Raw genomic sequence first — 57,671 nt, 5'->3', positions numbered from 1 at the left:
GTCGCCGAACGTGCGTGTCTGCGCGTACGACGTGCGCAAGATGCCGAGTTCCGAGCCTGCGTATATCCAATACATCGACCAGATGATGCTGCTCGATCGCCTGAAAAACGACTACCTCGTGACGCAGGATCCGAAGCTTCTCGAAGCGTTCTATACGTTGCGCGGCACGATTATGGTCGCTTGCAGAGGGGCGAGCTACGAACCGACCAAGAAGGGCTTCATTCGGACGGTCAAGGTCAAGACGCCGCATATTCTGTACGTGAGCCTGATCGACGCAGGGCCGTCTTTTGCGTATCCGAAGTATGTCTCGCGCGTGGTGATGAACGCGCCGCGAAGCACAGAGGTGGTCAGCGCGAGCAATCTGTCACCGACCTGGGGGCCTCATTTCGAGTCGCTCGGCCCGATCGTCGGGATGTTTGCGATTCGCGAGTATCTGTCGAAGGGCATCAAGGTGTTACGCATCGGACTCTGTCATGACGACGCGTTCATCAGTCCGCCCGCGTTCGTCGGGGTTGCGCTCGACGATGAAGCCGGCGTCGCGCGCGCCATGGAGCCGGGAACGCGCGATTTCCTGTTTGCGGCACCCGAGCCTGTGACGCGCGATGCAAACACGCCGGATCGCGCGACGCTCGAACGGCTCGCCTCGATCGCGATCGAGCTCGGTGTGTTGAGGCCCGATCAGCAGTCGGCGCTGGTTGATCCGGTGCGAGTCGTACCTGGGGCGCTGAACGTCGGCGTCTATCGAAAGGATTTCTGGATCGAGGCTGTCGAGCATGTCGATCGGGTGTTGCGCGGGCTCCTCAAGCACCACACGGCGGCGGAACTCCGCGCGAACGGCCGTCGATGGGCTCGGGCGGTCGAATGGCTCGCGAGCGCGCTGTTGCTCGATCATATGGAGCAGGCACATTCGCAGATCGATTGGGGCGCCGAGTTTTGCGGACACCTACATCGGCGCGTCGCGCAAGCGCCGGGCACGCTGCAACTGCATTGAAGCGCGTGCAGAATTGTGAGTTGGGTTCGACAGGGCAAGCACGCTGACGGCGTGCGCGGCGCATGCTGTCATGACCCTGTCTGAATGAGGCACGAAAGATGAAACGGACAGTCCTGATCATTGGCGGCGGCTTTACGGGCACCGCGCTCGCGGTGAACGTGCTGCGCATGGCTGCGCCCGAGGGCGTGCGCGTCGTCATGATCAACCGATCGGGCCAGATGGCGCGCGGCGTCGCCTACGGGACGCACGACAATCAGCACTTGCTCAACGTGCCCGCGGGCAATATGAGCTTGCTCGCCGACGACCCCCAGAGTTTCGTCGAGTTCTGCCGCGCGGCCGATCCGGCCGTCACGCCCAAGACGTTCGTCGCGCGGCAGATCTACGGCAGTTATCTCGAACACTGTCTGAGCGACGCGGAGATGCGCCACGCCTCGCGGGGCGAGCTGATCCGGCTCGTCGGCGAGGTCGTGCGCATCGGATCGCTGCGTACGGATGACGGACGCGAGTCGGCGGTCGTGCGTCTGCGCGACGGTGACACCGTGCATGCGGATCACGTCGTGCTCGCGTGTGGCCATTTCGCGCCCGCGAATCCGCGTCTCGACGACGCGTCAGTCTATGCCGACACACGCTACATTCGCGATCCGTGGCAACCGGGTGCGCTCGCTCGCGTGCCCGCGCATGAAAACGTGCTGCTGATCGGCACGGGTCTGACGGCCGTGGACGTCGCGCTGCATCTCGCGGCCGATAACCCGGCGCGCCGGTGTCATGCGGTGTCACGTCGCGGGCTCATGCCGCAAGGTCACCGGACGGGCCACGAAACGCCGACGCCGTTCGATGCATCGGAACTTGTGCTGCGCATGGGTTCGCATGTGCGTGGCTATGTTCGTGCGCTGCGCGAGGAAATCGAGGCGCGGCAGGCGGAAGGGTTCGACTGGCGCGATATCGTCGCGGCGCTTCGGCCCCATACGGCCGCGCTCTGGCAGCGTCTGGCGCTCGCCGAGCGCCGGCGCTTCCTGCGGCATCTGCAACCCTATTGGGACGTGCATCGGCATCGGACCGCACCCGATTCGCATCGGATGTTCCACGACTGGGTGAGCGCCGGACATTTGCGGATTCATGCGGGACATCTCGTGCGCCTCGAAGCACGCGGCGACGCGATCGCGGTCGAGCTTCGGCAGCGCGGCACGTCGTCCGTGACGTCGTTCGAGGTCGGCTACGTGATCAATTGCACGGGACCGAGCAGTCAAGTGACCGGCGTCGCCGATCCCTTGATTCAGGCCTTGCTCGCGGACGGCACGATGCAGGTCGACGCGGCGCGCACGGGCATCGACGTCGATGACGCCTATCGTCTCGTCGGCGCCGACGGCCGGCTGAGTTCGGTGCTCCGCTATGCGGGGCCGCTGCTGCGCGCGCGCGACTGGGAAGCGACCGCGGTGCCCGAGCTGCGCATGCATGCGGCCCGCTTGGCACAGATGCTCGTGACCGCGCCCGAACGGGCGAGCGTATCGACCGTGTGAGCATTGTCGCCGCAACACGTTCCGCGCAATGAATTGCAGCGCATTTGCGTCGTTATTCCAGGGTTTCGCGCGCGACTTCCCGCCGCATACTGTTCGAAACTCGCGCAATGGCGTACGTGGCCGACGGTCGACGGTCCTGTCGTTCGTGCGCGGCGCGGGGCGGCGGACGACGCGACAAGCAGGACGCCGCGCAACGATTCCAAGGTGGCGATCATGCAGGAAGGATGGAACGAACAACGACGTGCATCCGAGGCGCGGGCACCGCGTGAACGGGCCTCGAATGTCGTGTGGCAACAGGTTGAAGTCAGCGCGGCGTCGCGCGCCGCACTGACCGGCAATACCCCATGCGTGTTGTGGTTCACGGGCTTGTCGGGCGCGGGGAAATCGACGATCGCGAACGTCGTCGAGAAGCAGCTTCATGCGGCGGGACGGCTCACATATCTGCTCGACGGCGACAATCTGCGCTACGGCCTGAACAGCGACCTGGGCTTTTCCGATGCGGATCGCGTCGAGAACATCCGGCGCGTGTCTGAAGTCGCGAAGCTCATGGTTGATGCGGGTCTCATCACGATCGTCTGCCTGATCTCGCCGTTCAGCGCGGACCGGCGTCGCGCGCGCGAACTCATCGGCGCGGGGCGGTTCATCGAGGTCTTTGTCGACACGCCGCTCGACGTTGCCGAAGCGCGCGATCCGAAGGGGCTCTACAAGAAGGCGCGACGCGGCGAGATCCGCAACTTCACGGCGATCGACTCGCCTTACGAGCGGCCCGAACACGCGGAGATCGTGCTCGACACGACATCGTGCTCACCCGAAAGCGCAGCCGCAACGATCATCGCGATGCTGAATCGAGCCGCGTTGAGCGACGCATTGCCGCGCGCGGAAAAGGAAGCCGAAGCGCACGCGATCGGCTGATGCGCGGACGTCGCACCTGTGGGGGCCCAGGACGCGGCGTGCTGCGTGTTTCAACGCAATTCATTAGGAAACGATGATGGAAGAGACTCAATTCCAAAGCGGCGCGACGCAGGGTCGCCTGATAGTCATACTCGGCATGCATCGCAGCGGGACGAGCGCGATCACGCGTGCGATGGCGACGTTGGGCGCGGACTTCGGCGACAACTTGATGCCCGCGGTGGGCGGCAACAACGAAAAGGGATTCTTCGAAGACGTCGACGTCAATCGACTCAATATCGAGCTCATGAACGCGCTCGGCATCGAGTGGCATTCGATCCGCGATTTTGACCTCGAGCGTCTCCCGCCCGCGGTGCTCGACGGTTTCCAGATCCGCGCGCTGACCCTGCTGCGCGGCAAGATCAACGGCCGGATCTTTGCGCTCAAGGACCCGCGTATTGCGCGGCTGATGGCGTTCTGGAAACCGGTGTTCGATCGCGTGGGGGTCCCGGTCAGTTATGTGATCGCGGTGCGCAATCCGATGAGTGTCGTGCAGTCGCTCGCCAAGCGTGATGGCTTCACCGAAGAGTTGTCGTACCTGCTCTGGCTTGCCCATGTGGTGCCCGCGCTGATCGCGACGCGCGACGTATCGCGCGTGCTTGTCGACTACGACACGTTGCTCGATGCGCCGGGACCCGAGCTCGAACGCATGGCGCGCGAGATGGGGCTTGCGCTCGACGCGCGGCACGTGCAGACCTTCAGCGAGGAGTTTCTCGAAGGCGGCCTGCGTCACACGCGGTTCCAGCCGCAGGATCTCGATCTGGTTCGTGTGTCCCCGCCCGCTGTCGCGCAGCTGTTCCAGGCGCTCGACCGCGCCTGTCGCGGCGCATCGGAATCGGATGCACTGGTGTCCGCCGTCGAACGCGGGCGCGCGTTGCTGCGCGATCTGACGCCGATTCTGCAACGCGTCGAAGCAGGTGCGAGTCCGCAAGTCGGCAACCTCCAGAAGCAGATCGCCGAGCGCGATCGAGCAATTCAGACCTTGTCGAACGGTATTCAGGAACGCGATCGGGTCATCGCCGAATCGCAGCGTCAATTGCAGGCCCTGGCTGGCCAGTTCAAGCAGTCGCAGGATCTCGTCAAGCAACTCGTGCAACACGAGGCAGAGCAGGCGTTGAACGCGATTGCGAACGCAGGCAACAGCGCGGTCGCCGTTGCGCCTCCCACGGTGCACGCGCTCGACGCGTCGGGTCCGGTGCTGACGGCACCGCAGACCGGCGGACCCGCGATGCATGCGGACCTGAGTATCGCGCCCGCGACGACGCCCATTTCGGCGTTACGCTCCAATGACGCGCCCGTTGTGCCGGTCGTGTCCTCGGTCACGCCGAGCACGAACAAAAAGCGACCGAAGGGCGTGCCGGATGCGATTTTTTCGTTCATCGTCGATGTCGATACCAAGTTCGCGTACCAGGGTTACTACCTCGCGCACTCGTTGATCGAACATAGTTGCGATCACCCGTCTGAAGTGCACGTCCAGTTCACGCCCGAGGTCGGTGCGGACGTACGCGACGTGTTCGTCGAAATGGGGTGCTCGGTCCATCAGATCGAACGATTTGGCGATGGACGCTACTGCAACAAGATCGCGCAACTTGCGAATCTGCACGCGTACAAGTTCGGCAAAGCCGTTCTGCTCGATACGGACACGATCGTGCTCGCCGATATTCGTCCGTTCCTGCGCGACGATGCGCTGATGGCGAAGGTCGTCGACTTTCCCAATCCGTCGACCGACGTGCTCGACGAGATCGGACGGCTCGCGAAGATGAAGCGCGTCCCGCAGCCGATGCAGGTCGATGCCAGCGACGACGTCACGTATGTCGGCAATTGCAACGGCGGCTTTTACTCGATTCCCAAAGCGATGTGCGAGATGGTCGACGAGATGTGGCGCACGTCGGCGAACTGGCTTCTGAAGCACATGGAGCCGTTGCGGCGTGCGGGCAAGGAAATCCACGTCGATCAGATTTCAATGTGGCTGGCGATCAATGTCGGCAGTGTTCCCTATCGCAACGCGCCGTCGAATCTGAACTACTTCATCCACACCGAAGGCAAGCATCGATACCTGAACGAAAAGGCGCCGATCGCGATGATGCATTACCACGACTCAAGCATCGGCGTGACCGGCAAGTTGGAGCCGCGCGTGACGCTGGATGCGCGTGGACGAGACGCGGTGCTCAAGGCGAATGCGCAGATGGACAAGCACTTCCATAGCACCCTGTTCTGGAATTTCCGGTACGCGCATTTCATTGAGCGCGGCTCGGGTGTCGGATCGCGCGGCGAGAATCTTCAATACAAGCGCGAACTCCTGATCGAGAACGGTGCGCAGGACGCGGAGAGCGTGCTCGATGTCGGATGCGGCGATCTCGAGGTGGTCAAGGGACTCGCGCTACGCAATTACGTTGGCCTCGACACATCCGATCGCGCGATCGAGGTTGCGCGTCGCGCCAAACCCGATTGGCAGTTCCAGTTGCTCGACGGCTCGGACGTGCGCGAGACGATTCCTTCGAAGGACCTGGTGCTCTGCTTCGAGGTGCTGATCCATCAACCGACGCGATCGGCATACGAGAAGCTCGTCGACCTGCTCGTCGACCGGACGCAGCAGACGCTGATCGTATCGGGCTATGCGGCCGATTATCTTGCGCGGGCTGCAAATGCGATGCTGTTCTTCTACGAGCCGCTTGAGGAATCGCTGCGCAAGTCGGGCAAGTTCAAGTCGATTCGCAAGATCGGTGCGCATTCCGATGTGACGGTGTTTCGTTGCGACGTGGAGCCGCTGGCCGCTTGATGCGCCGATGATCGACATGCGAAAAAGGGAGGCTGGGCACCGGGTGCCGAGCCTCCCTTTTTCTATGCCGCGTATCGATTGCTGAACAGCCGAGAGCCCGGCGCTTGCGAGGCTCGAAAGCGGCGCGCGCTGAGGTGCGCCCCGCGCGTCTTATGCGGTCGCGCTCGTTCGTGCTTTCTCGGGCTCCGTTGCGGCGGCCACCGGTGTGACCGCCCGCCGCTGATTCCACACGCGTTCGATCACCCGCTCGAACGACACCTTCCAATCGACCTTGCGCTTCGTGTCGATCAGGAGCTTCGCGCCCTTGGCGAGGTTCGAGCGCACGATCGGGTCGCCGAGCACGGTGCGCAGATTGGCCGCAAGCATCGGCACGTTGCCGACCGGATGCATGAGGCCGTGTATGCCGTGCATGATGCCGACGTGCCGATACGTTTCGAGCGACGACAGACAGACGGGAATGCCGAGCTCGAAGGCTTCGAACAAGGACAAGGGCTGCGACTCGCTATCGCTTGCGAGCACGAACGCGTCGGCCGACGCGAGATATTCGAGCGTCGACGCCGCGGGCTGTTCGCCGAGCAACTGATACCGGTTCGGATTCTTGCGGATGATCTCGAGGATCGGCGGTTCGAGCAGGTTGTAGTCCTTGCCGATGAACAGACACTCGATGAGATTCTTGTCGTGGAGCATCTCGACGGCCATCACGACGTCGGATATGCGCTTGCGCGGTTCGATCGTGCCGATCGCGACGATCCGGCGCTTGCCGGTCTTCGACTTCTGACGGGTCGGGCGCTTTTGATAGACCGCTTCGCTCCAGAACGGGATCACGCTCGTCTCGGTCCGCGTGTCGTACAGGAACGAGTGATAGACCTCTTTCTGGAAATCCGTCTGGAACACGATGTGCGCGGCGCGACGGAAACCGTCGGCGTGCGCGGGCGTGCGCAGGATCATCGCGCGGCCGATCTCGGCCTCGTGGAGCCACCAGATGATCGGGAACTGCGCACCGAACTTCGCGACGTTGTCGCCGAGCGAGATCGTGTTCGCGATCACGAGATCGATGCCGTTCGCGCTCGTCGTGATCGGAATGCCGGCGTCGATGTAGCGCTGCCGCATCACGCCGTCGCCGTCCACGCGCGGCATGACCGACACCGCGTGCCCGACGCCCTTGAGATGCATCGCGAGGTCATAGAGGGCCGCACTCGCGCCCGTCATATAGAACTCGTCGTTGATGAGAAGAATGTTCACGCGGCGCTTTGTCCTTCGTTGAGTTCGGTTGCAGCGATTCCGCACTGGCGCCGACGCTGCTTTCGTCGCGGCCCGCATGGCCGCGGAAATCAACGGGTTCTGAGATCACCCGTCTCCGGCGCGCTTTGCAACCGAGTCAACGAACGAACGGACAGCCGGATTATGGGATGAAATTCTAAGATCGGCGCCACGCCGGCATTTGACGAAACAACGGTCAAGTTTCGGGTCATTTCGGCGGTGCGGCAAGGGGCGCGAGCGGGCCTGATCAGCGGAGATGAAAGCTATTTGCAAGAAAATGCGCGACGGCGGCGACCACGGGCGCCCAGTCCGCATCGCGCGGCCGACGGAACAGACGCGCACTCGGATACCACGGACTGTCCTCGCGCCCGAGCTGCCAGCGCCAGTCGGGCAGCGCGGGCAGCAGGATCCAGACAGGCTTGCCGAGCGCGCCGGCGAGATGCGCGATCGACGTGTCGACGGTCACGACGAGATCGAGCGTCGCGATCAGCGCGGCGGTATCGGCGAAATCGCCGAGTTCAGTGCCCGGCAACCGAATCGACGGGTGCGCGGACAACGTCTGCCGATCGGCGGCCCGCACGTCTTTCTGGATCCCGTAGAGGTCGGCCTGGTCGGCGAGCGGCATCAACGCCGATACCGGCATCGAGCGATTCGCATCGTTGCGATGTGCTGCGTTACCCGACCACGCGAGGCCCACGCGCGGACTGCGCGCGCGTGGCGCGAGGCGTGTGCGCCAGCGTTCGACGTCGTCTGGGTCAGCCGTCAGATAGGCCGGCGCGGCCGGTATCGAATCCGCATCGGTCCCGAGCGCGAGCGGCAGGCTCATGAGCGGCGTCGCGTAGTCGCAGGGACCGGGCGGCTCGCCGGTCGCGATCACGTCGATGCCGGGCAGGCTCGCGGCGACGAGCCGCTTGAGCGACGCCTGAACTTCGAGCACCACGCGCGCGCCGCGCGCTGCGACGTGCGGTGCGTACCGACAAAACTGGATCGTGTCGCCGAGGCCTTGCTCGTGCCAGAGCACGATGCGCTTGCCGCGCAGATCGTCCGCGCCGCGCCATTCGGGCAGCGTCGTGTGCCGCCGCGGTTCGAGATCGACGCCGGACGCCCAGCGCGCCTCGTAGTCGGGCCAGCCGCTTGCGTACTGCCCGCGCAGCAACGCGAGATGGCTTGCGTTCCAGCGCGCAATGGCCGCGTCGGGCGCGAGGGCGCGCGCCCGCGCGTAGCTCGCCTGGGCGTCGTCGAAGCGCGCGAGTCCCTGCAGCGCGCTCGCGCGATTGACCCACGCCGACATCGCATCGGGCCGCGCGGCGATCGATCGGTCGAACATCGCGAGCGCCTCGGCATGGCGGCCGAGCCGGTTCAGCACGTTACCGCGATTGTTGAGGCCGAGCGCGTGGTCGGGCAGGCGGGCGAGCAGCGCGTCGAAGTCCGCGAGCGCGCGCTCGAGGTCGCCCGCTTCGAACGCCATCGCGCCGCGATTGAGCCGCAGATCCGGATGATCGGGATGCGCGGCGAGCGCCGCGTCAAACGCGTCGAGCGCTTCGGCATGGCGGCCGAGCCGGCGCAGCGCGTTGGCCGCATTGTTTGCTGCGCCCGCATGCGAGGGATCGCGCGCGAGCACCGCGCGATAGTCGGCGAGCGCCGCGTCGACGCGGCCGAGCGCGCCGAGCGAGACGCCGCGATGGAACCGCAGATCGATCGGGTCCGGCCCCTGTGCGAGCAGCTCGTCGAACAGCGCGATCGCCTCGGCGTGATGCCCGATCTCCTGCAAAGCCTTGCCGAGACGGAGATGCGCGAGGGCGTCCATGTTCGCCGGAATGCCGTATCAGACCGGCACGCGCGCGGGCTCGCCGCGCGCGAACGTCTGCAGCGCCGTCACCATGCGGGCGATCACACCGGCCCAATCGCCCGCGTGGGTCTGTCGAAAGAGCCGCATGCTCGGATACCACGGCGTATCGTCGCGGCCGAGCTGCCAGCGCCAGTCGGGATGCGCGGGCAACAGCACCCAGGTCGGCTTGCCGAGCGCGCCGCCCAAATGGGCGATCGACGTATCGACCGAGATCACGAGATCGCAGTCGGCGAGCACGGCGGCCGTGTCGGCAAAGTCGGTCAGTGCGTCGCCGGCATAGCGGATGTTCGCGTGGTGCGGCAATTGCCGCGCATCGTCGGGACGCAGACCTTTCTGGACGAGCACACAGTCGATGCCCGCGAGCGCGGGCGCGAGTGCGGCGAGCGCGATCGAACGGTTCACGTCGTTGTGATGCGTGGGGTTGCCCGATACCGCGAGCGCGACGCGCAAGCGCGTGTCGGTATCCGTGCCTGCGCCCGCCTCGTGTGGCGCGACCGCGTGCGTATGCGCGTGCATGGCGCGGCCTGCCGCGTCGGCACGCAGATAGGCCGCGGACGCATCCATTGACCCGATGTCGATGCCGAGCGCGAGCGGCAGGCTCATGAGCGGAATGGCCGCGTCGCAAGGCGGCGCCGATTCACCCGTTTCGATGACTTCGACACCCGGCAGACTCGCCGCGACGAGCCGCTTGAGCGCGGGCTGGATTTCGAGGACCGGCGTCACGCCGCGCGCGGCGAATTCGCGCGCGAAACGGCAGAACTGGATCGAGTCGCCGAGTCCCTGTTCGTGCCAGACCAGCACGCGCTTGCCGCGCATGTCGGTTTCGCCGAGCCACGCGGGAATCGACGTATGCCGCCGGGGTTCGAGGCTGCCGACTCTCCAGCGCGCCTCGAAGTCGCGCCAGCCGCGCGCGAAATGCCCTTCGAGCAGATCGAGATTCGCGAGATTCCATTGCGCCTCGGCGAGTCCGGGAGCGAGCGCACGCACGTGTGAGAGCGCCGCACGTGCTTCCGCATAGCGGCACATCGAGAGCAGCGTGTTGCCGCGATTGACCCAGGCGGGCGCGTAGTCGGGCGCGAGTTGCAGCGTGCGGTCGAGCGCTTCGATGGCTTGCGCGTACCGTCGCATCTTCATCAACGTATTGCCGCGATTGTTCCACGCGATCGCGTGCGTCGGGTGCTGCGCGATCAGGCGATCGAACGCCGCGAGCGCTTCGGTATGGCGGTCGAGTTCGAGCAGCACGACGCCGCGATTCAGCTGTGCGTCGGGGCGGTTCGGCTCGCGTGCGATCAGACGGTCGAAGCACGCGAGCGCCTGATCGTGGCGTCCGAGGCGCCGCAACGCGTTGCCCCGGTTATTGAGCGCGCCCGCATGATGCGGGTCGATCGCGAGCGCCGCATCGAAACGCGCGAGCGCTTCGGGTATGCGGCCGAGTTCGCTGAGCAGATTGCCCGCATGGATCGGGCCGTCGACGTAGTCCGGCTTCAGCGCGACGGCCGCGTCGTAGCAGGCGAACGCGGCGTCGAGCTGGCCGAGCGCTTTGTACGAGGCGCCCAGATTCGCGTGCGCCGTGTATAGATACGGATCGACCTCGATCGAGCGGCGGATCAGCTCGACCGCGCGCACGGCATCGCCGCGGGTCAGGCACACGAGGCCGAGCATTTGCAGGGCGTCGCGATGTACGGGATCGCGGGCCAGTACGGCTTCATAGCAGGCGGCCGCCTCATCGAAGCGGTTCTGCTGATGGAACGCGATCGCCTGTTGCCACTCCGCGCTGGACGCAGGGGGCTGCGTCGCCGCGACGGCGGCGGATCGCCGCGCGGCATCGGGGCGGCGCGCCACGGCGCCCGCGGCCCGACGCGTCGGGGGAACGTGCTTTTTAACCATCGATGGGGGGCCAAGACTGGGGATCCATGACGTATTGTCCGGACTTTCCGGCGATCCGAAGCGTCGATAAGCGCGCGGAGTTCGGGTCAGCTTGACGCACGCGCCGGTTGCGACGGGTGCGGCCCGTGCGTGTCAAAATAGCCCGCACTGCGCCGTGCGCGGTTTGACGCCCTTGGCGTGACCGGGCCGCACGGTGTGTCGAATCAAGGAATCCCGTCTGTGGAAAGCAAGGTTGCCCTCGTGACCGGCGCGGCGCGGCGCGTCGGCCGAAGCATCGCGACATGGTTCGCATCGCACGAGCACGACGTCGTCGTGCACTACGGCACATCGGCCGCCGCCGCGCATGCGCTCGTCGACGAAATCCGCGCGCTCGGTCGGCGCGCGATCGCCGTGCAGGCCGATCTCGCCGACGCCGGCGCGATCGATGCGCTGCTCGACGCAACATACGCCGAATTCGGGCGGCTCGACGTGCTCGTGAACTGCGCGTCCGATTTCGCGCAGGACCGATTTCCCGACTTCGATATCGCGACGCTCGACGCGAACTGGGCCGTCAACGGACGCGCGCCGATCCTGCTCGCGCGCGCCTATTGCCGCCACGCGCGTGAGCGCAGGCAGACGGGCGCCGTCGTCAACGTGATCGACCAGAAGGTGCGCGACAACTTCCACGCGGACCATTTCACGTACACGGTCGGCAAGGCGATGCTCGGCAACATGACGCAGATGCTCGCGATTTCGGCCGCGCCGACATTGCGCGTCAACGCGGTGTATCCGGGGCTGATGCTGCCGAGCGACGTCCAGACCGAGCGCGATTTCCGCTATGCGAGCGCGCGCGCGACGCCGCTCGCGCGCGTGGCGTCGGCCGACGATCTCGCGGCCGCGATCGGCTTGCTCGCCGGTCCGGCCTATAACGGTGTCGATTTCGTCGTCGATGCGGGACAGAACTTGCGGCGCGTGAATACCGACGTGCTCTACATGTATCGCGATCCGGCCGGCGACCTGCCCGCCGACGAGCGAGAGAGCAGCGACACGCCCTAGCCGCGCTCGGTGTGCCTTGCGTCGCTTCTGTCAGGGGGGCGTCGATCGACGATGCGCGTCGAGTGAGTCGAGTGCCCGCAGGATGCGCTCGAAGACACTGCCCCAGTCGCCCGTTCGCGTTTGCCGGAACAACGTCGCGCTCGCGTACCACGGCGTATCGTCGCGGCCGAGTTGCCAGCGCCAATCGGGATTCGCGGGCACGAGCACCCAGACGCGCGCGCCGAGCGCACCCGCGAGATGCGCGACCGACGTGTCCGCGCTGATCACGAGATCGCACTGTGCGATCGCGGCCGCTGTGTCGGCGAAATCCGCGATCGCGTCGCCGATGTAGCGGACGTTCGGATAGTCCGCGAGTGCATGGGCGTCGGCATCGCGCAGGCCCTTCTGAAGCATCACGGCGTCGACGCGGTCGAGGATCGGCGCGAACGCGCGCAGCGCGATCGAACGGTTCGCGTCGTTGCGATGCGTGCTGTTGCCGGAGATCGCGAAACCCACGCGCAGACGCGTCGAGCGCGGGCCCAGGCGCGCGGCCCAATCGGCGCATAGCGCGGGGTCGGCGTGCAGATAGGCGGGTTCGGCCGGGACCGATGCGAGCGTCTGTCCGAGCGCGAGCGGCAGGCTCATCAAAGGGATTGCGTAGTCGTACGCGCGGTTCGCGTTTTGCGTCTTTCGCATGTCGGTTGCGTCGCTCAAACTGCTCGAACGGCTCGCACCAGTCGTATCGCTCGAATCCGCCGCGACGGTCGTGTCGCTCGCCGCGCCTGTCTCGATGACCTCGATACCCGGCAAACTCGACGAGAGCAGCCGCTTGAGTGCGGGTTGGACTTCGAGCACGGGCGACGCGCCTCGCGCAGCGATATCGCGCGCGAAGCGACAGAACTGCAGCGTGTCGCCGAGTCCCTGCTCGTGCCAGAGCAATACGCGTGCGCCATCAATCGATGCATCGCCGAGCCATGCGGGAATCGTCGCGTGGCGGCGTGTCTCGTGATGTCGCGAATGCCAGCGTGCTTCGAAGCCGCGCCATCCGGCGTCGAACCGGCCTTCGAGCAAATCGAGATTGGCGAGATTCCAGCGCGCGTCGACGAGCGCGGGCGCAAGCGCGAGTGCGCGCTCGAATGCGGCGCGCGCATCGGCATAGCGGCATTGCGCGAGCATGACCGTGCCGCAATTGACCCAGGCCGGCGGGTAGTGCGGCGCGACGGCGACCGCGCGTTCGACCGCGGCGACGGCCTCGGCGTCGCGGTGCAGGCGCATGAGTGCGAAGCCGCGGCTGCTCCATGCGGGGCCGTCGTCGGGACGCGCCGCGAGCAGCGTGTCGAACTCGGCGAGCGCGTCGGCGTCGCGGCCGAGTTCGAGCAAGACGGCGCCGCGATGGTGTCGCGCGTCGAGCCGGTTGGGATCGCGCGCGAGCACGCGGTCGAAACACGCGAGCGCTTGCGCGTACGCGCCGAGACGCCGCAGTGTGATGCCTCGGCCGACCCATGCGCCCGCGTGGGCGGCGTCGATCTGGAGCGCGCGGTCGTATCGGTCGAGCGCATCGCGCGGTTGGCCGAGTTCACCGAGCAGATGTCCGGCCTGGATCCAACCGTCGACGTAGGCCGGATTCAGCGAGAGCGCGGTTTCATAGCTTCGCAAGGCGCGCGCGCGGTCGCCGAGCGCCTTGTATGCCGCGGCGAGATTCGCGTGCGCACCGACTGAAGCCGGGTCGAGTTCGGTCGCACGGCGCAGCAGGTCCGCTGCGCGCGCGGCGTCGCCTTGCTTGAGCGCGACGAGGCCGAGCAGCGAGTGCGCTTCGCCATGCCGCGGATCGCGCGCGATCGCGCGTTCATAGAGCCGCGCCGCTTCGTCGAGCCGGCCGGCTCGATGGAGGGCGACGGCCTGCTGCCATTCGGACGATGCGCCCGCCGAGGCGGAAGGCGCGCGGCCCGGGGCCTTGGCGCCGGTTTTCTTCACGTCCTCAACCTACAGCATCGGGGTCGTTGTAGGCCTCGTCGCATTCGGCCCGAACGGCTTCCCGCACGGCGGCCGCAGCCGTCTGATGTTCATCGGGGATGCTGATCGGCCGTCCCATCTGCCGATGCGTGACGGTCGTCTGAACGAACGAGCGCCGAAACACATCCATGACGAGACTGACGCCGCGCGGCGAGATCGAGCGCAAATCGCCATCGAGGAATTGACCGAACGACGCGGGACTCGAAATGATCTCGAAGCTCGGGAAGTAGTCGCAGTGCGCTTCGGACCGGCAGATCTCGTCGGCGACGGCCCGCAGAATCGCCTTGGACGCGGCCGTCGCCACGACGACGTGATGTTCGGTCGCCGTCGCGGCGAGCGCGACGGGCGACACGGTGAACAGCCAGCGCAGACCGGGATTGACGGAGCGACAAAACGCGATGCACCACTTGAGATCGTCGAGGATCTCGCCGAACGAATAATTGACGAACTGGTGGCGGGTCGCGTCATATTCTCCGACGCGTGTTCCCGGACATGCCGGAAACACGATGCCCGTCTCGGTATCGAACCAGGCTTCGGTCAAGCCGAGCGTGAAGACGAAATAGTCCGATTCGATGAACATGCGGCGCACGCAATCGAGATGGAAATGCCGATCGGCGGCCACGTCTTCGGGACTCGCGAAGTGATTCGCCGGAATGGACGGCCTGAGCATATCGGCCCAGCCGTCCTTGCATTGCGCGACAAGGACCGTGCGCTCGCGAATATCGAATGCGAATTCAATGAGCTGGCGCAACTGCCGCGCGGTATAGATATTGCCGTAGCGCGCCGAAAATACGCCGTATTGCGATTCGTCGGCGCGCGCTTTCGTCATCATCGGGTGCGGCGTTTCGCTGACGAAATGATGAAGTCCGAGCGACGGCAAATTGCGCGCGATATGTTGCGCGAAACAACTGCCTGCTGTCGAGACCTTGTCGTTCGCCTGGATCTTGAATCGGGTATTCGGTTTGAAATTTAAGCTCGACCAAACGTGATCCGAGACCGATCGTTTCCAGAAATTTTCAGCCGGTAGATGCTTATACGGGTGCATACACGCCTGCCTTCTTGAACTCGGCAATCAAGGCGCGACCATACCGCTGATTGCCATGGAGCCATCCATGCGCATAGTCGGCTCGCAAGCCGCCCGCTTCGGTCAGGCATTCCTGCGGCGTAAATAGAGTCCGCACGCCATAGCGTTCGAGTTGCCCTGCCAATTGATCGTACATCGCGCGATACATCTTGAGCCGAAGCGCGAAGGGTCGCACGCCGTAGCGCTCGAACATCGGACCCAGCGAGCCCGGCAGATCGAGAATGTGTTTCTCCGACTCGACGGGCGCGGGTGCCGCGACGTGGTAGACGGGCGAATTCGGGCGCACGTGTCGATAGAGCGCACAGACCGCGAGAATGTGCTGCGTGACCTGTGAAAAATGATTCAGCACATCGGTGGTCGGGATGAACTGACGGCCCCGTTGCGCGTGATTGCCCTGATAGGAGAAATCCCATTTCGGCACGGAATCGACGAGCGATTCGAGCGCAAATTCGTTCCCGCGCAGCATCACGACAATCGCGCTGGGATTATTCGGCGTTTGCTCGATGAACTCGAGCATGCCGCGCGGCGGTGTCAGCGTATTGCCATCGAGTCGCGTGTTGCCGAGCAGCCCTACATTGCACGCCACGTACGAAAACGGCGTGCCGTCTTCCACAACGAATTCGCCGCGAAACACGCGGCGCTCGGCCCAATTCTGCTCGCAGTCGCGAAACACGTCGTCCGCGCAATACGCGTGAAGCAAGCTCGTGCGAACCTGCGAATTACCGACAACGAGAACGTTACCCCGTTCCGAATTCATCCAGCGTGCCCCATTTCCGTTTGATGGCAGAACAATCGACTGATCGAGTGCATGACTCAGCGTATTTGCATGCCTTGGAAGACGTCAGGCGCGATCGTGGCTAATCTAGCACGCGTATGCAATACCGATTGAATAAGGAACGGGGACTTTCGAGGCCAGTTCAACGGTATTCGGTGTGTCGCCATTCAACATTCGACGATGTTGACCGCCAGGCCGCCGCGCGACGTTTCCTTGTATTTCGTTTTCATGTCGGCGCCGGTTTGCCGCATCGTTTTAATCACCGAATCGAGCGAGACCGCGTGGGTGCCGTCGCCGCGCAGCGCGATCCGCGCCGCATTGACGGCCTTGACCGCGCCCATCGCATTGCGCTCGATGCACGGAATCTGCACGAGCCCGCCCACGGGATCGCACGTGAGTCCGAGGTTGTGCTCCATGCCGATCTCGGCCGCGTTCTCGACCTGTGCGGGCGTGCCGCCCAGCACGGCCGCGAGCGCGCCCGCCGCCATCGAGCACGCGACGCCGACCTCGCCCTGGCATCCGACCTCGGCGCCCGACAGCGAGGCATTGAGTTTGTAGAGAATGCCGATCGCGCCGGCCGTCAGCAGAAAATCGACGACGCCGTCGTCGGTCGCGTGCGGCACGCAGCGCGCGTAGTAATGGAGCACGGCCGGAACGATGCCGGCCGCGCCGTTCGTCGGCGCCGTGACGACACGGCCGCCGGCCGCGTTTTCCTCGTTGACCGCGATCGCATACAGATTGATCCAGTCGATCGCGGATAACGGATCGCGCAAGGCTGCCTCGGGATTCGCGCGCAACGCACGATAAAGCTGCGGCGCGCGCCGCCGCACGTGAAACGGACCGGGCAACTCGATGTCGGCATCGGGATTGTCGATGCCGCATCCGCGCGACACGCACGTCTGCATGACCGCCCAGATATGCAGCAGCCCCGCGCGGACTTCATCATGCGTGCGCCACGTGCATTCGTTCTCGAGCATGACCTGCGCGATCGAACGGTCCTTCTGGCCGCAGATCCAGAGCAAGGCCTCGCCGCTCGTGAACGGATTCGGCAACTGCTCGGGCGCGTGGAGGACCTTCGCATTCGGCGCATGCGCGGTCACGACGAAGCCACCGCCGACCGATAGATACGTCGACATCCGCAGTACGTTGCCGGCCGCGTCGCGAGCCTGCAGCTTGAGCCCGTTCGGATGCTCGGGCAGCGCCTGGCGATAAAAGACGATGTGCTCGCGATCGACGAAGCGGATCGGATAACGGCCGAGCAACGGCAACCGGGCGCTGTCGCGCACGCGCGCGATCTTCGGCGCGATCGTCGCGGGGTCGATCGTGTCGGGCGCTTCGCCGCAGAGTCCCAGGATGACGCCGCGGTCGGTGCCGTGCCCTTTTCCCGTCGCGCCGAGCGAGCCGTAGAGTTCGACGCGGACGCTTTCCACGCGCGGCAGCAGCCCCTCGCGTTCGAGCGCCTCGGCAAACATCAGCGCGGCGCGCATCGGTCCGACCGTATGCGAACTCGACGGGCCGATGCCGATCTTGAACAAGTCGAAAACGCTGACGGCCATGACGATTCCCCTCAAACGCCCGAACGATCCGGGCAGGTTCGATCGATTTCCGCTCGGCTGTCCGGACCCTCGGACCGGGCGAAGCACCGATGCCGACCCGGCCGCGTGCGTGCCCGGCCCTCATGCGGGCGTGCGTCGCGCGCCTGAGGGGGCGAGCCTAAGGCGTCGGCAGGCAGACACCCAGCCAAGCGGGCGGCTTCGCCGCCAGTTGCTGCGCGATCGGTAGATAGCGTTTGTCGAGCCGCGACGCGAGGTAAAAGAGCGTCGTCGCCGACTTCGGATCCCATTGCCCGGCGAAGCCCGGCACGCCGGCCTCGCGCCGCTGCGCGTCGAACGGCACCTGCGAATGCACGAACTCTTCATGCGTCTGCTTGCCGAGCGCGTACGGCGTCAGCCACGCCAGCGCGGCCTGCAGCGACGCGCCGTTCGGCGCGCGCTGCGTGAGCCAGTCGATCCGATGACGCCGCGCCGCGAGCGCGGCCATCGTCAGCGGTTCGAGATCGTAGACGACGTAGTGGAGCGCATCGCGCTCGCCGAAATCGAGCACCTGTCCGTCGCCGCCGATATTGTTCTGAAGCTGGAGCACGAACAGCCGGCGCGCGGCATCGATCATCTTGCGGTCGTCGAGCGCGAACGCGGTCATCGCGACGAGCTTGACGCGGTGGCTCTGCCAGTTGTTCGCGAACGTCTTGCCGAGCGGACGCTTCTGCGCGTCGATCTGCGCGATATAGCCGGCGCCGAGTTGCTGGAGGAACTGGACCGTCGCGTTGCGCGTCGACGCGCTCAACGCGCTCGCCGTCAGGTCGTACGCGAGGATCAGCGAATCGAGGCGGGTTTCATCGATCGGATTGAAGCTCGGCTCATAGGTCTTGACCCAGGCGAGCAGGAAGCGGTCGACCATCTTCAGAAAACGCGGGTCGGCCGTCGCGCGCCACGCGAGCGCCGTGTCGCGCATGAGTTCGAGTTCCTTCGCGGCCTCGATCGACGCGTCGTAGATGCCTTCGTGCGGCAGCGTGCCCTCGGTGTGCAGGCGCACGAGCGGCTGCGGCGTGTCGTTCATATGCGCCTGCGCTTCGACGATCATCGCGTGCACGCTCGAATTCGCGTCCTCGCGTTCGCCGTTCTGGAGCGCGGGCGCCGCGCAGAAGTTCATGGCCGCATGCGCGGCCGGTACAACGGCGCACAGTCCGGCGAGCGTGGCGAGCCACACGCCGATCCGGGGCGCAAGACGGGCTGCGATCCAGGGCGCGACACGCGCCGCAAGACGGTCCGCGATATGAACCGCAATACGGACCTCGCCATGCCCACCGATCCGGCGCGGCGCACACGGACCCGCGTTCTGACCCGCACCGGCGCGCGCGCTTGAACGGCGTGCCGGCGTGCGCGCGAGCCCGGGCCCGCGTGCCGTCGTGCCCGTCATCTGCTGCTGTGCGGCACACAGATCCCGTGCCTCGCCGTTCTTGACCACCGCCATGCGCCATCCTCCCGTTGCCGGCCCGTCCGGCGCCTCAGATGTTAACTGCTCGGGCACCGGCGCGCACTAACTACAGCCTGACGACAACCCGACGCCGGCGATCGGCCGGCGCCGCGTCAGTCGGCGGCGTAGTCCGACACGGGGATACACGAACAGAACAGATTGCGGTCGCCATACGCGTTGTCGGCCCGTCCGACCGGCGGCCAATACTTGTTCGTGTGCAGCGAGGCGACGGGATACGCGGCCTGCTCGCGCGTGTACGCATGCGCCCAGTCGTTCGCCGTGACGACGGCCGCCGTATGCGGCGCATGGCGCAGCGGGTTGTCCTCGCGATCCGCGCGGCCTTCCTCGACGGCCCGGATCTCGTCGCGGATCGCGGTCATCGCTTCGACGAACCGGTCGAGTTCGATCTTGGGCTCCGACTCGGTCGGCTCGATCATCAGCGTGCCGGGGACCGGAAAGCTCATCGTCGGCGCATGGAAGCCGAAATCCATCAGCCGCTTCGCGACGTCGTCGACGCTGATGCCGCTCGACTCCTTGATCGGCCGCAGATCGATGATGCACTCATGCGCAACGAGTCCGCCCGGACCCGAGTACAGCACCGGGAAGTGCGGCGAGAGCCGTTTGGCGACGTAGTTCGCGCTGAGGATCGCGTTCTCGGTCGCGGCCTGCAGACCGCTTGCGCCCATCATCGCGATATACATCCACGAGATCGGCAGGATCGCGGCCGATCCGTACGGCGCGGCCGATACCGCGCCGATGCCGTGCTCGCCCCGCACATAGCCGGTCGAGACCTGGTTCGGCAGGAACGGCGCAAGATGCGCGCCGACGCCGATCGGGCCGACGCCCGGGCCGCCGCCGCCGTGCGGAATGCAGAACGTCTTGTGCAGGTTCAGGTGCGAGACGTCGCCGCCGAACTGGCCCGGCGCCGACAGACCGACCATCGCGTTCATGTTCGCGCCGTCGACGTAGACCTGGCCGCCGTGCGCATGCACGACGTCGCAGATTTCGCGGACGTTCTGCTCGAACACACCGTGCGTCGACGGGTACGTGATCATGATCGCCGCGAGACGCTCGGCGTGTTCGGCCGCCTTCGCGCGCAGATCGTCGATATCGACGTTGCCGTTCGCGTCGCAGGCGACGACGACGACGCGCATCGCGGCCATCTGCGCCGACGCGGGGTTCGTGCCGTGCGCCGATGCCGGGATCAGGCAGACATCGCGATGGCCTTCGCCGCGCGACGCGTGGTACTTGCGGATCACGAGCAGACCCGCGTATTCGCCCTGCGAACCCGCATTCGGTTGCAGCGACACGGCCGCATAGCCGGTCGCGGCGACGAGCATCGCTTCGAGCTGCGAGACGAGCTCGCGGTAACCGACGGTCTGCGAGGCGGGGGCGAACGGATGGATGTCGGCGAACTCGGGCCACGTGACGGGCAGCATCTCCGACGTCGCATTGAGCTTCATCGTGCACGAGCCGAGCGGAATCATCGTGCGGTCGAGCGCGAGATCCTTGTCCGCGAGGCCGCGCAGATAGCGCAGCATCTCGTGTTCGCTGTGATGGCGATTGAACACCGGGTGCGTGAGGAACGGCGTCTCGCGGCGCAGGGTCGCGTCGAAGCCGTCCTGCGCGTCGGCGTCGAAGGCGTCGATATCCGATGCGACGAGTGCGTCGACGTTCGCGGCTTCGGCGAACGCGCTCCAGAGATCGAGCAGATCGGCGCGCGTCGTCGTTTCGTCGATCGACACGCCGACCGTCTGCGCGTCGATCGCGCGCAGGTTCAAACGGCGAGCCGCCGCCGCCGCGTGCAACGCGTCCGTATGCGCGCCCGACGTGAGCGTCAGCGTATCGAAGAAGCTGGCGTTGACGATCGGATAGCCGAGCTTGCGCAGGCCGGCCGCGAGGATCGCGGTCATGCGCGCGACGCGCTGCGCGATGCCGCGCAAGCCCGCGGGACCGTGGTAGACCGCGTACATGCTCGCCATGATCGCGAGCAGCGCCTGCGCCGTGCAGATATTCGAAGTCGCCTTTTCGCGGCGGATATGTTGCTCGCGGGTTTGCAGCGCGAGGCGCAGCGCGTGCTTGCCTTGCGCGTCGACGGTCACGCCGACGAGACGGCCCGGCATCTGGCGCTTGAACGCATCGCGCACGGCGAGGTAGGCCGCGTGCGGACCGCCGAAGCCCAGCGGCACGCCGAAGCGTTGCGAGTTGCCGATCGCGACGTCGGCGCCCCATTCGCCGGGCGGCGTGAGCAGCGTGAGCGCGAGCAGATCGGCCGCGGCGATCACGTGGCCGCCGTCCGCATGGACGGCTTCGGCAAGCGCGCGGTAGTCGCGCACGTCGCCGTTGGCGCCCGGGTACTGGAGCAGCACGCCGAATGCGTTCGCGTGCGCGGCATCCGATGCGGGACCGACCTTGACCTCGATATCGAGCGGCTCGGCGCGCGTGCGCACGACTTCGATCGTCTGCGGCAAGACGTCGTCGGCGACGAAGAACACGTTCGACTTCGGCTTGCCGACGCGGTGCACGAGCGTCATCGCCTCGGCCGCCGAGGTGGCTTCGTCGAGCATCGACGCATTCGAGATCGCGAGACCCGTGAGGTCCGTGATCATCTGCTGATAGTTGAGCAGCGCTTCGAGACGGCCTTGCGAAATCTCGGGTTGATACGGCGTGTAGGCCGTATACCAGGCGGGGTTCTCGAGCACGTTGCGCAGGATCACCGCCGGCGTATGCGTGCCGTAATAGCCTTGTCCGATATAGGTCCGGAAAACCTGATTCTTGTCGGCGAGCTTGCGCAGCGCGGCGAGCGCCTCGGCTTCGCTTTTCGGTTGCGCGAACGGTCCGAGCGGCAGCGCGTCCCGGCGGCGGATGCCGGCCGGGATCACGGCGTCGATCAACGCGTCGCGCGACGCGAAGCCGAGCGCCGCGAGCATCTCGCGCTGCTCGGCGGAATCGGGGCCGATATGGCGTTCGGCGAACGCATCATGGCGTTCGAGCGTCGCGAGCGACGGGCGATCGATCTGGGTCGGATGTTCGAGCTTCATGGCAAGGTCCTGCATGGTGTGCTGCACGCGGGCGAGCCCGCGGGTGGCGCAGCGTGTCGTGCTGCGAAGGGGGCGGCCTGACGATCGAGTACGGTCGAACTCGATCGTCGGGCCGGACCGCCCGGCATCAATGAAGGCGACCGCCGCGCGGACGGCGCCCGTACTGCGGCGCCTGGGCGCGCCGCGGCGTGATGCCGCGCGACGCGCCCAGGCGCCTGATCGCTTATTCGCCGATCGACGCGCTATAGGCCTGCGCCGTCAGCAAGCCGTCGAGCGACGCCGCGTCGGCCGGCTTGAGCTTGAAGAGCCACGACGCGTACGGCTCGGCGTTGACCTTGTCGGGCGCACCGGCCAGTTCCGTGTTCGACGCGACGATCTCGCCCGCGACGGGCGCGTAGATGTCCGACGCCGCCTTGACCGACTCGATGACGGCGATCGCGTCGCCCGCCGAGACGGCCTTGCCGGCGTCCGGAAGTTCGAGGAACACGATGTCGCCGAGGGCTTCCTGCGCGTGGTCGGTGATGCCGACCGTCACGGTGCCGTCGCTTTCGAGACGAATCCATTCGTGGGACTCGGTGTACTTCAGATCTGCTGGAACGGACATGTCGATTCCTTGTTCGATTGTTCTGATGGTTGGGTCCGGCAGGCGGCCATTGCGTGGCGGCCCGGATGCCGGCGGTTCGATCCGTTTGACTTACGACACGAGCGCCTTGCCATTGCGCACGAACGGCAGTTTAACGACGCTCGCTGACAATGCCTTGTCGCGAATGAGAACCTCGACGGTGTCGCCAACCGAAACGGCGGCCGGCACGCGCGCGAATGCGATCGAGCGTTCGAGCGTCGGCGAGAACGTGCCGCTCGTGATTTCGCCGTCGCCATGCGCGGTCACGACTTTCTGATGCGCGCGCAGCACGCCGCCGCTCTCGCGCAGCACGAGGCCGACGAACGCCTTCGCGGCGTCGGGGCGCAGCGCGGTTTTGCCGACGAAATCGCGCGCCGAGACGAGATCGACGGTCCATGCAAGCCCCGCGTCGAGCGGCGAGACGGCGTCGTCCATGTCCTGGCCGTAGAGATTCATGCCGGCTTCGAGGCGCAGCGTGTCACGCGCGCCGAGACCGGCGGGCCGCACGCCCGCGCCGGCGAGCGCGTTCCAGAGCGCCGCGGCGTGTTCGGCCGGCAGCGCGATCTCGAAACCGTCTTCACCCGTGTAGCCCGTGCGCGCGATCATCGTTTCGCCGAACGGCGTGTCGGCGACCGTCGCGGCGTTGAACGGCTTGAGTCCTTCGGTCGCGGCTCGTGCCGAGGGCAGCACCTGCCAGACCTTGGCGCGCGCGTTCGGTCCCTGGACCGCGATCAGCGCGAGTTCGCGGCGCGGCGAGATCGTGAGACCGAATTCGCCTTCGGCATTGAGTTCGCCGAGCCATTCGAGGTCCTTGTCGGCGGTCGCCGCGTTGACGACGATCCGGAAGAAGTCGTCGCGGAAGAAATAGATGATCAGATCGTCGACGACGCCGCCGTGCGGATTGAGCATGCACGAGTAGAGCGCCTTGCCGGGCGTGGCGAGCTTGTCGACGTTGTTCGCGACGGCATAGCGCAGGAAACGCCGCGCGGCGTCGGAGCCCGCGGGCCCCGTGACGTCGACGACGCACATATGGCTGACGTCGAACATGCCGGCATCGGTTCGCACGGCCTTGTGCTCTTCGATCTGGGAACCGTAGTTGACGGGCATGTCCCAACCGCCGAAGTCGACCATGCGGGCGCCGGCGGCGCGATGCACGGAGTTCAGCGGGGTGTGTTTCAGCGTGGTCATGGGGCGTCGCGCTCTGCAGGTACGGAACAAAGGGAGCCAGGCCGCAAAGCGACCTGAACAGGTTCCCCTCTGTCCTTTTACCTGAGAGATGACGCAGCTTCGTGACGCCTGCGGGCGTCGGGCTGCGCGTGCCCCTTCGGTGGACGGTTCGCGCCGCGCATGGGCGCAGCGTGCCGTCGCTCTCCAGAGATACGTCAACGAGACCGACGCCTGTCGATGCGTCCGGTGTGCCGGACCCGTGCGGGACTATGCGCGGGGGCGGAGCCGGGGATCGAACTGCGCGGCGATCGAGGTTGCCGGCGCGACGGTCCTTTTGCCTGAGAGTTTGCGGGTGTTCCCCTTCGGCGGCGATGAACGGCGACGTTCACCGCGCTCTCCCGACGCGCCCCGCGACTGTATGCCAGCGGCCCGGCCAGTGTCAAATGGACAATAGCCGGGCGCGCGGGGCGCTCGGTTCAGCGTCCGGGCACCGTTGTCGCGGGCGCTTCGGGCGGCCGCGAGGCGGTCGTCGCGGGGGCGCCGGACGCCGCCGGCGCCGATGCTTGCGCGGTGGCGGGCGCGGTCGGCCGTGCCGGCGCGGACGGCGGCACAGGGGTGGGCGCCGGTGCCGAAGCCGCAGGCGTGGCGGACGTCGGCGCAGGCGTACGCGTCGGCGTCATCGCGGGGGCCGGTGCGGGGGCCGCCGCACGCGCAGGTGCTGCGGCGGATGCCGAGGTCGGCGCTGCCGGGGAGACGGGCGCACGCGCCGGTGCAGCCGCGGGGGTCGACGCGGCCGGGCGCGCGGGCGTCGGAGCAGGAGCAGGAGCCGAAGTCGGCGCGCCCGACGAGACCGGCGTACGCGCAGGTGCGGTCGCAGGAGCCGGTGTCGCCGCACGCGCGGGCGTGACCGCCGGAGCAGGCTTCGCCGCGGGGGCCGAAGCCGAAGCAGGTGCAGGTGCTGGTGCAGCAGGACGCGCGGGCGTCGTGGCCGGAGCCGAAGCGGCCGGACTCGGCGAGACTGGTGCTCCAGCGGGCGGCGTTGCACGAACCGGCGTCGCGGCGGGCGCGGAAGCCGGCGCACGTGCAGGCACAGATGGAGATGCAGATACCGGCGCAGTCGCCGATCCGGCTGCCGAAGTCGGTGCCGGTGCCGGTGTCGATGCGCGAGCCGATGTCTCCGCGGAGACGGGCGATGCCGCCGAAGCAGAGCCTGACGCGGGCCCCGAAGTCGGCGCGGGCACTGGCGCAGGCATCGGCGCGACATCCGATGCCGAAGCCGCATGGGGTGCCGCGGCGGATTCGGACGCGGGCGCCGGAGCCGGTGCCGCGATCGGCGCGGATGCCGACACCGGAGCCGATGCCGTGACCGGGGCCGCCGGCGCGGCTGTCGCCTCCGGCTGGGCCGCGCGTTCCGAAGCCGACACGGGTTCCGACGCCGGCGCGGGCGCGGCCGCCTGCGCGGCGCGCGCGGCGGCTTGTTCGTTGAGCGCCTGCTGGGCCGCGGCCTGATGCGCGGCCGTGATCGCGGCCTGATACTCGGGCCGCGTCGATTCGGGCGCGCCGTCGCGCGAGGTCACGCGGAACGGCGCCGCGACCTTCGAAAATTCCTTGAGCTGCTTCTCGATCCAGACCGGCGGATGCCCGAGTTCGAGCGCGAGCGTCAACGCGACGCGCGGCGCTGCCGCGAGCGCTGCCCGCGCATTGAGCATCAGGCAGCGATGCCGGCGCGCGAGCACGTCCTCGACCGTGCGCGCATATTCGCAGCGCGCCGCATACCGGACCTGTCCGATCGTCAGATCGAACTGCGGCACGATGCGTTCGTCGGCGCCCTCGATCATCGGCAGCGACTGCGCATCGGTGCCGTACTCGCTGTCGCTGAATTCGCCGAGCCGCGGCGCACCGTGCAGCCGCAGCGATTCGGTCGCGCACGGACGCGTTTCGAGCAGATGCGCCGTGAAGCACGCGTTGAGCACGTCCTCGGCCATCTTCCGGTACGTCGTCCATTTGCCGCCCGTCACACTGACGAGCCCCGAGTTCGACACCGAAATCGTGTGCTCGCGCGAGATCTGCGACGTCGGGCCCTCGCTCGGGCGCGCATCGGCAAGCGGCCGCAGGCCGGCCCACGCCGACAAGACGTCGGCCCGTTGCGGCGCGCGCGTCAGGTAGCGCGCGGCCGTCTGCAGGATGAAGTCGATCTCGTCGTCGAGCGGCGTCGGGTCCGAGGGTTCGGTGAGCGGCAGATCGCCGCGCGGCGTATCGGTCGTGCCGACAAGCGTATGGCCGAGCCAGGGCACCATGAACAAGACGCGTCCGTCGTCGGTGCGCGGCACGAGAATCGCCTTGTCGCCGGGCAGAAAATCGCGCGAGAGCACGAGGTGCGTGCCCTGGCTCGGCTTGACCGTCGAATAGGCGTTCGCGTCGTCGAGCCGGCGCACGCTGTCGGTCCAGACGCCCGTTGCGTTGATCACGCAGTGCGCGGTGACCTCGAACGATTCGCCGGTTTCCGTATCGGTGACCGAGACGCCCGACACGCGGTGCGTCGACAGCGGAAACATCGGGTCCTGGTACTTGAGCAGGCCCGTGACCTTCATATAGTTGAGCGCGAGGCCGCCGTGATCGGCGACGGTTCGCGCGAGCGCAACCGCGAGGCGCGCATCGTCGAACTGCGCGTCGTAATAGAGCACGCCGCCGCGCAGATGCTCGGCGTTGAGCGTCGGCGCGGCGTCGAGCGTTTGCTGGCGCGACAGCGCGCGGCTGCGCGCGATATTGAGCGGGCCGGCCAGACGGTCGTAGACCTTGAGACCGAGCTGGTAAAACGGCTTCTCGTGGAATTTGTACGTCGGCACCACGAAGCCGAGCGGTTTCGCGAGGTGCGGCGCGTTCTTGAGCAGCAGGCCGCGCTCATGCAGCGCTTCCTTGACGAGCGGGAAATTGCGCTGCGCGAGATAGCGCACGCCGCCGTGCACGAGCTTGGTCGCCTTGCTCGACGTGCCGCTCGCGAAGTCGCGTTGTTCGAGCAACAGCGTCCGGAAGCCGCGCGTCATCGCATCGACCGCGACACCGAGCCCCGTCGCGCCGCCGCCGATCACGATGACGTCCCAGTCGCGCGGCGGTTCGCCGCGCGGCGACACGCTGGGCCGTGGCGGCTCGGCGTCCTCGTCGTCGTCGCTGTCGTTCTCGAGCGCGCGCTGCGCTTTTTCTTCCGAGAACTGCGACTGGCGCAGCCGCGTGAGCAGCGCCTTGCGCGAGTTCGTCGAGCGCGGGTCGCCCGCACGCATCTGCGCGGGGTCGATTTCTATGTCGAAGTCTGTCGTCATGGTGTGGCGGCGCGTTCGAACGGCAATCGCTGTCCCTGTTCATGACTCGCTCGCGCGAGTTCGATCACGGTCATGACGTCGACCGCCTGGTCCGGCGTGACCGGGAACGGCACGCCACGTTCGATGGTGTCGGCGACCGCGGCGTAGTACGCCGCGTATTCGCCGTTGAGCGTCGTCAACTCGCCGTCGAGTTCGAGCGTGCCGTCCGACGTGCGCAGGCGTCCGGGCGGGTTCGCGCCCCAGCCCGCATCGCCCGGACGCAGGCCCGCGCGGAGTTGGTCTTCCTGCGAGTCGAGACCGTATTTCGTATAGCTGCCGCGCGTGCCGTGGATCAGGTAACGCGGCGTCTGCGCGGCGGCCAGCACCGTCGCGTGCAGCACGACGTCGCGCTCGGCGTAGCCGAGCACGAGATGCACGAAGTCGTCGGCGCTCGCGTTGTCGCGGCGCGCGGTCACCGTCGCCGACACGGTCTGCGGCGCGCCGAACAACGCGAGCGCCTGGTCGATCAGATGCGGTCCGAGATCGTAGAGCAGGCCGCCGCCGCGCGACGCCTCTTCGCGCCAGCGTGCGCGGACGTCCGGCCGGAAGCGGTCGAAGTGCGATTCGTAATAGGTCACGCGGCCGAGCACGCCGCTCGCGAGCAGCGCGCGGACCGTCAGAAAGTCGCCGTCCCAGCGCCGGTTGTGAAACGGCGCGAACAACAAGCCGCGCTGGGCCGCGAGCGCGGCCAACGCGCGCGCCTCGGCGGCGTTCAGCGTGACGGGTTTGTCGACGACGACATGCTTGCCGGCGTCGAGCGCACGCTTCGCGTGGTCGAAGTGGGTGTCGTTCGGCGTCGCGATCGCGACCACGGTGATCGCCGGGTCCGCGAGCAGATCGTCATACGACGCGAGCATGCGCGCGCTCGGCCAATCGGCGCGCGCGCGCTCGGGCTGCGACGTAACGATCGCCGCGACGCTCGCACGTCCGCTGCCTTCGATCAGCGGCGCATGGAACGTCGCGCCGGCAAATCCATATCCGACGAGACCGACTTTCAGCATGGGAATCAAAAATTGAATTAGGACGCAACGGTGCAGCGTCACCTATTTTTGCACGCACGTCCATCGGTCAATCGGTCGAAATAGCGGCAGAAACCCCTCTGCTTATCGGTTCAACGTCAAAATGACCATCTTCAATATCCGCTTCATTACGAAGCCTTGACATCGCTTGGGGTCGAATCGGGCCGCGAAGCCCCGTGTTAACATCGTCGCCCCTTGCGTTGTTTTCCCACTATCGATGTCCGCCGGTCTTAATTCCGCCCAGAACGAAGGCGTGCGCTATCTCGACGGTCCGTGTCTCGTGCTCGCGGGCGCGGGCAGCGGCAAGACGCGCGTGATTACTCAGAAGATTGCGCATCTGATCGTCGACAAGGGCTTCGAGCCCCGCCACATCGCCGCCGTCACGTTCACGAACAAGGCGGCGGCCGAAATGCGCGAGCGCGTCGCGAAGCTTCTCGAGGGCCAGACGCTGTCCACGCCCGGAAAGGAAGGCCGCAAGGTGCCCGTCAATCAATTGACGGTCTGCACGTTCCACTCGCTCGGCGTGCAGATTCTGCGCAAGGAAGCCGAGCATCTGGGCCTCAAGCCGCAGTTTTCGATCATGGACTCGGACGATTGCTTCGCGATGGTCCAGGAGCAGCTCGCGACGACCGACAAGCCGCTGATTCGCCGCGTGCAGAACACGATCTCGCTCTGGAAGAACGCGCTCGTGCTGCCCGAGCAGGCGCTCGCGAACGCGCAGAACGAAGACGAGCACGTCGCCGCGATGGTCTACCGGAACTACGTCGCGACGCTGCATGCGTATCAGGCCGTCGATTTCGACGACCTGATCCGGCTGCCGGCCGAGTTGTTCGAGGCGAACGAAGCGGTCCGCGATCGCTGGCAGAACAAGCTGCGCTATCTGCTGATCGACGAGTATCAGGACACGAATAGCTGCCAGTATTCGTTGCTCAAACTGCTCGCGGGACCGCGCGCCGCATTTACCGCCGTCGGCGACGACGACCAGGCGATTTACGGCTGGCGCGGCGCGACGCTGGAGAATCTCAAGCAACTGCAGATCGATTTTCCGAAGCTTCACGTCATCAAGCTCGAACAGAATTACCGCTCGACGGTGCGCATTCTGACGGCCGCAAATAATGTGATCGCAAAGAATCCTAAGCTGTTCGAGAAAAAGCTCTGGAGCGATCACGGCATGGGCGATTCGATTACCGTGACGCCCGCGAATGACGAGGAGCATGAAGCCGAATCGGTTGTCTTCCGTCTTTCGGCGCATAAATTCGAGCGCCGCGCTCAGTTTCGCGATTATGCGATTCTTTATCGCGGCAATTTCCAGGCGCGTATTTTCGAACAGGTGCTGCGCCGCGAGCGGATTCCCTACGTGCTGTCGGGCGGCACCTCGTTTTTCGACCGTGCCGAAATCAAGGATATTTGCGCGTATTTGCGGCTCATTGCGAATCACGACGACGATCCGGCCTTGATTCGCGCGATCACGACGCCTAAACGGGGCATCGGCAATGTGACGCTCGAGGCGCTCGGATCGTTTGCGGGCCAGGCCAAGGTGTCGCTGTTCGAAGCCGTCTATATGGGCGGCCTCGAGGCGCGCTTGTCCGACCGGCAGATCGAGCCGATGCGCGCGTTCTGCGACTTCATCCAGCGTCTTGCCGCGCGCGCCGAAACCGATCCGGCGACGACCGTGCTCGACGACATGATGGAAGGCATTCACTACGAAGCCTATCTGTATGACGCGTTCGACGAACGGCAGGCGCAGAACAAGTGGTCCAACGTGCTCGAATTTCTCGACTGGCTCAAGAAGAAAGGCACGCGGCCCGAAGCGGCGGGCGTCGATGCGGCCGTCGAGGGCGAGCGCGGCGACGGTGATGCCGCGACGGGCTTCGATACGTCCGACGGCCTTGCCGACACGGGCAAGAACCTGCTGGGCCTGATCCAGACCGTCGCGCTGATGTCGATGCTCGAAGGACGCGACGAAGACCCCGACGCGGTGCGTCTGTCGACGGTTCATGCGTCCAAGGGCCTCGAATATCCGCATGTGTTTCTCGTCGGCTGCGAGGAAGGGATCATGCCGCATCGCGGCGGCAGCGACGATGACGAGCCGATCGACGACGCGCGCATCGAGGAGGAACGGCGGCTCATGTACGTCGCGATCACGCGCGCGCAGCGCAGCCTCCAACTCACGTATTGCAAGAAGCGCAAACGCGCGCGCGAAACGATCGTCTGCGAGCCCTCGCGTTTCATCCAGGAAATGCTGCTCGACGAAGCGCCGCCGCCGTCGGCCGACGAGGCGCCGATGACGCCGAAAGACCGTCTCGCGAATCTGAAGGCCTTGCTCGGCGGGTGAGCCGCGATTGACGGTTTTCGCTCGATCGTTTTGAGTGCGCGCTTGAAAAGCGCGCACGGTACCGTATTGGCCAAATTCGATATGTGATCGGTTACTTAAACGACCGATTCACGGTCGTTGTAAATCGCACCTTCGATTGCCCGGCGATTCGATTGCGAATCGCGTGACACGGCGTGCGATATCCGTTCGAAAGCGTCGAATGCGCGCGGCGGGAGGCGAGGACATTTTTCGCCCGAGCGCCTTCAGGCGGGCGTGGGCGCGCTTGTTTTTAGCGCGACATCCTGAAATACACCCGATCGGATATTCCTGATTTATATTTCCGAATGGGCCGGTGAGCAGTGGCGTGGTAATTGCTGCATAGTGCTATCCCATCTCGCCGATTTGCATTTTCATTTCCGGCATTTTTGAGCGTCCGCGTTTCGATCGCGACGATTCCATGTCTTCTACCGCGCCGACCGTATCTTTGTATGTGCTCGGACCGCCTCGCATCGAGCGAGCCGGCGGTGTTGCGACGCTTAAATACAACCGAGCGCGGGGATTGCTTGCCTACCTCGCGCTCGAACGCGGATTCCACACGCGCGACAGCCTCGCGGAATTGTTCTGGCCCAACGAACCGACCGTGCAAGGGCGCGACAAGCTCAAGCGCATGGTGTTCGAGTTGCGCGAAGCGCTCGGCGACGCCTGTATCGAAGGCGACCGGTATGTCGTGCGTCTCGCGCCGATTTCGACGGTCTGGGTCGACGCGATCGCCTTCGAGACCGATACGGATCCGGTCATTCCGATGGTTGACGACGCGCCCGGTCTCTCGGGCGATGCCGACCGCGCGTCCGAGGCGCTCGATCGCTGCGCACGCGCGATCGAACTCTACCGGGGGCCGCTGCTCCAGGGGCTGCGGATTGACGACGCGCCCGATTTCGATATTTGGCTCGACAGCCAGCGCGAAGCCTACGCGCGCCGTCTTGTCTTCGCGCTGACGCGGCTCGCGCGCGAACGAGCGCGGATGCGGCGTATCGTCGAGGCGATCCGGTATGCGCGGCGGCTCGTCGAACTGGCGCCTCACCATGAACCGGGCTGGCAATTGCTGATCGATCTGCTCGTGCGCAGCGGACGCCGCGACGAGGCGCTCCATGAGCTCGAACGATGCAGGGGGGCGCTTGCGCGCGAACTCGACGCCGAGCCGCACGCATCGACCCTGGCGCTCGTCGAACAGCACGTCGATCCGGGACCGGCCGCCGAATCCGGATCGGAGCCGGTGCCCGCATCGGCGTCCGGTTTGAACCGGAGCGCAAATCGGAACCGAGGCCCAGGCTCAAGCCGAGGTCCGAGTTCGGGTCCGGATTCAGATCTCGGCTCGGGTGTCGGTCTAGATCCAAGCCCGAGCCCCGCATTCGCTCCGGCATCGGCTTCCACGCTGGTTTCCGTTCCGCGCGCGCAGGCGCGTCTCGCGATCGGCGTCGCGCATCTGATCCGCGCACGCACGCGCAGAGCGCTCACGGCCTTTGAAGCGGTACTGGTCGCGCAACCCGATCAGGTCATCGATCTGACGTTCGGCGCGGACGCACGCACGATGGCGCTCGCCTGGCTCGCGATCGCGCGCTGGCAGGCGGGCCATGCCGAGGCTGCCGTCGCGGCGAGTGCGATGGCGCTCGAACGCGCGCGGCGCGTGGCCGATCCCCATGCGCTGGCCCATGCGCTCGTCGTCGACGGCGCGCTGAGCCGATTGCACGGGAACCCGGATCGCGCGCTCGGTGATGCGGCCGAACTGTCCGCGCTCATCGATGCGCACCGGCTGCCGCACTGGCGGCCCGCGGCCGACGTGCTGTCGGCCGGGGCGCGCGCCGCGCTGGGTTGGCCGCACGCGAACATCGACGCGGGGGCCGCGACACGCGCGTTCAATGCAACGATGGGCGCGATGGGGGCCGTGTTGCTGATGGTGTGGAATTCCCACGCGCCGGTGTAGGGCGATTCCGATTGCGCCGCGCTGCGCCGCCTTCCCAAAGAGACTCGTGTTACCTTCAACGGCATTCGCACTGAAGGGTTTGAACGGGAGTCGAGGGTCATGGCCGGGCAGCATGCAACGCAGCAGCAGATCGAAGTACTTCGCGACAAAGGGTTCGTGGTGGTGCCGGGCTTCATTCCCGACGACGCGCTCGCGAACCTCAACGCCACCGCGCGCGCGCATCTCGCGGCGCGCGCCGCCCCCCTCGAATTCGAAGCGGACCTCCAGTATCCGGGCGCACCGTCATCGCGCGACGCGGCCGGCGGCGAAACCGTCCGACGCCTGCTCGACGCCTACGCGCGCGAGCCGCTGTTCGCGCAATGGGGCGCCTCGCCGCAGACGGGGGCATGGATGCGCGAGTATTTCGGCGAGCGCGTGTTCATGTCGCGCGCGCATCACAACTGCCTGATGACCAAGCACCCGCTGTACGGGAGCTTGACGGGATGGCATCGCGATATCCGATACTGGTCGTTCACGCGCGAGGACCTCGTGTCGGTCTGGCTCGCGCTCGGCGATGAGGAGATCGACAACGGCGCGCTCTGGTTCGTGCCCGGATCGCACCGCATGCCGTTCGATGCGTCGCGCTTCGATGAAGCGAAGTTTTTCCGGGCGGACCACGCCGAGAACGCGGCGCTGATCCGGACGGCCGAATCACCGCGTCTCGCGCCCGGCGACGCCGTGTTTTTTCACTGCAATACCTTGCACTCGGCGGGAAAGAATCTCAGCGACGCGATCAAGTTCTCGCTCGTTTTCACGTATCGCGGCGAAAGCAATCCGCCCGTGGCGGGCACGCGTTCGACGTCGAAGCCCGAGATCGAGCTCGAAGCGTCGATCGGGAGCCGCGTGTAGCGAAGCGCGTGCGCGAGTCGGGCGCGTCTGACGTGCAATCGTCGGGCGCTTATTGCCGCGCCGACGCCGCGAGGCCGATCAGTCCGGCGATCAATGCGACCGCGCCGCCGACGAGCAGCCAGATCGTCTTGTCCGTCGGCGCGCCCGTAAAGAATCGCGAGACGTCGTTGCCGAACGAATGCAACGACTGGCCGCCGAAGTACAGCAGCAACACCCCACCGATCACCAGGGCCAGGGAAATCGCTCTCGTCATCAAACCGCTCCGCTCAAGGAAGGCACGCGTTCGCGCGCCGGGGATTGCAGGAAGGTATCACGCCGCCGCTATCGTGGCGGATTGCGAGATGGCGGGCAATGGGTCGTCACAATCGGTTTCAAACGGCGTCGCGTGAACGGCGTCGATGACCTGTCATGTTTGTGACGCGAATGACGTGAGCCGTGCAAAGCACGCCACGCGTTTGATGCGTCCCGTGCCCCAGTGCACCCAACGCCCCAACGTGCCAACGCACCAACGCGGCTGACACGCCCGACGCAGCCGACACTCCCGACGTGCCTAGCGCGCCGCCCGACATGCACGTGGCCAGCGCCGGCAAGAACGGTGGCCCTTTGCTATAGTCGGCCGCCTGCGGCGCCCTCCCGCTTTGCACGTGGCGCCGCGCCGCGACCCGGCGCAAGACCGGGCCGTTTTCCATTTCGAGGACACACGATGACGTACCTTGCTGCATCCGATCGCTACGACGGTCGCGTCCCTTATCGTCGCAGCGGCAAGCGCGGTCTTCAGCTTCCCGCGATCTCGCTCGGTCTCTGGCACAACTTCGGCGACACGACACCGATCGACCGGCAGCGCGCGATGTTGCGCACCGCATTCGATCTCGGCATCACGCATTTCGACCTCGCGAACAACTATGGACCGCCGTACGGCACCGCGGAGACGAACTTCGGACGCATCTTCAAGGACGACTTCCGTCCCTACCGCGACGAACTGCTGATTTCGTCGAAGGCTGGCTACGACATGTGGCCGGGTCCGTACGGCCAGGGCGGCGGCTCGCGCAAATACGTGCTCGCGAGTCTCGATCAGAGCCTGCAGCGCATGGGTCTCGACTACGTCGACATCTTCTACTCGCATCGTTTCGATCCCGACACGCCGCTCGAAGAAACCGCAGGCGCGCTCGCGAGCGCGGTCCAGCAAGGCAAGGCGCTCTATGTCGGCATTTCGTCGTACTCGGGCGCGAAGACGCGCGAGATGGCCGCGCTGCTCAAGGAGCTCAATGTGCCGCTGCTGATTCATCAGCCGTCGTACAACCTGCTCAATCGCTGGATCGAGGAAGATCTGCTCGACGCCCTCGACGAAACCGGCGCGGGCTGCATCGCGTTCACGCCGCTCGCCCAGGGGCTGTTGACCGACAAGTACCTGAACGGCGTGCCGGCCGATGCGCGCGTGAATCAGCCCGGCGGCGGCTCGCTGCAGGTGTCGCACCTGAGCGAGCAGAACCTCACGCATGTGCGCAAGCTCAACGAGATCGCAAAACGCCGTGGTCAGAGTCTCGCGCAGATGGCGCTCGCGTGGACGCTGCGCGACGCACGCGTGACCTCGGCGCTGATCGGCGCAAGCCGGCCCGAGCAGATCGTCGAGAACGTCGCGGCGCTTCAGAACCTCGCGTTCTCGCAGCAGGAGCTCGACGAGATCGATAGCCATGCACGTGAAGGCGGCGTGAATCTCTGGGTCAAGCCGTCGACCGATCAGCGGCTCGGCTGATCGAAGGCGCCGACGCGCTGCGCAAGCGCGTCGGCGATACGCAAAATCGGCGTTGGCGTTGGCGTCGAGGCCGGTCGCCGACGTTCGGCGCACCGATTCGAGGATGCATCCTCGCGCGCCGACGCCCTGAGCCCAACGTCATGAGCCCAACGTCATGAGCCCGACGCCGTGAGCCGGTCTTCAGGGGCCGGCGCACGGACTCGCGGACGCGGCATCGCGCGCTAACGATACGAGCCGAAATGCGGTTCGATCGGCGCCTGCAGCAGCGCCGCGCGATGCGCATAGACGAGCGGATGGAAGATCTCGCCGAGCAACTCGGCCCACCGCAGCGGATACGGCGACGGGGTGCCGTCCGGCAGCAGCACGCCCGTTTGATCGAGCGGATGGCAGGCCGGATGGCGTTGCAGCGCTTCGAATTTGCGGTCGAGCAAGGCCTCGGTCTGCCTGAGCCATTCGGCCGTCAAAGCAGACTGTCGCTTGAAGATGAACGCGCACAGACCGATGAGCTCCGCGTGCGCGCCGCGAATCCGATCCCCGAGTTCGCCCTGGACGTGCGGAATCCCGTGCGGCAGCTCGGCATACCCGAGCACCGGCTTGTCCGAGGCTTCAAGCGCTTCGAAGAATCCCCACCACTTCTTGCTCGTGATCTTGATGTCCGTATATCCACCGCCGTAGTGGTGCATCAAATAGCACCGCAGGTAGTCGGACTTGTGTACCGAACTCAGATACGGATAGGCCGGGTGCAGCGGATGATCCTGCCGGATCCAGTCTTCGACGCTGTGTCGATTGATCATCGCAATCGGGCAGGCCGTGTTGTTATAGATCGTCCAGAGTGCCTGGATCCGGTTGGGCGACATGACTTCGTCGCCGGTCCAAAGACAGAAAATCGTCCGGCTTTTGAACCCGTCGAACTCGTGCAGCGCGCGTGAATGGTCCATGAAGATCGACTGATGAACGCCGTCGCGGTAAAGGATGTGAAAGAAAAATAGAATGAAAAAGAAAGAATCGACGCGTCAAAACACTTCAGCGGGCGCCGAAATACCGACCTGACGCATGAGTTCGGCACGCTGTTCGCGGACGTTCGCGCTCGGCGCGGGGTGTCGCCGATAGACATATAGATAGTCCATGACCGCATGGAAGTTATTCGCGTTCTGGCTGCTTCCGCGACGGTCCGTCGATTCATCGTTTACTTCATAAACGACGGAGGCCTGTATCGGCACATGCCGAGGCCATTCTTTTTCGTAGAGTGCGAGCTGGAAATCCCAGTCTTCGTAGGCTCGCATATGCGCGTCGAAGCGCGTGTCGCCGATCAGGCGGCGCGGAAAAGCGAGGCACGACATATGAATCTGGTTCTTCACAAAGACGCGTTCGTCGAGTTGCGCCGAAAGGTCGAGCTTTCGCTCCGAAATGGCCACCGGTAAAGGCTGAGCGCGATTTTCGGTGACGACCGAGCAATCGAAATAAACAAAGCGGTCTTCGCGCAGCGCGGACATCTCGGCGACCCGCGCGAGGAAGCCGGGATGCCATGCGTCGTCGTCGTCGAGAAACATCAAATACCGCCCCGATGCGAGCGAGATGCCGAGATTACGGCTTGCCGACGGCCCCGGCGCGCCGTTTCGTCGAACTTGAATATCTTCAGGGCCGAGCGCGCGTAAACACACCGCATCGTTATCCGCATGCGCCGCATCGGACACCACGATGATTTCGCACGGCAGCGCGCTGCGTTGCGACCGGATCGAGTTCAGCGCTCTTTCGAGCAGGGCCGGACGATTGTGAGTCGGAATAACGATCGACAAAAAAGGCACTACTGATGGCATGGAGGCTCCGGCACCAAGGATCGGTATTTATTGCGTATTTGTTTAGTCGTCGCCAAGCGCGTGGACGTGTTCAGTATAAACGCGTGTTCGGGTTCGCAAGTGCTTGAGAACACTCACGTAATGTGCGGAAAGTTTTTTTTGGAATTGCTCTTAAGTCCGCAAAAGGGACGCCGATATCGGGATGGGAGCCCTCTGAGGATGCGGGGGACTTTTGGATTGAAAGTGATTTGAAGGGAAAGAGTTACCCGTTTTTCCAGACGCGAACCTGCCGATGCTTGCAGTCCGCCTCGAGCGCAACGGTACGTGGAAACCCATCTAGGAATTGAATAAATGACGTCCATCATCTCGTCGCTGTCACCCTCACAGATTGCAGGGTTTACCACGCAACAAATTGCCGCGCTCGGAACGGCCGACATCGCAGCACTGAGCTCCGCGGACGTTGCCGCGTTGAACTCGTCGCAAATCGGCGCGATCAGCGCGTCGTCGATCGTCACGCTGAGCACGGCGGCGCTCGCCGCGCTGCAGTCCGATCAGGTCCAGGGTCTCTCGACCGCCGATCTGCGCGCGCTCAAGACGAACCAGGTCGTCGCGCTCGGCGCGACGGGCATTGCGTCGCTGACGTCGACGCAGGTCGGCGCCTTGACGACGACCGAACTCAACGCGCTGTCGAGCGTGCAGGTCACGAGCCTCACGACGGACCAAATCGCCGCGCTCGCGACGAACCAGATCGCCGGTCTGTCGACGGTGCAGGTCTCGCGCCTGACGTCGACGCAGGTCGGCGCCTTGACGACATCGGACATCCAGGCCGTGACGGCCACGCAGATCACCGCGTTGAACACGATCGGTCTCGTGACCAACCAGATCGGGGTGTTGACGACGATCCAGATCACGAAGCTCACGACGACGCAGGTCGCGAACCTGAGTTCGGATCAGGTCGCGGCGATCACGACGACCGACCTGCGGGCCCTGTCGGTCGCGCAGATCGATCAACTCGGCACGACGGGTCTGACGACGGATCAGATCGGCGCACTGACGACGGCGCAGGCCGCGGGCCTGACGACGACGCAAGTCGCGGGGCTGACGACCGACCAGATCGGCGCGCTCTCGGCGACCGACGTCGCGGCCCTGAAGACGAACCAGGTGCAGGCACTCGGCGCGACGGGCGTCGCGGCGCTGAGCTCGACACAAGTCGCCTCGCTGACGACGGCGGAACTCAATGCGCTGACGACGGCTGAAGTCTCGAGCCTCTCGACGACGGACATCTCGGCACTGACGACGGCGCAAGTCGCGGGCCTCTCGACGGCGCAAGTCGCGAACCTGAGCTCGGATCAAGTCGCGGCGCTGACGACGACGGACCTGCGCGCGGTGACGGTGACGCAGATCGCCCATATCGGTACCGCAGGCCTGACGACGGATCAGATCAGCGCGCTCACGACGGCGCAAGTCGCGAGCCTGACGACCGCGCAGGTCGCGGGTCTGACGACGACGCAGGTCGACGCGCTGACGACGACCGACGTCGCCGCGCTGAAGACGAACCAAGTCCAGGCACTCGGTGCCACGGGCGTTGCGGGCCTGACCTCGACGCAAGTCGCCTCGCTGACGACGGCGGGCCTCAACGCGCTGACGACGGCTGAAGTCTCGAGCCTCTCGACGACGGACATCTCGGCACTGACCACCGCACAAGTCGCGGGTCTCTCGACGACGCAAGTCGCGAACCTGAGCTCGGATCAAGTCGCGGCACTCTCGACGACCGATCTCCGCGCCCTGTCGACCACGCAGATCAGCCACCTCGGCACGACGGGTCTGACGACCGACCAGATCGGCGCGCTGACGACGGCGCAAGTCGCGGGTCTGACGACGGCACAAATCGCGGGCCTGACGACCGATCAGGTCGGCGCGCTCTCGGCGACCGACGTCGCGGCACTGAAGACGAACCAAGTTCAGGCACTCGGCGCAACGGGCGTCGCGGCCCTGAACTCGGCGCAAGTCGCGTCGCTGACGACGGCAGGCCTCAACGCGCTGACGACGGCTGAAGTCGCAAGCCTCTCGACGACGGACATCTCGGCGTTGACGACGGCGCAAGTCGCGGGTCTCTCGACGACGCAAGTCGCGAATCTGAGCTCGGATCAAGTCGCGGCACTGTCGACGACCGATCTCCGTGCCCTGTCGACCACGCAGATCAGCCATATCGGTACGGCTGGCCTGACGACGGATCAGATCGGCGCACTGACGACGGCGCAAGTCGCGGGTCTGACGACGACGCAAGTCGCGGGCCTCACGACCGATCAGATCGGCGCGCTCTCGACGACCGACGTCGCGGCACTGAAGACGAACCAGGTGACGGCGCTCGGCGCAACGGGCGTCGCGGCCCTGAGCTCGACGCAAGTCGCGTCGCTGACGACGGCAGGCCTCAACGCGCTGACGACGGCCGAAGTCTCGAGTCTCTCGACGACGGACATCACGGCGCTGACGACGGCACAAGTCGCGGGTCTCTCGACGGTCCAAGTCGCGAACCTGAGCTCCGATCAAGTCGCGGCGCTCTCGACGAACGACATCCGCGCCCTGTCGGCGACGCAGATCGGCCACGTCGGCACGGCCGGCCTGACGACCGACCAGATCGGCGCGCTGACGACGGCGCAGGTCGCGGGTCTGACGACGACGCAAGTCGCGGGTCTCACGACGGATCAAATCGGCGCACTCTCGACGACCGATGTCACGGCCCTGAAGACGAACCAGGTCCAGGCACTCGGCGCGGCAGGCATCGCGGGTCTGAGCTCGGCGCAGATCGCGGTGCTGACGACGGCGCAAGCGGTCAGCCTCGCGACGGCGCAGATCGGCGCGCTGACGTCGGCTCAGGTCGCCGCGTTGTCGACGTCCGATGTCAAGGCCCTGAGCGCGTCGCAGCTCAACGGTCTGACGACGGACGCGGTCGCGGGTCTGAGCACGTCGGAGATCAGCACCTTGACGACGGGCCAGCTCCAGGGCCTGACGTCCGATCAGATCGACGCGCTGTCGACCGACCAGCTCGCTTCGCTGACGCTGACGCAGCTGAACTCGCTGTCGGCTGCGCAGGTCGCGGGTCTGACCTCGGATCAGGTCTCGGTGCTGCAGGTATAAGCGGGTTCGATTGTCGTACCAGGCTGCGCGGGCAATACCGCGCACCGCTCCCACGTGTCGCCGGGCTCCGGCCCGTCGACACGCGGAGCAACGCGTCGCGCGCGACGCGGGTCGAGGGGCAGGGATATGCCCCAAGTCCGGTACGATCCACCCGTCGATTACAATCCGGCTGGGGATATCGCTCGCGCGATGTCCCCAGTCGTTGTTTCATGCGTGCCGCCCGGTTTGCGATGGCGGATCCGGGAGGCATCGAGCGTCCATTCGGTTCGCGGACCTGATGAATTCCGTTGAGCGACGCGCACGCGTCGCGTCGACGGCCGGCGTCGATTCGCCAATCGGGTGAGCTCGGACAAGCGAAGACCACAGACGGACCGACCCGAGTTCATGAATCAAGTTCTTTCCCCGGTCGAACATGGCTACGCGTTCAAAATCGCGAGCGCATGGCGCGGCACGCTGCCGCTGACCGAACTGATCGACTACGGCAACGTGCTCGGTTCGGCCGGCTTGCATGAGCTTGTCGCCGTGCTCTACGAAACGTGGCTCGCGCATAACGCCACGCCGTTCAACCATTTCGTGCACTTCAATCTCGGCGCGACGTACAACACGCTTGCGCGCTTCGACGACGCGCGCAAGGCGTATCTGCGCGCCATCGAGCTCTCGCCCGGGTTCGCGCAGCCTCACTTCAATCTCGGCATGATCTACGAGCGCATGGGGCAACCCCAGGCGGCGCTCGCCGAGTGGATGTGGGTCGCGCACACCGTGTCGCCGAACGATCTCGAACACCGGTCGTTCCGGCTGCAGGCGATGAACAACCTCGGACGCCTGTTCGAGATCGAAAAGAAGTACGCCGACGCGCACGACTGGCTCTGCCGGAGCCTCGACGTCGAGCCCGATCAGAACGACGTGCTCCATCATCTCGTGTTCCTGCGCGCGAAGATGTGCACGTGGCCCGTCTATGCGCCGCTGCCGCGCGTGAGCGTCGACGCGATGCGTCGCGCGACGTCGGCGCTCGCGATGATTTCGCAGTCCGACGATCCCGAAGCGCAGTTGCGCGCGGCGCGCCACTACGTCGAAACGAAGACGAACTGCGACGTGCCCGCTTTGACCGAGCGGCGCGGCTACGGTCACGCGAAGCTGCGCATCGGCTATCTGTCTTCAGACCTCTGTCTGCATCCGGTCGCGATGCTGACGGCCGAGCTGTTCGAACTGCACGATCGCGAGCATTTCGAGGTGTACGCGTACTGCTGGACGCGCGAGGACGGTTCGAGCCTGCGCAAGCGCGTGATCGACGCGGTCGACCATTTCGAGCGTATCGGCGAACTCAGCGACGAAGCCGCCGCGCAGCGCATTCGCGCCGACGAGATCGACATCCTGATCGATCTCCAGGGACAGACCTTCGGCGCGCGCACGGGCATTCTCGCTGCGCGTCCGGCGCCGATCCAGATCACGTATCTCGGCCTGCCCGCGACGACGGGTTTTCCGTTCATCGACTATGTGATCGCCGATCGCTTCCTGATTCCCGAGGATTCGGCGAAGTACTACAGCGAGACGCCGCTGTATCTGCCCGACGTCTACCAGGTCAGCGACCGGCAGCGCGTGATCGGCGACGTGCCGACGCGCGAGCGCGCGGGGCTGCCGCCGACGGGTTTCGTCTTCTGTTCGCTGAACAACAATTTCAAGTTCACGCCCGAGATGTTCGACGTCTGGATGCGGATCCTGAGCCGCGTGCCGGGCAGCGTGCTCTGGCTGCTCGCCGACAATCCGTACGCCGAGGCGAATCTGCGTCGCGAGGCGCAGCAGCGCGGCGTCGACGGCGCGCGCCTGATCTTCGCGCCGCGCGTCGCGCCGCAGGACTATCTCGCGCGTCTGAGCGCGGCCGATCTGTTTCTCGATACGTTCCCGTTCAACGCGGGCACGACGGCCAACGATGCGCTCTGGGCCGGACTGCCCGTGCTCACGCGCACGGGGCGCACGTTCGCGTCGCGCATGGCGGGCGCCTTGCTGACCGCGGGCGGTCTGCCGGAACTCATCACGGCCGACGTGCGCGACTACGAGGACAAGGCCGTCGCGCTCGCGCTCGATCCCGGCGCGCTCGCCCACCTGCGCGCGCGTCTTGCCGACGTCAAGCGCGACGGCGTGCTGTTCGATACCCCGCGCTTCGTGCGCAATCTGGAAAAGGAATTCACGCGACTCGTCGACGAACTCGGTTGAGGCGCGCACCGCTATGGCAAACGAAACCAGCAAGCAAATGCTCCGCCGTGCGAGCGACCGACGTTTCGGCACGCGCTGGATCGTCGGAGACGGCATCGACATCGGCTGCGGGCCCGACCCGCTCTCGAAAGTGTCGGACTTCTTTCCGCTCATGCGGACCGTGCGTCCCTGGGATCTGCCCGATGGCGATGCGATGCTCATGGACGGCGTCGCCGACGACAGCTACGACTTCGTGCATTCGAGCCATTGCCTCGAACACCTCGTCGATCCCGTGACCGCGCTCGCGAACTGGATCCGGATCTGCAAGCCCGGCGGACACGTGGTCATCACGGTGCCCGACGAGGACCTCTACGAACAGGGCGTCTGGCCCTCGACGTTCAATCAGGATCACAAGTGGACCTTCACGATCCTGAAGCCCGAGAGCTGGTCGCCGCGCTCGATCAACGTCGTTCAACTGCTCGCGCATTTCCAGGGCGAGGTCGAGATTCTCAAGCTCGAGAAGCTCGATTCGACGTTCGACTATCGCCAGCCGCGTTATGACCAGACAATGTACAGCCTCGCGGAGTCGGCGATCGAGTTCGTGCTCAAGAAGCGCCCGCGCGAGGCGGCCTTCAATGTGGAGGCGACGTTCGCCGCGGCGATCGACCATCATCGGCATGGACGCCTCGTCGAGGCGCGCGATGCCTATGTCGCGATTCTCGAAGCCGATCCGATCCATGTCGCATCGCTGAACAATCTCGCGCTGATCTGCGACGGCGAGTCGCGCGAGATGCTGTTGCGGCGCGCGCTCGACGTGCAGCCCGATCATGTCGATGCGCTCGTCAATCTCGGCGAGCATCAGCGCGACGCCGGCCGGCATGCCGAGGCGAGCGCGTTGCTGCGGCGCGCGCTCGTGCTCGCGCCGCACGAGCGGCGCGCGATACGCGCGCTGGCAACGAGCCTCGAAGCGCTCGGAGACTTCAACGCGGCGATCGAGGTGCTCGACGCGAACCGTACGCGCTTCGAGGGCGCGGAGCGGGCGGACGTGCTCTGCGCGCTCGGCAAGTATTGCGAAAGCGCGAACCGCACCGACGATGCGATCGCGTACCTCGACGAAGCCTTGAGCATCGATCCGCATCATGCCGACGCGCATATCTGGCGCGGGCGCCAATACCTGAAAAAAGGCGATTTCGCGCAAGGCGCGAACGGCATCGGCTGGATCTGGCGCGGGCGCTATCCGGAGATCGGCGATCAGACCGGGCGCTTCGTCGACGAAGCGGGGCATCCGATCCGCCAGGACGGACGCACGGTCGTGTTGTCGTCCGACAGCGGCCTCGGCGATACGATGCAGTTCGTCCGCTATGCCAGCGAACTCCAGGCGCTCGGCGCGCGCGTGGTCGTCGAATGTCAGCCCGAGCTCGTGCGGCTCATCGCGAACACGCCCGGCGTCGACGAGGTCGTGCCGTTCGGACAACTTCGCGATGCCGGCGACGTCCGCGTTCCGCTGCACAATTTGATCGGCGCGTTTCGCTCGACGCCCGAGACCGTGCCGAACACGGTCCCCTATCTGTTCCCGGTCGCGGCCGAAGCCGATGCCTGGCGCGCGCGGCTTGAACAGCACGAAGGTTTCCGCGTGGGCCTCTGCTGGGCGGGCAGCCCGCTGCATCAGCGCAACGGCAGCCGTTCGGTGCCGCTCGACGTCATCGCATCGCTCGTCGGATATCCGGGCATGGTCTGCTATTCGCTGCAAAAGGGGGCCGCCGAGCCCTTGCCCGGCGCGATCGACTGGACGGCAGAGTTCGAGGACTTCGCCTCGACCGCCGCGTTCGTCAGCCAGCTCGATCTCGTGATTTCGGTCGATTCGGCCGTCGCCCATCTCGCGGGCGGGCTCGGCAAGCCGGTTTGGCTGCTGAACCGCTTCGACAGTTGCTGGCGCTGGATGGAGGAGCGGATCGACAGTCCGTGGTATCCGACGCTCACGCAGTTCCGGCAGGAGAAGCCGGGCGATTGGGCGCCCGTCGTTCGATCGGTCGCCGAGTGCTTCGCGATCGTCGCGCACGAACGCGCGCAGTGATCGAGGCGGTGATCGAGGCGGTGATCGGCGAGGGCGCCGGTCCACCGCGATCCAGGCGCGGAAGGCAGACACGGAATCCAGACGTGGAAGACGGCGCGCTTCGATAGGCCGCTCGACGCACGGCCGACCTGACGACAAAGCCCGACGGATGACCGCCGGGCTTTGTTTTTCATGCGGGCCGCCCGAGTGTGCCGGCGGCCGTGACCGCATCGATCGACCGATGCGGCGGATGCGGTGGTTTAGAAGTTGAAGTTGTCGATATTGCTTGCGTCGAACGTCGTCGGCGGTCCGAGCACGACCTCGCCGTTCTTGCCGACCGTGCGCTTGCCGAGCTTGCCCGCGTCGAACGAATCGCCTTCCTTGCCCGTGATCGTGCCCGACGCAAGGTTCGCGGCCGCGTAGGCTGCGAGGTAGCCGAGTGCGCCCGGATCCCACAGTTGGAACGCCTTGACCGTGCCGTTCTTGACGAACGCGCGCATCTGGTTCGGCGTGCCGAGACCCGTCACGACGACTTGTCCCTTCTTCGGCGACGTCGACAGATAGCGCGCGGCCGCGGCGATGCCGACCGTCGTCGGCGCGATGATCGCCTTGAGGTTCGGATACGCTTGCAGCAGACCTTGCGTCTCGACGAACGACTTCTGGTCGTCGTCGTTGCCGTAAGCGACCTTGACGAGCTTGATCTTCGAGTACTCGGGCTTCTTGAGTTCATCCTCCATGAACTTGATCCAGGTGTTCTGGTTCGTCGCGTTCGGCGTCGCCGACAGCACGGCGATCTCGCCCTCGCCGCCGATGAGCTTCGACGTCAACTGAATCTGACCGCGTCCGATGTCCTCGCTGACGGCCTGATTGACGAAGATCTGGCGGCCGGCCGGCGCGGTATCCGAGTCGAACGTGACGACCTTGATGCCGGCCGCGTGCGCCTTCTGCAGATACGGCACGACGGCGTTCGCATCGTTGGCGGCGATGACGATCGCGTCGACCTTCTGCGTGATCAGCGTATTGATGTACTGGACCTGCGACGACGCGCCGGCGTCCGACGGACCGACGACCTTGCCGTCGCCCTTGAATTCCTTGATGGCGTCGAGGCCGCCGTTGTCCGCGATGACCTCGTAGGGATTGTTGATCTGCTTGGGCAGGAACGCGATCTTGAGTCCCTCCTTGAGGTCGGCCGCGTGGCCGACCCCGCTGACCGCAAGCAACGCCGCGCACAGGGCCGGCATCGCGATCGCTCGAACGTTTCGCAACATGTGAAGCCTCCTAAGGTTGCACTCTTCTGCCGGCTAGCCGGATGACGGTGCGTGGGTGGGTACTGCGGTGAGACGAATGTTTCGCGCTAGACCCGCGCGGCCGCGCGCGCGGCGAGCACGCGGCGTTCGCGCATCGCGCGCCAGCGCGCGAACAGATTCGGGATCAGCACCGACGAGAGCAGCAGCGCGCCCGTGATGATCGTCAGCACTTCGCTCGACACGTCGGTCAGCGTCAGCGCATTGCGCAGCACGCCGATGATCACGAGCGAGAGCAGCACGCCGATCATCGAACCGCGTCCGCCGAAGATGCTGACGCCGCCGAACAGCACGGCCGCGATGACGGACAGCTCGAAGCCTTCGCCGTTATCGCCGCGCGCGCTCGTGAAGCGCAGCGTGTAGATGATCCCCGCGAGCGCGCTCATCGCGCCCGAGATCACGAAGAGCTTGAGTTTCGTGCGCGCGACGTCGATGCCCGAGAACTGCGCGGCCGTCGGATTCGCGCCGATTGCGTAGAGGCTGCGGCCGAACGCCGTCGCCTGGAGCAGCACGCAGAACACGATCGCGCCCACGATCACGATGACGAAGGGCTGCGGCAGAAACGAATTGCCGACCGTGTTGATGCCGAACGACGTGTATTCGGGCGGGAAGTCGGCGATCGCCTGATCGCCGAGCAGCACGTACGCGAGGCCGCGAAAGAACGCGAGCGAGCCGATCGTCACCGCGAGCGAAGGCAGATTGAGCCGCACGATCACGAGCCCGTTGAGCAGCCCCGCGAGCGTTCCCGCGACGAGCACGATCGCGATGACCACGGGCATCGGCAGGCCCATATGCCAGAGCACGCCCATCAAGGCGCTCGATGCGCCGAGCACCGAGGCGACCGACAGATCGATCTCGGCGGCCACGATGATCAGCGTCATCGGCAAGGCCATCAACGCGATTTCGGTGAAGTCGGCGAGCATGTTCGAGAGATTCGCCGCGCCGAGAAAGTCGGGCGACAGCACGCGTCCGAGCGCGAGCGACGCGACGAGCACGACCGCGAGCGAGGCTTCCCAGGGCCAGTGCAGCGCGCGGCGCGAGGGGCGGCCCGCTGCGGGGGCGGAGTCGGGTTTGAGGCCGGTATCTGACATGACGTGTCGTTCCATTCAATCGTGATCGGCGCGCTTGCGTGTGCTTACGCGTGCTCGCGCTTCTTCATCATGCGTTTGGCGACGGAGCGCGCGAGCAGCGTGTCGAGCGTGATCGCCGCGACGATCAGCGCGCCCTGGATCGCCTGCTGCCAGAACGGCGAGACGCGCAGCACGACGAGCGAGATATTGATGACGCCAAGCAGCAGCGCGCCGAGCGTGGCGCCCCAGATCGTGCCGACGCCGCCCGTGATCGCGACGCTGCCGACGACGGCCGCCGCGACGACCTGCAATTCAATGCCCTTCGCCGTGCTCGCGTCGACCGTGCCGAAGCGTGCGAGCCAGAGCGCGCCCGCAAAGCCCGCGATCGCGCCGCTGACGAGAAAGCCGATGAACACGCGCCGGTCCACCGCGATGCCCGCGAGCCGCGCGGCTTCGAGATTCGAGCCGATCGCGTAGTACTCGCGCCCGCCGCGGTAGTAGCGCAGATAGACGCCCATCGCGGCGAGCACGACCGCAGCGATCAGCACGAGATTCGGCACGCCGAGCCACGCGCCGGTCGCGAGGCGCGAATACGCTTCGGGCAGGCTCGTCGCGTTGACTTGGCCGCCATGCACGTATGCGTAGTCGGCGCCGCGGATGATGTAGAGCGTCGACAGCGTCGCGACGAGCGACGGCACGCGGCCGAACGTGACGAGCGCGCCGTTGACGCACCCCGCGACGAGCCCGATGCCGACGCCCGCGAGCAGCGCGACGACGACCGGCATGCCCGGGAAGACGACATAGAGCGTGCCGACGAGATAGGCCGTGATGCCGACGACCGAGCCGACCGACAGATCGATATGGCGCATCAGCATGACGACCGTCATGCCCGCGCTGAGCAGGCTGATGATCGCGACGTTGAGCAGCACGTCGCGCAGGTTCTGGACGTTGAGGAAGCCGGGCCGCGCGAGCGCCGTGCCGAGCACGACGACGACGAGCACGACGACGAGCGTGCTTTCGCGATTGCGCGCGAGCGCGGAGACCAGACGCGCGGCGGCGCCGGCGGACGGCTCGGTCGGTCCCGCGGGCGGCGGGGCGGGGGCCTTCGGAGTGGACGGATGCGATGAGCTCATCGTGGAGAGGTCGTGATGCGGACGATGGGAGATCGAAGGAGCGCGGTTCATGCGGCACGCTCCCAGCGCTGGCCGAGCGCGGCGCTCATGATGCGCTCCTCGTCGGCCTCGGCGCGCGGGAGTTCGGCGCTCAGACGGCCCTCGTGCATGACGAGCACGCGGTCGGCCATGCCGAGCACTTCGGGCAGTTCGCTTGAAATCATGAGCACGGCCATACCGGCGCCGACGAGATCGGCCAGGGTCCGGTAGACCTCGGCCTTCGCGCCGACGTCGATGCCGCGCGTCGGCTCGTCGATGATGAGCACCTTCGGATCGGTCGCGAGCCATTTGCCGATCACGACCTTCTGCTGGTTGCCGCCCGAGAGCGTGCCGACCGGCGCGCTCATGCTCGCGGCCTTGAGGCGCAGGCGCTGGCCCCACGTCTGCGCAAGCTGTTCCTCGCTGCGCGCCGAGATCAGGCCGCCGCGCGCAAGTCGGCCGAGTACGGTCAGCGACGCGTTGCGCGCGATGCTGAGTTCGAGCGCGAGGCCTTGTCCGCGCCGATCCTCGGGCACGAGCGCGAGCCCCGCGCGTACCGACGCCGCGGGACGGCCCAATACAAGACGTTTGCCGAGCAGATGGACTTCGCCGGAATCGACAGGATCGATGCCGAAGATCGCGCGCGCGACTTCGCTGCGGCCCGCGCCGACGAGTCCGGCGAGCGCGACGATCTCGCCGCGCCGCACGTCGAACGAGATGTCGCGGAACACGCCCGTGCGCGTGAGGCCGCGCACCGACAGCGCGACGTCGCCGGGCTGCGTGTCGGCCTTCGGGTAGAACGTATCGAGATCGCGGCCGACCATCTTCGCGACGATCGAATCGGTCGTCATCTCGCGCGTCATCGCGAAGTGGACGGTGCGGCCGTCGCGCATGATCGTGATCCGCTGCGTGAGTTCGAAGACTTCGTCGAGCCGGTGCGTGATGAACAGGATCGCGACGCCGCGCGCGCGGAGCTTCTCGGCGATCGCGAACAGACGCTGGACTTCGGGCAGCGACAGCGCGGCCGTCGGTTCGTCCATGATCAGCACGTTCGCGTTGAGCGAGAGCGCCTTCGCGATCTCGACGACCTGCTGGTCGGCGATCGACAAGCCGCGCACGGGCTGCTGCGCGCGCAGATGCACGCCGAGCGATTCGAGCAGCCGGTCGACGTCGGCATGCATCGCGTCGTAGCGGATGCGGCCCGCGCGGTCGCGCGGCTGCCGGCCCATATGGATGTTCTCGGCGATCGACAGATCGAAGAACAGCGTCGGCTCCTGATAGATGACGGCGATGCCCGCGTTGCGCGCGTCGGCGGGCGTCGCGAACGCGCGCGGCTGGCCGTCGATGCGCAGCTCGCCGCCGTCGGGCTGATAGACCCCGGCGAGCAGTTTGACGAGCGTCGATTTGCCGGCGCCGTTCTCGCCGAGCAGCGCATGGATCTCGCCGGGCCAGAGCGTCAGCGAGGCGTCCTCGAGCGCGCGCACGCGGCCGAAGGTCTTGCTCGCGCGATGCAGCGCGAGGCGGGGTGTCGCGGTCGTGGGGTCGGTCATGGCGAATGCCTCGTGCGTGCCGCGTCGCGCGGTCAGATCCGGTAGACCCGTTCGGCCGTACGCCGGAACAGGGCTTCTTTTTCGGCGGCGCTCGCGCCGTTGACGATCGCCGCGTAGGCGGACCAGAGCGCGTGATAGCCGCCGAACAATCGATCGACCGGAAAATTCGACGCGAACATCGCGCGCTCGACGCCGAATGCGTCGATCGTTTCGAGCACGTACGGACGCAGGCTCTCGACCGTCCACGCGTGGTCGAACATCGCGAGGCCGCTGATCTTGACCGCGACGTTCTCGCACGCGGCGAGCGCGCGCAGGCCGTCGCGCCACGCGCGCCAGCCGAGCGGCGTGTCGCGGTCGACGAACATGCCCGCGTGATTCACGATAAACGGCGTATGGGGGTTTTCCCGCGCGAGTTCGACGGCCTCGGGCATCTGCGACGGGTAGAGCTGCAGATCGAACGAGAGCCGGTATTTACGCAGTAATCCGAAATTGCGGCGCCACGCCGACTCGCGCATATAGTGGCGGCCCACGTAGTCGTAGAGCGGATTCGCATGCACGTTGAGGATCTGCCGGATGCCGCGCGTATTCGGAAACGCCGCATGCGCGGCGAGCACGGCCTCGACGTTGTCGGCCGACAGATCGGCGCCCGCGACGATCGCGTTCGGCATGCCTCGGCTCGCGGCGCCGTCGGCCACCGACTGCAGCCAGCGGGTTTCCTCGACGGGGTCGGCGGGATCGTGATTCGCGTCGATATGAACGGCCTTGACGAGCTCGAAGCGCTCGGGCGACGCCGTCGGATTCGTCGCCGCGGCGTTCGCGTCGGCGACGGCGTGCGCTTCGGGCGCATGCGCGCTGCCGGCGGCGTCGGCGTCGGCGAGAAAATCGGCGATCAGATAGTTGTGCTTGAGCGCGCGCGCGTCGCCGACGAACGAGACGCCGGGGTTCGCGAGCCACGGGTAGTGGTGCGTATCGAGGTCCCACAGGTGTATATGCGGATCGACGATCTTCATGGGCACGGCATCCGTTCGCAGAAGGAAATCCACGACAGCACGCCGCGCATGCTGTCCGTCAAGGTGTCGCGCCGCGCCGCTTACGCGAGATGAAATACGGGCGTGAGCGGCACGACGACCGGCGCATGGTCGGCCTCGGTATCCATGAGGTCGGCCATGTGATCCCACCAGCGCCGCATGATCGGCAAGCCCGGCAGCGCGTCCATCGCGTGATCGGGCGTTCGCTTGAGTACGGCGAACAGGTGGTGTGTCGATTCGTCGAGAAAGATCCAGTAGTCGCGGATACCCGCCTCGCGCAACGCCGCTGCGAGTTCGGGCCAGATGGCGTCGTGGCGCTGCCGGTACGCGTCCTTCATGCCCGGCTTGAGCGTCATGCGAAAGGCGATCGTCTCCATCGACATCCTGTTTCCATGGACGTCGCGCACCGTCGGCGCGCCGCCTGTCTCCGTTGCATTGTTTTATTCCGTGCTTCGACTATAAGCGGGCCAGCGATAACCATTCAATCCGATGTTACGATCAGGCGATCAGAAAAGCGGATCGGTGCGATGACCCTTTCACCCTCGTTCGTGACACTCGTGAATCGCTTGCGATTTCGGCATTTGTCGCTGCTGGTCGCGCTCGACGATACGCGCAATCTCCATCAGGCCGCCGCCGACATCAACGTCGCGCAGCCGAGCGCGAGCCGCATGCTCGCCGATATCGAGGAGGCGTTCGGCTTCGCGCTGTTCGAGCGGCACGCGCGCGGCATGGAGCCCACGCCGCTCGGTATCGAGGCGCTCGCGTACGCGCGCCAGTCGCTTGCGCACCTGACGCGCTTCGCCGAGGGCCTCGAGGTCAAGCGCCGCGGCGGACACGGGCAGTTGACGGTCGGCGCGATCATGGGTGCCGCGCCCGATCTCGTCGCCGTCGCGGTTGCCGATCTGAAGGCCGAACGGCCGCTGCTCAATATCCGGATTCTCGGCGAGACGAGCGACCAGGTCGTCGAACTGCTCGAACGCCGCGAAATCGATCTCGCGCTCGGGCGCTTCACGAACCCGCTGCAGCACAATCATTTCGACTTCGAACCGATCGCGAACGAGACGATGAAGCTCGTCGTGCGCGCGCGGCATCCGCTGATCGGCCAGCCCGCGCCGCGGCTCGCCGACCTCATCGAATGGCCGTGGGTCGTGCAGCCCATCACGAGCCCCGCGCGCAAGCTGTTCGAGGAGGAACTCGCGTCGGCGGGGCTGTCGTCGCCCGCGAATCTCGTCGAGTGCGCATCGATTTTCGCGACGCTCCAGTTGCTCCAGAGCAGCGATGCGGTCGCGATGCTGTCCGAGTCGGTCGCGCGCGACTACCTGCGTGCACGGCTGCTCGTCGATCTGCCCGTCGAGATTGGCAAGAACCTCACGGGCTTCGGCATCCTCGTGCGCAAGCACGAACCCCTCGGCGAGGCCGCGTCGCGCTTCACCGCGCTGCTGCGCAAGTATTCGGGCGCCGCACCGCGCGACGCCGACGCGCCGGCTTGACGCGACGCCGGCGCGCCGACCTGATGCGCCGACCTGGCGCGATGACCTGAATTAGCGGCCTGAACTAGCGACCCGGCGCGACGACCTGAGGTCCCGTGCTGACGCGACGACACCCGTCCGATACCGATGCGACGCAATGTCGCACCATCCCGCATGAACGGGCGCACGACGGCCTTCGATTCTCATAAATTCGTGGGCGGTCGGGCACGGCGCGCGCACGCGCTTGCATGCCGTCGCGAATAGACGAACGCGGTGCCGCCCACGCGGGCGGCGAGCTGGCGATCACCATTTGTTGTCTCCCGCGGTGCGGCGCGCATGACTAGCCTACGCACGCTTTTTGACTCGACGCGGAACAGTGGACTCATGACGAAACGACCTGTACGAGCACGCATCGCGCGCGCCGTCGCCCTTGGTTTGACAGTGCTTGGCGTGGGCGCCCAGGCGGTGGCGGCGGAGCAGGCGCCCAGGCCGAATATCGTGCTGATCGTCGGCGACGACGTGGGCTGGGGCGACCTCGGCGTCTACGGCGGCGGTGTCGGTCGAGGCATGCCGACGCCGAACCTCGATCGGCTCGCCGACGAAGGCATGACGTTTTATTCGTTCTATGGCCAGCCGAGCTCGACGCCGGGCCGCGCGGCCATCCAGACCGGCCGCATTCCGAACCGCAGCGGCATGACGACCGTTGCGTTCCAGGGGCAGGGCGGCGGTCTGCCCGCGGCCGAATGGACGCTCGGGTCGGTGCTCAAGACCGCGAACTACAAGACATTCTTCGTGGGCAAGTGGCATCTCGGCGAAGCCGACGAGTCGCTGCCGAACGCGCATGGCTACGACGAGATGCGCTACGTCGGGCTCTATCACCTGAACGCATATACGTATGCCGATCCCGCGTGGTTCCCCGACATGGATCCGAACATGCGCGCGATGTTCTCGAAGGTCACGCGCGGCGCGCTGTCGGGCAAGGCCGGTGAAAAGCCGCACGAGGACTTCAAGATCAACGGCGCATACGTCGATACGGCAGGCGTCGTCGGCATTCCGTTCTACGATCAATACGTCGAGCGCGCTTCGCTCGACTATCTCGACCGCGTCGCGGCGCAGCACGACGGCAAGCCGTTCTTCATGAACGTCAACTTCATGAAGCTCCATCAGCCGAACATGCCGGCCCCCGAATTCCAGGGCAAGTCGATGTCGAAGACGAAGTATGCGGACTCGGTCGTCGAGCTCGATACGCGCGTCGGCCGCATCATGGACAAGCTTCGCGCGACGGGTCTCGCCGACAACACGATCGTGATCTTCACGTCGGACAACGGCGCGTGGCAGGACGTCTTTCCCGATGCGGGCTACACGCCGTTCCGCGGCACGAAGGGGACCGTGCGCGAAGGCGGCTCGCGCGTGCCGACGATCGCGTGGTGGCCCGGCCATATCAAGGACCATTCGCGCAATCACGACATCGTCGGGGGCCTCGATCTGATGGCGACCTTCGCGTCGCTCGGCGGCGCGAAGCTGCCGACGACCGATCGCGCGGGCAAGCCGACGATCTTCGACAGTTACGACATCACGCCCGTGCTGCTCGGCACCGGTCCCGATCCGCGCACGACGTGGTACTTCTTTACCGAGGACGAGTTGTCGCCGGGCGCCGTGCGCGTGGGCAACTACAAGGCCGTCTACAACCTGCGCGGCGACGGCGGCGTGCTGACGGGCGGTCTCGCTGTCGATTCGAACCTCGGTTGGAAGGGCCCCGCGAAGTATGTCGCGACCGTCCCGCAGATTTTCGATCTGCAGCAGGATCCGCAGGAGCGTTACGACATCTTCATGAACAACTACACCGAGCGCACGTGGACGCTGCCGATCTTCGGCCATGCGATGGAAGAGCTCATGATGACCTACATCAAGTACCCGCCGCGCAAGCAGCAAAGCGAAAGCTACGCGGGCCCGATCACGCTGCCTGAATACGAGAAGAACGCGATGCTGCGCAAGCAGCTCGAATCGCAAGGCGTCAAATTGCCGCTCGGCAATCCGGACTGAGCGTCGATATGGGCGGAACCGCTGCCGTGATTCCGATCGTGCGCGCGCATCCGGTGCAGCGGCACCGTGCACCGGAAGGCGCCGTGCGGCGCTTTCATACGATGGCCAAGCCGATCGGCTCGACGTGCAATCTCGATTGCAGCTATTGCTTCTATCTGCACAAGGAGCCCTTGCTCGATCAGCATCGCGGCCGGCGCATGAGCGACGCGGTGCTCGAATCGTTCATCCGCCAGTACATCGAGGCGCAGGACGGCGAGCAGATCGTGTTCTCGTGGCAAGGCGGCGAGCCGACGATGCTCGGGCTCGACTACTTCGAGCGGATCGTCGAGTTGCAGCAGCGGTACCGGCCGAGCGGCGTGCGCATCGTCAACGATCTGCAGACGAACGCGACGCTGCTCGACGACGCATGGTGCGCGTTCCTCAAGCAGCATGATTTTCTCGTCGGCGTATCGATCGACGGCCCGCGCGCGTTGCACGACGCGTATCGCGTCACGCGCACGGGCAAGCCGACGTTCGATGCCGTCATGCGCGGCATCGACGCGCTCAAGCGTCACGGCGTGCCGTTCAATGCGCTGACCGTCGTCAACCGGATCAACGCGCGCAGGCCCGTCGACGTCTACCGTTTCCTGACGCAGGAGATCGGCGCGACCTATATCCAGTTCAGCCCGTGCGTCGAGACACGCGATTTCGAAACCCGCGAGCCGCTCGGGCATGATCTCGCGGCGCTGCCGCTCGTCGGCTCCCCCGCCGCGCGCCCCGGCCATCCGGACTCGATCGTGACCGACTGGTCCGTCGATCCCGACGACTGGGGCTATTTCCTGAAGCGCACGTTCGACGAATGGGCGCGCAAGGACGTCGGCCGCGTGCTCGTGAACCTGTTCGAGACGGCCGTCGTGCAGACGCGCGGCGGACCGTCGCAGCTCTGCGTGACGTCGGAGTTCTGCGGCAAGGCGCTCGCGATCGAACACGACGGGCGCGTCTATTCGTGCGATCACTTCGTCTATCCCGAGTACGCGCTCGGCGATACGGGCGTCGAACATCTCGGCGACCTCGCGTTCTCGGACCGGCAGAAGGCCTTCGGCTTCGCGAAGCGCGAGACCCTCTCGGACGATTGCCGCGCGTGTCCGCATCTGCGCCTGTGCTGGGGCGAGTGCCCGAAGAACCGGATCGTGCGGACCGCCGACGGTCGCGCGCGGCTCAACTATCTGTGCGCGGGGCTCAAACAGTTCTTTCAGCACGCGGGACCGACGTTGCGCGCGCTCGCGTTCAGCGGGACCCGACCAGCATGACCGTCAGCGAGCGCACGCCTTGTGCGCCGCGCACGAGCACGCCCTCGATGTCGGCGGTTGCCGACGGGCCCGTGACGAGCACCGCGTAGCGCACGCCGTTGAAGTCGTCGCGCAGGTACGCGTCCTGGAGGCCGTCGACGACGTTTGCTTCGTCGAGCACGATGACGAGATGCTGCGCGAGATAGCCGATCGAATTCACGCGATATTCGACTTCGCTGAGCCAGACCGAACCCGTCTCGGCGACGCCGAAACGACCCGGCACGACCGCGACCTCGACATCGTGGAGCGACGCGGGCGGCGTATCGGGCGCGAGCACGCGCGAGCCCGGAATCGCGTCGACGACCGAACACAGCGCGACGTCGGGCCCGAATTTCGCGTCGATCGCGGCGCGTGCCGCATCGATCGAATCGACGCGCACGGCGACGCCGCCATAGAGCGCGAGTCCCGCGATAAAGCGTTCGATGCGATCGCCGGCCGGGGTTTCGAACAGCGGCACGTCGGGCATCGAGACCGGCGCGGGCTGCGACGCGCGGATTTTCGCGAGCATGCGTTCTCGTGAGCTCATGACTGCTCCTGTCCGGGTTCGACGGACTGCGTGCCGCGGTGCGTCGCATACCACTCGTGGAACGTTTGTTTGGGCACGCCGGGCAGATCGCGGTGGCGTCCCCAGATGTTCAGCGGGTTGTAGAGCATGAAGTTCGGCAGACGTTCGAGCGCGGTCGACATCGACTTGATCGTCGTCCGATAGAGCTTCGGGCTCGCGAGCAGACGTCCCGCGACGCTGAGCGCCTTCTGTTTGACGAACGGCAGCTCGTGATGCGCGGCGACGACTTGCCGCCACTTGTAGAGCTGGTCATGGATGTCGATCTTGACCGGGCAGACGTTCGAGCAACTGCCGTTGAGCGTCGACGCATAGGGCAGCGCGCTGAATTTCTTGAGATCGTAGGTCGGATTGATGATCGCGCCGATCGGGCCCGCGTAGGTGCTGCCGTACGAGAGACCGCCGCTGCGCCGATAAACGGGGCACGTGTTCATGCATGCGCCGCAGCGGATGCACTTGAGCGAATGCCAGAAGTCCTGCATCGCGAGCCGTTCGCTGCGGCCGTTGTCGACGATCACGTAATGGAGTTCCGCGCCTTCGCGCGGCGCGCGAAAGTGCGACGTGTATTGCGTGATCGGCGAGCCGAGCGCGCTGCGCGACAGCAGCCGCACGAAGATGCCGAGATCGCGCGTGCGCGGGATCAGCTTCTCGATGCCCATCGTCACGATATGCAGCGGCGGCACGTTCGCGCTGAGATCCGCATTGCCTTCATTCGTGCAGACGACGACGGTGCCCGTTTCGGCGACCGCGAAGTTGCAGCCCGTCATGCCGGCCTCGGCGCGCAGGAAGTAGGGCCGCGTATGCTGACGCTGGCTTTCCGCGAGATACGGAATATCGGTGTTCTTCGGATCGCTGCCGATCGTCTTCGAGAAGACCTCGGCGACGTCCTGACGCAGCTTGTGGACCGCGGGCATCACGATATGGCTCGGATCCTCGTGATCGAGCTGCTGGATGCGTTCGCCGAGATCGGTCTCCATGATCTCGATGCCGCGCGCTTCGAGATACGGGCGCATGCCGCATTCCTCGGTCAGCATCGACTTGCTCTTGACGAGCGTCGTCACATGACGCTCCGACAGGATCCGGTGAACGATCTCGTTATGCTCGTGCGCGTCGGCCGCCCAATGCACCTTCACGCCATGCGCTTCGGCCTGGTCCGCGAACTGTTCGAGATACTGTGACAGATGCGAGAGCGTATGTTCCTTGAGCGCCGATGCGGCCGCGCGCAGCTGCTCCCATTCGGGGATGCCGTGCATCAGCGTGTCGCGTTTCTGGCGGATGTCCCAGAGGCGCTTGTCGTGGAACGCGATATGGTCTTCGCGCGCGATGAACTTGCCGGCCGCTTTCGCGTGATCGATCTTGCCGGGCTTGCCGTGTATCGTCGCAGTCATTCGCGGGCTCCGTTGAGGACCTGCGCAATATGGATGAAGCGCATGCCGAGCCCGATCCGGTCCGAGCAGCCCTTCTGATGCATGAGGCATGACATGTCGGCCGAGACGATGTATTCGGCGCCCGCGGTCCGATGATCGCGGACCTTGTCCTGCCCCATGCGGACCGACACGGCTTCCTCGCCGACCGAGAACGTGCCGCCGAATCCGCAGCATTCGTCGGGCCGCGTGGGGGCCGCGAATTCGATGCCCTTGACGTTCGAGAGCAGGGCGAGCGGCTTCGAGAACGCGGGCGCGTCGACTTCGCTGATCG

Annotated in this window: 39 protein-coding genes, 1 pseudogene and 2 riboswitches (2 of these 42 only partly in view); of the genes and pseudogenes, 15 read left to right on the top strand and 25 right to left on the bottom strand. The window is 66.0% G+C overall.

Going from position 1 to position 57,671, the window contains the following annotated elements; translation table 11 throughout:
• The 4 genes from D7S86_RS29875 to D7S86_RS00455 form a co-directional block, all read left to right on the top strand.
• Nucleotides 1-991, top strand: partial view of a hypothetical protein gene (locus D7S86_RS29875; protein ID WP_205962723.1) — the 3' portion only. 614 nt of this gene lie to the left of the window's left edge; the window shows 991 of its 1,605 coding nt (coding positions 615-1,605); its start codon lies off the left edge, out of view; it ends in the stop codon at nt 989-991.
• A 98-nt stretch (nt 992-1,089) separates the two neighbouring features.
• Nucleotides 1,090-2,508, top strand: coding sequence for an FAD/NAD(P)-binding protein (locus tag D7S86_RS00465; protein ID WP_121082071.1), 1,419 nt, complete (start codon nt 1,090-1,092; stop codon nt 2,506-2,508).
• 213 nt (nt 2,509-2,721) lie between these two features.
• On the top strand, nt 2,722-3,420 hold the full coding sequence (cysC, locus tag D7S86_RS00460) for an adenylyl-sulfate kinase (protein ID WP_121084121.1): 699 nt from the start codon (nt 2,722-2,724) through the stop codon (nt 3,418-3,420).
• A gap of 76 nt (nt 3,421-3,496) precedes the next feature.
• Nucleotides 3,497-6,235 (top strand): methyltransferase domain-containing protein, encoded by a 2,739-nt coding sequence (locus D7S86_RS00455; RefSeq protein ID WP_158601829.1) that lies wholly within the window; start codon nt 3,497-3,499, stop codon nt 6,233-6,235.
• A gap of 150 nt (nt 6,236-6,385) precedes the next feature.
• Here the strand turns inward: D7S86_RS00455 and D7S86_RS00450 are convergent, their stop codons facing one another.
• The 3 genes from D7S86_RS00450 to D7S86_RS00440 form a co-directional block, all read right to left on the bottom strand.
• Nucleotides 6,386-7,477, bottom strand: coding sequence for a glycosyltransferase family 4 protein (locus tag D7S86_RS00450; protein WP_158601828.1), 1,092 nt, complete (start codon nt 7,475-7,477; stop codon nt 6,386-6,388).
• 265 nt (nt 7,478-7,742) lie between these two features.
• On the bottom strand, nt 7,743-9,302 hold the full coding sequence (locus tag D7S86_RS00445) for a tetratricopeptide repeat protein (RefSeq protein WP_121082065.1): 1,560 nt from the start codon (nt 9,300-9,302) through the stop codon (nt 7,743-7,745).
• An 18-nt stretch (nt 9,303-9,320) separates the two neighbouring features.
• Complete coding sequence (locus tag D7S86_RS00440) at nt 9,321-11,231, bottom strand: tetratricopeptide repeat protein (RefSeq protein ID WP_121082063.1); 1,911 nt, start codon at nt 11,229-11,231, stop codon at nt 9,321-9,323.
• 210 nt (nt 11,232-11,441) lie between these two features.
• Here D7S86_RS00440 and D7S86_RS00435 point away from each other — a divergent pair, with 210 nt between their 5' ends.
• Nucleotides 11,442-12,266 (top strand): SDR family NAD(P)-dependent oxidoreductase, encoded by an 825-nt coding sequence (locus tag D7S86_RS00435; protein WP_121084119.1) that lies wholly within the window; start codon nt 11,442-11,444, stop codon nt 12,264-12,266.
• Nucleotides 12,267-12,296: 30 nt separating this feature from the next.
• Here the strand turns inward: D7S86_RS00435 and D7S86_RS00430 are convergent, their stop codons facing one another.
• The 10 genes and pseudogenes from D7S86_RS00430 to D7S86_RS00385 all read right to left on the bottom strand — a co-directional run bounded on the left by D7S86_RS00430 (nt 12,297) and on the right by D7S86_RS00385 (nt 28,337).
• Complete coding sequence (locus D7S86_RS00430; RefSeq protein ID WP_121082061.1) at nt 12,297-14,219, bottom strand: tetratricopeptide repeat protein; 1,923 nt, start codon at nt 14,217-14,219, stop codon at nt 12,297-12,299.
• A 4-nt stretch (nt 14,220-14,223) separates the two neighbouring features.
• A complete protein-coding gene (locus tag D7S86_RS00425; protein WP_121082059.1) occupies nt 14,224-15,303 on the bottom strand; it encodes a GSCFA domain-containing protein in 1,080 nt (359 codons plus the stop codon).
• Nucleotides 15,290-16,099 (bottom strand): hypothetical protein, encoded by an 810-nt coding sequence (locus D7S86_RS00420; RefSeq protein WP_121082057.1) that lies wholly within the window; start codon nt 16,097-16,099, stop codon nt 15,290-15,292. The genes D7S86_RS00425 and D7S86_RS00420 overlap by 14 nt, the downstream gene beginning before the upstream one ends.
• A gap of 185 nt (nt 16,100-16,284) precedes the next feature.
• A complete protein-coding gene (locus D7S86_RS00415; protein ID WP_121082055.1) occupies nt 16,285-17,673 on the bottom strand; it encodes an L-serine ammonia-lyase in 1,389 nt (462 codons plus the stop codon).
• A 157-nt stretch (nt 17,674-17,830) separates the two neighbouring features.
• The gene (locus D7S86_RS00410) at nt 17,831-19,147 is read right to left on the bottom strand and encodes an alginate lyase family protein (protein ID WP_338069136.1); all 1,317 of its coding nucleotides are present in this window, start codon (nt 19,145-19,147) and stop codon (nt 17,831-17,833) included.
• A 116-nt stretch (nt 19,148-19,263) separates the two neighbouring features.
• Nucleotides 19,264-22,191 carry an aminomethyl-transferring glycine dehydrogenase gene (gene gcvP, locus D7S86_RS00405; protein ID WP_121082053.1) on the bottom strand — a complete coding sequence of 976 codons (2,928 nt, stop codon included), beginning with the start codon at nt 22,189-22,191 and terminating at the stop codon, nt 19,264-19,266.
• Between the two features lie 223 nt (nt 22,192-22,414).
• Nucleotides 22,415-22,795, bottom strand: a complete 381-nt coding sequence (gene gcvH, locus D7S86_RS00400) for a glycine cleavage system protein GcvH (RefSeq protein WP_121082051.1) — start codon at nt 22,793-22,795, stop codon at nt 22,415-22,417.
• A 90-nt stretch (nt 22,796-22,885) separates the two neighbouring features.
• Entirely contained in the window at nt 22,886-24,001 is a 1,116-nt protein-coding gene (gene gcvT, locus D7S86_RS00395; protein WP_121082049.1) for a glycine cleavage system aminomethyltransferase GcvT, read from the bottom strand.
• Nucleotides 24,002-24,060: 59 nt separating this feature from the next.
• A riboswitch (glycine riboswitch) is annotated at nt 24,061-24,198 on the bottom strand.
• Between the two features lie 98 nt (nt 24,199-24,296).
• A riboswitch (glycine riboswitch) is annotated at nt 24,297-24,391 on the bottom strand.
• Nucleotides 24,392-25,554: 1,163 nt separating this feature from the next.
• Nucleotides 25,555-27,111 (bottom strand): annotated as a pseudogene (locus tag D7S86_RS30035) (glycerol-3-phosphate dehydrogenase/oxidase); the annotation flags it as partial.
• A gap of 182 nt (nt 27,112-27,293) precedes the next feature.
• The gene (locus D7S86_RS00385) at nt 27,294-28,337 is read right to left on the bottom strand and encodes an oxidoreductase (protein WP_420813181.1); all 1,044 of its coding nucleotides are present in this window, start codon (nt 28,335-28,337) and stop codon (nt 27,294-27,296) included.
• A 235-nt stretch (nt 28,338-28,572) separates the two neighbouring features.
• Between D7S86_RS00385 and D7S86_RS00380 the strand changes: the two genes are divergently transcribed.
• From D7S86_RS00380 to D7S86_RS00370, 3 genes are all read left to right on the top strand, one after another.
• Entirely contained in the window at nt 28,573-30,690 is a 2,118-nt protein-coding gene (locus tag D7S86_RS00380) for a UvrD-helicase domain-containing protein (protein WP_121082045.1), read from the top strand.
• A 538-nt stretch (nt 30,691-31,228) separates the two neighbouring features.
• Nucleotides 31,229-32,650 (top strand): AfsR/SARP family transcriptional regulator, encoded by a 1,422-nt coding sequence (locus D7S86_RS00375; protein ID WP_158601827.1) that lies wholly within the window; start codon nt 31,229-31,231, stop codon nt 32,648-32,650.
• 99 nt (nt 32,651-32,749) lie between these two features.
• Entirely contained in the window at nt 32,750-33,538 is a 789-nt protein-coding gene (locus tag D7S86_RS00370; protein ID WP_121082041.1) for a phytanoyl-CoA dioxygenase family protein, read from the top strand.
• Nucleotides 33,539-33,587: 49 nt separating this feature from the next.
• On the opposite strand, the gene D7S86_RS00365 is transcribed toward D7S86_RS00370, so the two are convergent.
• Nucleotides 33,588-33,791, bottom strand: a complete 204-nt coding sequence (locus D7S86_RS00365; protein WP_121082039.1) for a DUF3185 family protein — start codon at nt 33,789-33,791, stop codon at nt 33,588-33,590.
• 450 nt (nt 33,792-34,241) lie between these two features.
• On the opposite strand from D7S86_RS00365, the gene mgrA reads away from it, so the two are divergent.
• On the top strand, nt 34,242-35,291 hold the full coding sequence (mgrA, locus tag D7S86_RS00360) for an L-glyceraldehyde 3-phosphate reductase (RefSeq protein WP_121082038.1): 1,050 nt from the start codon (nt 34,242-34,244) through the stop codon (nt 35,289-35,291).
• Between the two features lie 221 nt (nt 35,292-35,512).
• Here mgrA and D7S86_RS00355 read toward each other — a convergent pair whose 3' ends face one another.
• On the bottom strand, nt 35,513-36,229 hold the full coding sequence (locus D7S86_RS00355; RefSeq protein ID WP_121082036.1) for a glycosyltransferase family 32 protein: 717 nt from the start codon (nt 36,227-36,229) through the stop codon (nt 35,513-35,515).
• 75 nt (nt 36,230-36,304) lie between these two features.
• Nucleotides 36,305-37,108 carry a glycosyltransferase family 2 protein gene (locus tag D7S86_RS00350; protein WP_121082034.1) on the bottom strand — a complete coding sequence of 268 codons (804 nt, stop codon included), beginning with the start codon at nt 37,106-37,108 and terminating at the stop codon, nt 36,305-36,307.
• A 330-nt stretch (nt 37,109-37,438) separates the two neighbouring features.
• Between D7S86_RS00350 and D7S86_RS00345 the strand changes: the two genes are divergently transcribed.
• The 3 genes from D7S86_RS00345 to D7S86_RS00335 all read left to right on the top strand — a co-directional run bounded on the left by D7S86_RS00345 (nt 37,439) and on the right by D7S86_RS00335 (nt 44,489).
• On the top strand, nt 37,439-40,225 hold the full coding sequence (locus D7S86_RS00345; protein ID WP_121082032.1) for a beta strand repeat-containing protein: 2,787 nt from the start codon (nt 37,439-37,441) through the stop codon (nt 40,223-40,225).
• Between the two features lie 384 nt (nt 40,226-40,609).
• Complete coding sequence (locus D7S86_RS00340) at nt 40,610-42,436, top strand: O-linked N-acetylglucosamine transferase, SPINDLY family protein (protein ID WP_121082030.1); 1,827 nt, start codon at nt 40,610-40,612, stop codon at nt 42,434-42,436.
• 13 nt (nt 42,437-42,449) lie between these two features.
• Nucleotides 42,450-44,489: a tetratricopeptide repeat protein gene (locus tag D7S86_RS00335; RefSeq protein ID WP_121082028.1), complete on the top strand. Its 2,040-nt coding sequence runs from the start codon at nt 42,450-42,452 to the stop codon at nt 44,487-44,489.
• Nucleotides 44,490-44,728: 239 nt separating this feature from the next.
• Here the strand turns inward: D7S86_RS00335 and rhaS are convergent, their stop codons facing one another.
• From rhaS to D7S86_RS00305, 6 genes are all read right to left on the bottom strand, one after another.
• Complete coding sequence (rhaS, locus tag D7S86_RS00330) at nt 44,729-45,736, bottom strand: rhamnose ABC transporter substrate-binding protein (protein WP_121082026.1); 1,008 nt, start codon at nt 45,734-45,736, stop codon at nt 44,729-44,731.
• Nucleotides 45,737-45,822: 86 nt separating this feature from the next.
• Nucleotides 45,823-46,863, bottom strand: a complete 1,041-nt coding sequence (locus D7S86_RS00325; protein WP_121082024.1) for an ABC transporter permease — start codon at nt 46,861-46,863, stop codon at nt 45,823-45,825.
• A 44-nt stretch (nt 46,864-46,907) separates the two neighbouring features.
• Nucleotides 46,908-47,975: an ABC transporter permease gene (locus tag D7S86_RS00320; protein WP_121082022.1), complete on the bottom strand. Its 1,068-nt coding sequence runs from the start codon at nt 47,973-47,975 to the stop codon at nt 46,908-46,910.
• 47 nt (nt 47,976-48,022) lie between these two features.
• Nucleotides 48,023-49,543: a sugar ABC transporter ATP-binding protein gene (locus tag D7S86_RS00315; protein ID WP_121082020.1), complete on the bottom strand. Its 1,521-nt coding sequence runs from the start codon at nt 49,541-49,543 to the stop codon at nt 48,023-48,025.
• A 32-nt stretch (nt 49,544-49,575) separates the two neighbouring features.
• Nucleotides 49,576-50,553, bottom strand: coding sequence for an amidohydrolase family protein (locus D7S86_RS00310; RefSeq protein WP_121082018.1), 978 nt, complete (start codon nt 50,551-50,553; stop codon nt 49,576-49,578).
• An 80-nt stretch (nt 50,554-50,633) separates the two neighbouring features.
• Nucleotides 50,634-50,948 carry an L-rhamnose mutarotase gene (locus tag D7S86_RS00305; RefSeq protein WP_121082016.1) on the bottom strand — a complete coding sequence of 105 codons (315 nt, stop codon included), beginning with the start codon at nt 50,946-50,948 and terminating at the stop codon, nt 50,634-50,636.
• A 150-nt stretch (nt 50,949-51,098) separates the two neighbouring features.
• Between D7S86_RS00305 and D7S86_RS00300 the strand changes: the two genes are divergently transcribed.
• From D7S86_RS00300 to D7S86_RS00290, 3 genes are all read left to right on the top strand, one after another.
• Nucleotides 51,099-52,061, top strand: coding sequence for a LysR family transcriptional regulator (locus tag D7S86_RS00300; protein ID WP_121082014.1), 963 nt, complete (start codon nt 51,099-51,101; stop codon nt 52,059-52,061).
• Between the two features lie 363 nt (nt 52,062-52,424).
• The gene (locus D7S86_RS00295) at nt 52,425-54,083 is read left to right on the top strand and encodes an arylsulfatase (RefSeq protein ID WP_121082012.1); all 1,659 of its coding nucleotides are present in this window, start codon (nt 52,425-52,427) and stop codon (nt 54,081-54,083) included.
• An 8-nt stretch (nt 54,084-54,091) separates the two neighbouring features.
• The gene (locus tag D7S86_RS00290) at nt 54,092-55,372 is read left to right on the top strand and encodes an anaerobic sulfatase maturase (protein ID WP_121082010.1); all 1,281 of its coding nucleotides are present in this window, start codon (nt 54,092-54,094) and stop codon (nt 55,370-55,372) included.
• On the opposite strand, the gene D7S86_RS00285 is transcribed toward D7S86_RS00290, so the two are convergent.
• The 3 genes in view from D7S86_RS00285 to D7S86_RS00275 are tightly spaced (each overlapping or abutting the next) and all read right to left on the bottom strand, a layout consistent with a single transcriptional unit that may run on beyond the window.
• A complete protein-coding gene (locus tag D7S86_RS00285) occupies nt 55,350-55,937 on the bottom strand; it encodes a LutC/YkgG family protein (RefSeq protein ID WP_121082008.1) in 588 nt (195 codons plus the stop codon). The two genes, D7S86_RS00290 and D7S86_RS00285, sit on opposite strands and share 23 nt — an antisense overlap.
• Complete coding sequence (locus D7S86_RS00280) at nt 55,934-57,361, bottom strand: lactate utilization protein B (protein WP_205962722.1); 1,428 nt, start codon at nt 57,359-57,361, stop codon at nt 55,934-55,936. The genes D7S86_RS00285 and D7S86_RS00280 overlap by 4 nt, the downstream gene beginning before the upstream one ends.
• Nucleotides 57,358-57,671, bottom strand: partial view of a (Fe-S)-binding protein gene (locus D7S86_RS00275; protein ID WP_121082004.1) — the 3' portion only. 430 nt of this gene lie beyond the right edge of the window; only the last 314 of its 744 coding nucleotides appear in the window; its start codon lies off the right edge, out of view — the gene reads right to left on this strand; it ends in the stop codon at nt 57,358-57,360. Before D7S86_RS00275 ends, D7S86_RS00280 begins: the two co-directional genes overlap by 4 nt.

Source organism: Pararobbsia silviterrae, from assembly GCF_003628125.1.
GTDB classification, from domain to species: domain Bacteria; phylum Pseudomonadota; class Gammaproteobacteria; order Burkholderiales; family Burkholderiaceae; genus Pararobbsia; species Pararobbsia silviterrae.
Note: the sequence above shows the minus strand (reverse complement) of the source record. Positions and strands in the feature narration are given on the sequence as shown.

Excerpts from the sequence above, each read along its gene's own strand:
- D7S86_RS00465 (WP_121082071.1), top strand. The coding sequence starts at position 1,090 with ATGAAACGGACAGTCCTGATCATTGGCGGCGGCTTTACGGGCACCGCG.
- gcvH (WP_121082051.1), bottom strand. The coding sequence starts at position 22,795 with ATGTCCGTTCCAGCAGATCTGAAGTACACCGAGTCCCACGAATGGATT.
- D7S86_RS00340 (WP_121082030.1), top strand. The coding sequence starts at position 40,610 with ATGAATCAAGTTCTTTCCCCGGTCGAACATGGCTACGCGTTCAAAATC.
- D7S86_RS00315 (WP_121082020.1), bottom strand. The coding sequence starts at position 49,543 with ATGACCGACCCCACGACCGCGACACCCCGCCTCGCGCTGCATCGCGCG.
- D7S86_RS00285 (WP_121082008.1), bottom strand. The coding sequence starts at position 55,937 with ATGAGCTCACGAGAACGCATGCTCGCGAAAATCCGCGCGTCGCAGCCC.
- D7S86_RS00370 (WP_121082041.1), top strand. The coding sequence starts at position 32,750 with ATGGCCGGGCAGCATGCAACGCAGCAGCAGATCGAAGTACTTCGCGAC.
- D7S86_RS00445 (WP_121082065.1), bottom strand. The coding sequence starts at position 9,302 with ATGGACGCCCTCGCGCATCTCCGTCTCGGCAAGGCTTTGCAGGAGATC.
- D7S86_RS00325 (WP_121082024.1), bottom strand. The coding sequence starts at position 46,863 with ATGTCAGATACCGGCCTCAAACCCGACTCCGCCCCCGCAGCGGGCCGC.
- D7S86_RS00420 (WP_121082057.1), bottom strand. The coding sequence starts at position 16,099 with ATGAATTCGGAACGGGGTAACGTTCTCGTTGTCGGTAATTCGCAGGTT.
- D7S86_RS00440 (WP_121082063.1), bottom strand. The coding sequence starts at position 11,231 with ATGGTTAAAAAGCACGTTCCCCCGACGCGTCGGGCCGCGGGCGCCGTG.
- D7S86_RS00385 (WP_420813181.1), bottom strand. The coding sequence starts at position 28,337 with ATGCTGAAAGTCGGTCTCGTCGGATATGGATTTGCCGGCGCGACGTTC.
- mgrA (WP_121082038.1), top strand. The coding sequence starts at position 34,242 with ATGACGTACCTTGCTGCATCCGATCGCTACGACGGTCGCGTCCCTTAT.
- D7S86_RS00410 (WP_338069136.1), bottom strand. The coding sequence starts at position 19,147 with ATGGCGGTGGTCAAGAACGGCGAGGCACGGGATCTGTGTGCCGCACAG.
- D7S86_RS00290 (WP_121082010.1), top strand. The coding sequence starts at position 54,092 with ATGGGCGGAACCGCTGCCGTGATTCCGATCGTGCGCGCGCATCCGGTG.
- D7S86_RS00335 (WP_121082028.1), top strand. The coding sequence starts at position 42,450 with ATGGCAAACGAAACCAGCAAGCAAATGCTCCGCCGTGCGAGCGACCGA.
- D7S86_RS00425 (WP_121082059.1), bottom strand. The coding sequence starts at position 15,303 with ATGCACCCGTATAAGCATCTACCGGCTGAAAATTTCTGGAAACGATCG.
- D7S86_RS00305 (WP_121082016.1), bottom strand. The coding sequence starts at position 50,948 with ATGGAGACGATCGCCTTTCGCATGACGCTCAAGCCGGGCATGAAGGAC.
- D7S86_RS00320 (WP_121082022.1), bottom strand. The coding sequence starts at position 47,975 with ATGAGCTCATCGCATCCGTCCACTCCGAAGGCCCCCGCCCCGCCGCCC.
- D7S86_RS00455 (WP_158601829.1), top strand. The coding sequence starts at position 3,497 with ATGGAAGAGACTCAATTCCAAAGCGGCGCGACGCAGGGTCGCCTGATA.
- D7S86_RS00365 (WP_121082039.1), bottom strand. The coding sequence starts at position 33,791 with ATGACGAGAGCGATTTCCCTGGCCCTGGTGATCGGTGGGGTGTTGCTG.
- D7S86_RS00300 (WP_121082014.1), top strand. The coding sequence starts at position 51,099 with ATGACCCTTTCACCCTCGTTCGTGACACTCGTGAATCGCTTGCGATTT.
- D7S86_RS00310 (WP_121082018.1), bottom strand. The coding sequence starts at position 50,553 with ATGAAGATCGTCGATCCGCATATACACCTGTGGGACCTCGATACGCAC.
- rhaS (WP_121082026.1), bottom strand. The coding sequence starts at position 45,736 with ATGTTGCGAAACGTTCGAGCGATCGCGATGCCGGCCCTGTGCGCGGCG.
- D7S86_RS00355 (WP_121082036.1), bottom strand. The coding sequence starts at position 36,229 with ATGGACCATTCACGCGCGCTGCACGAGTTCGACGGGTTCAAAAGCCGG.
- D7S86_RS00345 (WP_121082032.1), top strand. The coding sequence starts at position 37,439 with ATGACGTCCATCATCTCGTCGCTGTCACCCTCACAGATTGCAGGGTTT.
- gcvT (WP_121082049.1), bottom strand. The coding sequence starts at position 24,001 with ATGACCACGCTGAAACACACCCCGCTGAACTCCGTGCATCGCGCCGCC.
- D7S86_RS00280 (WP_205962722.1), bottom strand. The coding sequence starts at position 57,361 with ATGACTGCGACGATACACGGCAAGCCCGGCAAGATCGATCACGCGAAA.
- D7S86_RS00415 (WP_121082055.1), bottom strand. The coding sequence starts at position 17,673 with ATGGCCGTCAGCGTTTTCGACTTGTTCAAGATCGGCATCGGCCCGTCG.
- cysC (WP_121084121.1), top strand. The coding sequence starts at position 2,722 with ATGCAGGAAGGATGGAACGAACAACGACGTGCATCCGAGGCGCGGGCA.
- D7S86_RS00295 (WP_121082012.1), top strand. The coding sequence starts at position 52,425 with ATGACGAAACGACCTGTACGAGCACGCATCGCGCGCGCCGTCGCCCTT.
- D7S86_RS00380 (WP_121082045.1), top strand. The coding sequence starts at position 28,573 with ATGTCCGCCGGTCTTAATTCCGCCCAGAACGAAGGCGTGCGCTATCTC.
- D7S86_RS00350 (WP_121082034.1), bottom strand. The coding sequence starts at position 37,108 with ATGCCATCAGTAGTGCCTTTTTTGTCGATCGTTATTCCGACTCACAAT.
- gcvP (WP_121082053.1), bottom strand. The coding sequence starts at position 22,191 with ATGAAGCTCGAACATCCGACCCAGATCGATCGCCCGTCGCTCGCGACG.